The following is a 53,607-nucleotide window of genomic DNA, read 5'->3' as shown; positions in this document are numbered from 1 at the left end:
CTATCGATGGTGGTCGCCAAGCTGGCCGATGGCGCTGGAGCGCCGCGGCTGACCTTCCTGATGACGGCCATGGCCGGCGCTGGCTGCGTTCTGCTCGGCATCGCCGTGGCCCGCCATCGGCCGCTGACCTTCGATCGCCGCACGCTGGAGTACGCCATCGTGGCCGGAGTCCTGTTCGCCCTGCCCAACGCCATGGCCTTCCTCGCAGTACGCCACGTCGGGGCGGGGTTCATCTCGCTGAGCTTCGCCTTCCCGATCCTGATCACCTGGGGGCTGGCGGTTCTGCTGGGACTGGAGCGTCTGAGGCCGTCGCGCCTGCTCGGCGTGCTGCTGGGACTCTCCGGCGGCCTGGTGCTGGCTACCGCCAAGGCCGGCGGCATCGACGGTTCACCGGGCTGGGCCTTGCTGGTGCTGGCCATGCCGCTGGTGCTCGCACTGGGCAACATCTACCGCACGCTGCGCTGGCCCGAAGGCAGCTCACCGGTCTTCCTGGCGGCATCGATGATGTTCGGCGGCGCCGTGACGCTGCTGCCCTTCGCGCTGTCGCTCGAACCCGGCCAGCTCCCGGCGCTGCTCGCCACCGGAACCGTCGTGCGGCTGCTGCTGGTGGAGGTCGCCGTGTTCGCCGTGCTCTACCTCTTCTTCTTCGTACTGCAACGACTCGCCGGCCCCGTTTACCTGAGTCAGATCGGTTCGGTGGCGGCCGTGGTCGGCACCCTGATCGCGATCTTCGCCCTCGGCGAGGCTCCGCCGCCCAACCTGGGCCTGGCCGCGCTGCTGGTGGCCGGCGGTACCTTGCTATTCCAGCGCGGCGCCCGCGCCGCGTCCACCACGAGCGGTACGCAAACCGCCACATTCTCCCCCGACCTCAAGGAGTCATCATGACACTCATCGAAGCCCTCAACTGGCGCTACGCCACCAAACGCATGACCGGAGCCCAGGTTCCCGCAGAACGGGTGGAACGGATCCTGGAGGCGGTTCGCCTGGCGCCTTCCTCCTACGGGCTGCAGCCCTATTCCGTGCTGGTGATCGAAGATCCGGCACTGCGCGAGCGTATCGGCCCGGTGGCCTTCGACCAGCCGCAGATCGTCCAGTCATCGCACCTGCTGGTCTTCGCCGCCTGGGATCCCGTCGAGGCTCGCCACGTCGACGAACTGACCCAGTTGATTGCCGAGACACGAGGGATCGAAGCCTCGGAGCTGGAAGCCTATGGCGCCACCATCAAGGGCACTCTAGACGGCTTCGCCACGCCCCACGAACGCTTCCAGTGGGCGGCCCGTCAGGCCTACCTGGCTCTGGGCACGGCGCTGGCCTCGGCGGCAGTGGAACGCGTGGATGCCTCGCCCATGGAAGGCTTCGACCCGGCGGCGCTGGACCGCCTGCTCGACCTCGAAGCTCAGGGCCTGCGCAGCGTCGCGCTCCTCGCTTTGGGCTACCGCGACACCGAGGCCGACCGGCATGCGGGACTCGCCAAGGTGCGCTGGCCCCGGGAGCGGCTGTTCATCCATGTGCCCGAGGCCTGAGCGTCATCGCCGCGCCATGCCCTCATTTTTGCCATTCGCTGGGCGGTATGCGCTGCAAGTGCAGATGGCTCGCCAGCCGGATGCTGGGGCGGATCAGGAACTGGAAGCTTCCCAGGATGAACATCCACACCGCCAGCGTCTCCTGACTGGGATACAGGAAGAGCACGCTTCCTACCAGGAACCAGATAGCGATGCAGAAGTCGTTGGCGATGCTCAACGTCTCGTAGCGACGGCGAATCACCAGTTCCTCGTGCCCCAGGCGCAGGGTCAGGGGATCATCGAGGTGAGTGCGGGAGGAAGAGGAGGTCGTCATTGGTTCTCCTTGCGGCTGCGGCGTGGGAATCGCTTCAGCGTACCACCCGCCTGGGCGATGGCGTACGGCTCGCCGGGGCGCCTAGCACTCATCGCGGTGGCGACGCCGCGCCCGCCTCGTTCAGCGACAGCCACTCCTGCGCCAGCCAGCGCCCGGCCTGGAGAATCTCGCCGTCGCGGGCGCCGGCATAGCCCAACACCAGCCCCGGGCGTCCCGGCGGCGTCAGGCAATAGCCGGAGAGCGGCGACAAGGAGATGCCGATAGCCGCTCCGCGAGCCACCAGCGCGCGCTCGGTCTCCAGGCTGTCGAGCCAGGCCACCAGGTGCATGCCGGCCTGTCCCTCCGACAGAACGAGGCCCTGCGCCACGGCCGGCGTCAACGCCCGGCGCAACAGCGCCTGCCGCTGCCGGTAGCAGTCGCGCATGCGCCGCACGTGCCGCGAGAAGTGGCCGGCCGCGATGAACTCGGCCAACGCCGCTTGCACGGCGTACTGCCCCTCGCGATGCAAGCGCGCATTGGCTCGCCGGAACGGCTCGACCAGGGCGTCGGGCAACACCAGATAACCGAGCCTCAGCCCCGGATAGAGTACCTTGCTGAGGGTGCCCACATAGATCACCCGCGCCGACTCGGTCAGCCCCTGGAGGGCGGCGATGGGTCGCTGGCCATAGCGGAATTCGCTGTCGTAGTCGTCCTCGACGACCCAGGCACCGCGCGCCTCGGCCGCCTCGAGCAGTGCCAGGCGCCGCGAGAGCCCCATGGTCACGCCACTGGGATACTGATGAGACGGCGTCACATAGATCAGCCGGGGCGCGGCATGCCCGGCGGGGACGCGTTCGATATCCATGCCCTCGCCATCCACCGGAACCGGCACCATTTCCAGCCCGGAGGCATCGAAGCAGGCCTGGGCACCGCCATAGCCGGGCTCTTCCATCCACACCACGTCGCCCGCGTCGCCGAGCATTCGTGCGATCAGCTCGAAGCCCTGCTGGGCGCCCTGCACCACGAGCACCTGCTCCGGGCGACAACGCACCGAGCGCGACAGCCGCAGGTAGTCGCACAGCACTTCGCGCAGCGCCGTCACGCCGCCCTGGGTGCGGTAATCCAGCCACGCCTCGGGGGCATCCCGCTGATGACGCTTGAGCAATCGCTGCCAGAGTTCGCGGGGCAAACGGTCGAGAGCCGGCACGCCCGGCGCAAAGGCACCACGATGTCCGCCTGACGGGGCACAGAACCTCAGCAGCCGTTCGCCCCGGGACGACAGCGACGCCTCCGGAAACGGATCCGGCGCCTCACGCGACCCTTCCTCGAATACCGACTCGACACGACCGAACGGCAGGTCGGCGACGAAGGTACCGGCGCCGGGGCGGGTCTCCAGGAAACCCTCGGCGACCAGCTGATCGATGGCCTCCAGCACCGTATTGCGCCCCACTCCCAGGTCACTGGCCAGCCGCCGCGACGGCGGCAGCCGACTGCCGCTGGCCAGGCGTCCCGACTGGACCCAGGTCCGCAGCGCCCGATATAGACGGCGAACCAGGGTGTGTGACGACGGCTGACTCAGCTCGATGCCCAAGGCCTCGCTGACCCAATCGGCGTGCACGGCGACGACCGGTTCCATGACTTCCCTCATGATTGGCCCTTACCAGGGAACCACTATGTCGCCAAACTCGAGTGGTGTCACTCCCCATGAAAAGGAGCTCCCCCATGATCATCCGTCCTGCCCGGCTCGCCGATGTCGCGACCCTAGGTGCCCTGCTCGATGACTATCGGGTCTTCTACGGCCAGCCCAGCGATCCGGACGCCGCCCGCCGCTTCGTCGCCAAGCGCCTGGGGCTGGGCGATGCCCACCTGCTGGTGTCCTGCGATGACGAGGGCGTGCCACAGGCTTTCGTGCAGCTCTATCCACTGTTCAGCACGGTGCGCCTGGCCCCGCTCTGGCGGCTCAACGACCTCTTCGTGGCCCCCCGGGCCCGCCGCCAAGGCATCGGGCGTGCCCTGATGAACGCCGCCCGCGACCTGGCCCTGGCCCATGGTGTCCGCCAGATGGCCCTAGCCACCCAGGCCGACAACCACGCCGCCCAGGCGCTCTATGACGCCCTCGGCTGGCAACGTGACCGGGAGTTTTACCACTACGCCCTGCGTCTCGGCGGAGAAAGTCCCCATGTACCGACCCTCTGATACCCGCATGTCCCTGACGCAGGCCCAAGCGCTGATCGATGCCCATGGCTTCGCCATGCTCGTGGACGGCAGCCTGCGGGCCAGCCATCTCCCGCTGGTGCTGGAGCGCGGCGAAGGCGAACTGGGCACCCTCTACGGCCATTTCGCCCGCGCCAACCCCCACTGGCACGAGCTGGATGGACAGCGAGTGCTGGCCATCTTCCAGGGCCCACATGCCTATGTCTCCCCCCGCTGGTACGCCACCCGGCCGGCGGTACCGACCTGGAACTACGTGGCCGTGCATGCCAGCGGCGTCGTCGAGCGGCTCGACGACGCCGCCACCCTGGCGTCACTCGATGCACTGGTGGCCCAGTACGAACCCGACCTGCTCGATGACGAGGAAATCCTCGGCGAAGCGTATCGCCGGCGGCTGCTCGCGGGAACGGTCGGCTTCCGGATCCGCCTGGACGATCTCCAGGGCAAGGCCAAGCTGGGGCTGAACCGCTCGCGGGAAGACCAGGCCGGCATGCTGGCCGGGCTGCGCGCCAGCCCGGCCCCGCAGGCCCGGCAGCTCGGGAGCTATACCCAGCGCTATCTCAAGCACCGTCCGCAGGAGGCGAACGAGGATGACCGCTAGGCCCACCAACCCACCGCACGACACGACGAGCGCCTTTACCCGCTGGGGCCAACCCATCGGTGACCCCGTGCCGGGATGGGCAGGAGCGACGCCGCTCCCGGACGTGACCCTGGCCGGTCACCGGGTGCGCATCGACCCCCTGGATGCCGAGCGCCACGGCGACGGCCTGTATGCCGCCCTGGGCTTGCCGGGAAAAACGCCCCTCGACGGTCCCGAAGCCCGCTGGGCCTATCTGGGTGGCGTCCCCTATGCCGACCGGCCCGGGTTCGATGCCTGGCTGGCCTCTCGGGCGGCCAGCCACGACCCGCGCTTCCATGCCATCGTCGAACGGGCCAGTGGCCAGGCGCTGGGGCTCGCCGCCTACCTGAACATCGTGCCCGAGCACGGCAGTCTCGAGGTGGGCCACCTGCATTTCTCGCCGCACCTGCAGCGCACCCCGGCCGCCACCGAGGCCATGGTGCTGATGATGCGCCACGCCTTCGCCCTGGGTTACCGCCGTTACGAGTGGAAGTGCGATGCGCTCAATATGCCGTCGCGGCGAGCCGCCACGCGACTGGGCTTTCGCTTCGAGGGGATTTTCCGCCAGCACCGGGTGGTGGCCGGTCGCAATCGCGATACCGCCTGGTTCTCGATTCTCGACGGCGAATGGCCAACCCTGGAGGCGATCTTCGAGCGCTGGCTGTCGCCGGACAACTTCGATGCCCAAGGCAGTCAGCGTCTCTCGCTGTCGGCCCTGACCGCGCGACCGGCTGCGTCCGGCTAACCGGCGACCGGCTCCGGCAACACCGCTTCGGCCTCGATGGCAATCAACCATTCCGGTTCGGCGAGGCCATGCACGATCAGCCAGCTGGCCGCCGGCGGCGCCACAGGAAAGCGCTGCCGTAGCACCTCCACCACCACTGGCTGCTCGTAGCGAGCGAACTCGGCCAGGTAGAGGCGCAGCATCGCAACCCGGGAGAGATCGCCGCCAAGACTCGTCAGCAATCGTTCGAGGTTGTCGAGGGCGGCCTCGGTCTGCTCGGCCAGGTCGGGGCCGGCCAGCAGGGACTGGGCATCGACGCCCACCTGGCCGGAGATCAGCACCCGCTGGCCGCCCTGCACCATCACGGCCTGGCTGTAGCCATCGGCCAGGGTGTCGGGAAGATCGGCGGGATTGATCGGTTCGCGTCTGACTCTGCTCATCGCTGCATCCTTGTTGCGTCTATCGAATCGGCCGGAATCTCTCCGGTCAGGTCGGCAGGTTCTCCGCCACCCGTGCATCTCTTCGCGGGTCGCCACGGCTCACCAACTTGCGCAACGCCACGTAGAACACCGGCGTCAGGAACAGGCCGAACAGGGTCACGCCGAGCATGCCGGCGAACACTGCTGTGCCCAGCGCCTGGCGAACCTCGGCGCCGGCACCGCCGGCCAGCATCAGCGGCACCACCGCCGCGGTGAAGGTGATCGAGGTCATGACGATCGGGCGCAGGCGCAGGCGGCACGCCTCCAGCGCCGCCTCGACGATGCCGCGTCCCTGCATTTCCAGTTCGCGGGCGAACTCGACGATCAGGATGGCGTTCTTGCACGCCAGGCCGATCAGCACCACCAGGCCCACTTGGACGAAGATGTTGTTGTCGCCGCCAGTGAGCTTCACCCCGATCAGCGCCGAGAGCATGCACATCGGCACGATCAGGATCACCGCCAGCGGCAGCGTCCAGCTCTCGTAGAGCGCGGCGAGCGCCAGGAACACCAGCAGGATGGCGAGCGGGAACACCACCAGCGCCGCCCCGCCCTGGTTGACCTGCTGGTAGCTCAGGTCGGTCCACTCGAAGCTCATGCCGGCCGGCAGCACCGCCGGGGCGAGCCGCTCGACCACTTCGATGGCCTGGCTCGACGACAGCACCCGCGGATCGGCTTCGCCCATCAGGTCGGCCGCCGGGTAGCCGTTGTAGCGGATCACCGGATCGGGCCCGAAGGTGCGGTCGACGCGGATCATGCTGCCGATCGGCACCATCTCCCCATAGACGTTACGGGTGCGCAGGCGGTCGATGTTCTCCGCGTCCATGCGGTAGTCGCCGTCGGCCTGGGCCATCACCTGCCAGGTACGCCCGAAGCGGTTGAAGTCGTTGACGTAGACCGAGCCGAGATAGACCTGCAGGGTCTCGAACAGGTCGGTCAGCGCCACGCCCTGGGTCTTGGCCTTGACCCGGTCGACGTGGAGGTCGAGCTGGGGCACGTTGGACTGGTAGGAGGTGATCGGGTAGCCCATGCCCGGCGCCTGCATCAGCGCACCGCTGAAGCCGTCGACGGCCTGCTGCAGCTCGCCGTAGCCCAATCCAGCGCGGTCCTGGATGAACAGCGAGAAGCCCGATCCCGAGCCGATGCCGAGGATCGCCGGCGGGGTGAAGGCGAAGCTGAACGCCTCCTGCATGGCACCGAACTTGCCGTTGAGCTCGCCGACGACCTCGTCGGCGCTGCGCGCACGTACCTCGAACGGATCGAGGCCGAAGAACACCGTCCCGGTGTTGGGCGTATTGGTGAACTGCAGCGGGTTGAGCCCGGGGAAGGCCACCGCCGAACTCACGCCTTCGGTTTCCAACGCCAGGTCGGTCATGCGCCGGATCACCGCCTCGGTGCGGTCGAGCGAAGCGCCCTCGGGCAACTTGGCACCGCCGATCAGGTACATCTTGTCCTGGGTGGGAATGAAGCCGCCCGGCACCAGCTGGAACATCACCCCGGTACCGGCGAGCAGCAGCGCGTAGACGGCGAACACGGCGCCGCGCCGGCGCAAGCTGCGAGTCACGCCGCCCTGATACCCCCGCGAGCTGGCGGCGAAGAAGCGGTTGAAGGGCCGAAACAGCCAGCCGAACAGGAAGTCGATCAGGCGCGACAGGCGATCCTTCGGCGCATCGTGGGGTTTGAGCAGCATCGCCGCCAGCGCCGGCGACAGCGTCAGCGAGTTGATCGCCGAGATCACCGTGGAAATGGCGATGGTCACCGCGAACTGGCGGTAGAACTGGCCGGTGACGCCCTCGAGGAAGGCCATCGGCACGAACACCGCGCACAGCACCACCGAGATGGCGACGATCGGTCCGCTCACTTCGCGCATGGCCTGGTGGGCTGCCGCCAGCGGTGCGAGCCCTTCCTCGATGTTACGCTCGACGTTCTCCACCACCACGATGGCATCGTCGACCACGATGCCGATGGCCAGCACCAGCCCGAACAGGGTCAGGGTATTGATCGAGAAGCCCAACAGGTAGAGCACGGCGAAGGTACCGACGATCGACACCGGCACTGCCAGCAGCGGGATCACCGAGGCGCGCCAGGTCTGCAGGAACAGCGTGACCACCAGCACCACCAGCAGCACCGCCTCGAGTAGCGTCTTGATCACCGACTCGATCGAGTCGCGCACGAATACCGTGGGGTCGTAGACGATGGTGTGCTCCACGCCCTCGGGAAAGCGCTGGGAAAGCTCCTCCATTTTCTCGCGCACCGCATCGGAGAGCGCGATGGCGTTGGAGCCGGGCGCCTGGAAGATGCCGATGGCCACCGCCTGCTGGTTGTCGAGCAGCGAGCGCAGCGAGTACTCGGCGGCGCCGAGTTCGATGCGCGCCACGTCCGAGAGGTAGGTGATCTGCCCGTCGCTTCCCGCCTTGACCACGATGTCGCCGAACTCCTCCTCGGTGGTCAGACGCCCCTGGGCGTTGATCGAGATGAGGAAGTCCGACGTCGTGGGCGTCGGCGGCGCACCGAGCTGGCCGGCCGAGACCTGCACGTTCTGCTCGCGTATGGCGGCAATGATGTCACCCGCGGTGAGCCCGCGCGCGGCGGCCCGGTCGGGGTCGATCCACACCCGCATGGCGTAGTCGCCAGCGCCGAACAACATCGCCTGGCCCACCCCGGGCAGGCGCGCCAGTTCGTCGCGCACGTGCAGCGCCGCATAGTTGCGCAGGTAGGTGCTGTCGTAGCGACCGTCGGGCGAAATCAGCTGCGGCACCATGGTCAGATCCGGGGACTGCTTGTCGGTGGTCACTCCCTGGCGGCGCACCGCCTCGGGCAGCCGGGCCAGCGCTTGTGCGACACGATTCTGCACCTGGACCTGGGCCTCGTCCGGATCGGCGCCGGGGCGGAAGGTCAGCGTCATCGCCAGCACGCCGTCGGAGCCGGCCACCGACTTCATGTACATCAGGTCCTCGACCCCGGTGATCGCCTCCTCCAGTGGCGTGGCCACCGTCTCGGCGATCTCCTTGGGGTTGGCGCCGGGATAGACCGCCCGCACTTGCACGGTGGGCGGCACCACGTCGGGGTATTCGCTGACCGGCAGTAGCGGGATGGTGATCGCACCGGCAATGAAGATCAGGATCGACAGCACCGCGGCAAAGATCGGCCGGTCGACGAAGAACTTGGCAAAGTCCATGACAAGACTCCCTTTAGGCGCGGACGGTCCGGTCCGCGCCGACGATGTCGTTCAGGGGGTTATCGTTGGTTATGTCATCTCTAAGCGGTGGCGCCTCGGCACGCTCAGTGCATCACGGCCAGCTCGTTGTCGCCCTCGGCCTGACCGCGCATGTCGACGCTCTCCGCCGCCACCGGCATGCCCGTAAAGAAGATCCGTTGAGCGCCTTTCACGACCACCCGAGCACCGGGGTCGAGGCCGGCGGTGACGATACGCAGCCCGTCGGCCATACGCCCCAGTTGCACGTCGCGACGCATGGCGCGACCCTCATCGTCGACCACGTAGACGTACTTGCGGTCCTGATCGGTGAGCACCGCCTTGTCGTCGATCAGCAGGGAGCCCTCGGCATGCCCGGCCAGCAGCTGCACGCGGGCGTACATGCCGGGGGCGAAGCGCCCTTCGCTGTTGTCGAGCACGGCGCGAGTCAGGATGGTGCCGGCCTCGGCATCCAGATGGTTGTCGACGAAGTCGACCTCACCGCGGTAGGGGAAGCCGGAATCCGTCGCCAGCCCCACGCGCACCGGCATGCCGCCCTGGCGGAAACTGGAGCGTTCACCGCTGCGTGCCATGGCGTCGTAGTGCAGGTAGGCCTGCTCATCGCTGTGGAAGTGCACATGAACCCGATCCAGGGCAACGATTCGGGTCAGCGGGATGGCGTCGGACACCAGGTTGCCCGGCGTCACCAGGGCGCGCCCAGTACGCCCCGCAATCGGCGCGCGCACCTCGGTGAACGCCATGTCGAGTCGAGCCGTCTCGGCCCTGGCCTGGGCGGCGAGGATATCGGCTTCGGTCGTGGCTGCCGCCGCCCGACGCTGGCCCAGTTCCTCGCGGGAGATCGAGTGGCTCTGGGCCAGTGCCTCGGCCCTGGCGGCTTCGCTGCGCGCCAGCTCGGCGCCCGCACGGGTCCGCTGAAGCTCGGCCTCGGCGCGCTCGAGCTCGGCACGATAAGGGCGCGGATCGATGGTGAACAGCACATCGCCCTTCTCGACCTCCTGGCCTTCGGTGTAGTGGATGCTCTCGATGTAACCCGAGACGCGCGGGCGTAGGTCCACCGTTTCCACCGCCTCGATGCGGCCGGTGAAGGCATCCCACAGCTCGACGTTCTCGACCAGCACCTGGGCCACGCTGACCTCGGGCGGCGGACTTTGCTGAGCGCCCTCCTCCCGTTCATCATCCGCCAGGCTGTCACAACCCGTCACGACCAGGAGCCCGGCGACCATGGCGGTGACCATGAAGCCGCGTCGACTCCCTGTTTTCACGAACATCTTGTGGACGTTCATCGTTTCCCTCTCCCAAAAGACCCCATCGCCGTTTGCCGTATCGGTACGGCACCCGGCAGACATCGTTCTCGATTGACTTGGCTTTCGACCGGAATCGGCCCTTGCCCGACATCATTCATGTCGTTCGGTGGCGTCGTGATTCGACATCGGCAAACGTTTCCGAATGGCACCTTAGTCAGTGGGCGCGCATTTGATTAGTCCGCTCGACAGGGAAATACTGTCCCAATGGCGGGACAGTCTTCATGCAGCCGTTCTCGTCTGGACTCGACACTCCCCTGACGCTGCAGGACACAAACATGCTGCAGGATCTCAATGACGCTCTGATCTTCGCCAAAGTCGTGGAGCAGGGCAGTTTCATCGCCGCAGCCAAGCAGCTGCGTCTCTCCAAGACCACCGTCAGTCGCAAGGTGCAGGCACTCGAACGGCGACTGGGTTCTCGGCTGCTGCATCGTACGACGCGTCGCCTCAGCCTGACCGAGGCCGGTTCCGTCTACTTCGATTACTGCAACCGCATCGCTCACGACATTCGCGAGGCGGAGAGCGCCGTCCAGCGGCTCGAGGACACCCCGCGTGGCTGGCTGCGGATCACCGCCCCTTTCACCATGTGCACCGAATTCACCACGGCACTAGTGCGGGACTTTCGCGAACGCTACCCAGAGGTAAAAATCGATCTGGTGCTCTCCAACGAGCGCCTCGACCTGGTCGCACAGCAAATCGACGTGGCGCTGAGAGTCGGCCCCCTGCCCGACTCCACGCTGGTGGCACGCCCCCTGGCTCGCTACCGCTCCTTCGTCTATGCCAGCGAGGGCTACATCGCGCGTCATGGCGAGCCTCGCGAGCCGGCCGACCTGGCTCATCTCCCGACCCTGGCCAAACACACCGATCGACGCGGCCAGCATCACGTCTGGATGCTGCGCAACGGTGCCCAGCGCCAGGAGGTCGAGATCGACCCGATCGCCATCGCCAACGACCCCTTCGTGCTACGCGGACTGCTGATCGATGGCTCGGGGCTGATGCTGGCCAGCGAGATCGTCGCCTGCCTGGGGCCCGAGGAGCAGCGATTGCGCCGCGTCCTCGAGGGTTGGGAGGGGCCGGAAGTGGAACTGCACGCGGTTTTCCCCGTCGGCACCCTGGTGCCGCCCAAGGTGCGCACCTTCGTCGACTTCGTGGTGGAACGCGTGCGTCTCGAAAGCCTGTCGTCGCCCGACGCCTGGCCCCCGACCCAGCCACGGGTGGCCACCCACGAACCCCTGGACGCCCCCGCCTGACAGCCCTAGGTGGCCGCCTCGCTCGCGACCGTCTCGCCATCGACATCCACGCCGATGAAACCGCCGGACTGGCGGCGCCACAGGGCGGCATAGAGGCCGTCGCGAGCCAGCAGTTCATGGTGGGAGCCGCTTTCGACGATGCGCCCCTCGTCGATCACCACCAAGCGGTCGAGCATGGCGATGGTGGAGAGCCGGTGGGCGATGGCGATCACCGTCTTGCCCTCCATCAGCGCGTAGAGCTGTTCCTGTATCGCCGCCTCCACTTCGGAGTCGAGCGCCGAGGTAGCCTCGTCGAGCACCAGGATGGGGGCGTTCTTGAGCAGCACCCGGGCGATGGCGATGCGCTGGCGCTGGCCGCCGGAAAGTTTCACCCCGCGCTCGCCCACGTGGGCGTCCAGGCCGCGGCGGCCCTGGAGGTCCACCAGATCGTCGATGAATGCATCGGCATGAGCCCGGCGCACCGCTTCCCGGATCTGCTCCTCGCTGGCCTCGGGACTGCCATAACGGATGTTGTCGCGCACCGAGCGGTGTAGCAGCGAGGTGTCCTGGGTGACCATGCCGATATGGCGGCGCAGCGACTCCTGGGTCACGTCGGCGACGTCCTGACCGTCGATCAGGATGCGCCCGCCTTCCAGGTCGTAGAAACGCAGCAAGAGGTTGGCGAGCGTCGACTTGCCGGCCCCGGAGCGGCCGATCAGCCCCACCTTCTCGCCAGGTGCGATGGTCAGATCCAGGCCGTCGAAGACGCGGTTCGCCTCGCCGTCGGGGCGCTCGTAGCCGAAGCGCAGCGCCTCGAAGCGGATCTCGCCGTGCGGTACCGTCAGTGCCGTGGCATCGGGGGCATCCTTGACCGCCGGCTCCCGGGCGATGGTGTTGATGCCGTCCTGCACCGTGCCGATGTTCTCGAACAGCCCGGCCACTTCCCAGAGAATCCAGTTGGACATGAAGCGAATGCGCATCACCAGGGCGATGGCCACGGCGATGACGCCCAGCGATACCGCCTCCAGGTACCAGGCGCCGATGGCCATGGCCGCCACCCCCGCCAGCAGCAGCGAATTGAGCAGGGTCAGGCTCACGGTGAGGCCGGTGGCCAGGCGCATCTGGCGATGCACGGTGGTCATGAAGCCCTCCATGGCATCGCGGGCGTAGGCCTGTTCGCGACGGGTGTCGGCGAACAGCTTGATGGTCTGGATGTTGCTGTAGCTGTCGACGATGCGCCCGGTCATCACCGCCCGGGCATCGGCCTGAGCCATCGACACCGCTCGCAGGCGCGGTACGAAATACCACATGATCGCCACGTAGCCAGCCAGCCATACCACCAGCGGCAGCATCAGCCAGGGCTCGGCCTGGCCCATCAGCAGCATGGCCCCGGCGAAGTAGACGAACACGTAGACCAGCAGGTCCATCAGCTTCATCACCGTCTCGCGGATCGCCAGCGCCGTCTGCATCACCTTCTGGGAGACCCTTCCCGCGAACTCGTCCTGATAGAAGGCCAAGCTCTGGCCCAGCATGTGGCGGTGCGACAACCAGCGACCGATCATCGGATAGTTGCCGAAGATGCTCTGGTGAGTCACCAGCGACTGCAGCAGGGTCACCAGCGGCAGGCCGATCACCACCAGTGCGGCCATGCCGACTAGGCGCCAGCCGTACTCGGCGAAGAAGCCTTCGCGGTCCGCGGCGCCCAGCCAGTCCACCAGCTCGCCCATGTAGCCGAAGAAGACCACCTCGACGGCAGAAACCAGGCCGGTCAACACCGACATGACGATCAACAGCGGCAACACCGGCCGCGAGAAGTGCAGGATGAAGGCGAACAGCCCCTTGGGCGGCGTTCCGCGTTGGTCCGCCGGATAGGGGTCCACCAGATTTTCGAAGTAACGAAACATGGCTGCAGTCCGATTGCGTTCAGGGTTGCGGGCACCACTTGCCCGATATCCGTTGGCAGGTTAAAACCTCAAGTTAAGTCGAGGTCAAGGAGAGCGAGATGTCCGTTTCACTACAGCGTGAACTCAGTGTCGGCGAGGTCGCCCAGCGCAGCGGCCTGGCGGTTTCGGCCATCCACTTCTACGAAACCAAGGGGTTGATCGCGAGCCGTCGCAACGCCGGCAATCAGCGCCGCTTCTCCCGCGAGGTGTTACGCCGCCTGGCGATCATCAAGGTCGCCCAACGTACCGGCATCTCGCTAGGCGAAATCCATGAGGCCTTCGCCACCCTCCCCGAGCATCGCGCCCCCAATGCCGACGACTGGCGACGCCTGTCGGCAGGCTGGCGGGAGACCCTGGACGAGCGCATCCGTTGCCTCACCCAGCTGCGCGACCAGCTCGACCACTGCATCGGCTGCGGCTGCCTGTCGCTCGCGGAGTGTCCACTGCGCAACCCCGGCGACGAACTGGGCGACCAGGGCTGCGGCGCCCGCTTGCTCGAGCCGGCAACGAGCCAAGAAGCCCCTTGATCGGCGCGGCTCTCGAATGCCGGACCCAGGCATCATCGGACGGAACCGTCGCGCATGCCACGGGATGGTTCGCCCGCCCCGGCAGTCGGCGCTGCCGGAAGCGAGCGGGGATGCCTACGACTCGTAGGGTCGCGACCAGACGTCATCCGGCTCGTGGCGCCGCAGAATGGCCTCGGCTTCCGGCTTCGTGTTGTCCGGCACGATCACCTTGATCTGATGGGTCTCCTCGTCGTGATAGAGCTTCTCCCGAGGGAAGCCCTCGGAAACCAGCTCGTCGAAGGCGTTGATGGCCTTTTGGGCCTCGCCATACGCTGCCGTGACGGTCTGAGTCATCTCACCCTCCTAGCTGGCTTGGCGGCACGACCCGCCCTGCAAGCGAGCACCGCAGCACCGGGTCAGCCGACTTCTCATGTTGGTAAGTCGTCGAGCCATTACGGCTCGTACCCTCAGTATAGCCACGCTCACATGTCATCCAGTCGATCGCTATCGGCCAGCGCCTGGGCGATGCAGGCCATGAAGGCACGAATGCGCGCCACCCGGCGCAGGTCGGGGTGGGTCAACAGCCACAGCTCGGTCGCCAGCTCGGCTATCGGTTCACCGACACGCAAGTGAAGCGCGAGATCGAGCGGCTGGAGCGCGCCGATCTTTACCCGACATGGCCGCAGCGGCCATATCGTGGCGCTGCTGTGGCCGATCCACTATTCGCTCTACTACCTCGGCGTCAGCGTGCTGCCGCCCCAGGTCACCTACGGCGTGCAAGCCGCCGGGCTCAACGCTCCCGCTGTGACTCCTGCCACTCCTCGGCAGCCTCTTCTACGCCGGGCTCATCGCCGCGGTCACGGGCTCCCTGACGATAGGCCTCCTCCTCGCGTACGTCGTCGATCACGGTCATCAGCTCGCCCACGTCCACGGTGCTAGTGTCGTGCTCGAAGCAGCCGGTCAGCGAGCTTTCCGGATGCAGCTCTCCGGCCTCGTATAGCGCCCAGATCTCCTTGCCGTAATCGGTGGCCAACAGCTCGGGGGCAAAACGACCGAAGTAGCGGCGCATGTTGTCCACGTCGCGCTCGAACATCATCTCGGCACTGTTGTTGCCGGCAGCGTCCACCGCCTGGGGCAGATCGATGATCACCGGTCCGTCGGCGGCCAGCAACACGTTGAACTCGGAAAGGTCGCCATGGATCAGGCCCGCGCACAGCATCTTCACCACGTCGCGAACGATCTTTTCGTAGTACTCACGAGCCTCCTCGACGCTCAGGGTGACGTCGTCCAAGCGCGGGGCGGTCAGGCCCTCGGCATCGCTGATCATCTCCATCAGCAGCACACCGTCGATGAATCCGTAGGGCTGCGGCACCCGCACATCCGCCGCCGCCAGCCGGTAAAGGGCATCGACCTCGGCGTTGAGCCAGGCCTGCTCCTGCTCCTTCTGACCGTAGCGGGTCTTCTTGGCCATGGCCCGTGAGCGGCGGCTGTTGCGCTCGCGGCGCCCCTCCTGGTACTGCACCGCCTGCTTGAAGCTACGCTGCTTAGCCTCCTTGAAGACCTTGGCGCAGCGCAGCTCGTCGCCCGAACGCACCACATAGACCTGCGCTTCCTTGCCACTCATCAACTGGGCCTCGACCTGGTCGATCAGGCCGTCATCGAGTAGCGGCTGCAATCGCTTGGGTACCTTCACCTTTCCCCCTTTCCGTTTCCCTGCACAGCCAATCAGCGGCTGATGCGCCGGGCGCGAAACGAGCGCCCCTTGAGTTTGCCCGTTTCGAGCTGGGCGAGCGCCGTCTTGGCCACCTCACGATCGACAGCCACGTAGGCACTGCGCTCCAACACCTTGATCTTGCCGACCCGGGCACCGTCGATGCCGCCATCGCCGGTCAGGGCACCGAGAATGTCGCCGGGGCGAACCTTCTGCTTTTTGCCGCCGTCGAGCTGCAGCGTCGTCATGTCCGGTTCGAAGGGCGCTAGTGCCAGCACGTCGTGCGCCGGCAATGGCGCCTCCTCGAGCGGCTCGCCGAGAAATTCGGCCAACCGCTGGAGCCGATAGGCCTCCGGCTCGGCGACCAGGGTACACGCCATGCCCGAGCTGCCGGCACGTCCGGTACGCCCGACTCGATGCACGTGCACCTCGAGATCGCGGGCGATTCGGTAGTTGAACACGGCGTCCAGCGCCTCGATGTCCAGCCCACGCGCCGCCACGTCGGTCGCTACCAGGATGGAGGCACTGCGGTTGGCGAACAGTACCAGGGTCCGGTCGCGGTCGCGCTGCTCCAGGTCGCCGTGCAGTGCCAAGGCACTGAAGCCCGCTTCGCAGAGGGCGGCGGTGACCTCTCGGGTCTCGCGCCGGGTATTGCAGAACACCACGCTGGAACACGGCCGATGGTGCAGCAACAACAGGCGCAGCGCGATGAACCGCTGCGTTTCGTCCGCCACGCGGTAGACGCGCTGGCGAATGGTGGTCTCGTCATGGGTCTCGGCCACCGCCACTTCGGCCGGGTCCTGCATCATCCGCTCGGCAATGGGTCGGATGGCATCGGTATAGGTCGCGCTGAACAGCCAGGTCCGACGGCTGGCCGGGGTCTCGGCGACGATAGCCTCCATCGCGGCCTGAAAGCCCATGTCGAGCATGCGGTCGGCTTCATCGAGCACCAGGGTATCGAGCGACGACAGGTCGAGCCGGCCCTTGCGCAGATGCTCCTCCACCCGCCCCGGAGTCCCCACCACCACATGCGCACCATGGGCCAGCGAGGCACGCTGCGGGCTCAGGGGTGCCCCACCGCACAGGGTCAGCACCTTGACGTTGGGCAGACTGCGCGCCAGCCGACGGATCTCGCCGGCCACCTGATCGGCCAACTCTCGCGTGGGGCAGAGCACCAGACCCTGAACGCGAAAGCGCGTCACGGCGAGACGCGACAGCATTCCCAGCCCGAAGGCCGCGGTCTTGCCCGAGCCGGTCTTCGCTCGGGCCAGCACGTCTCGGCCCGCCAGCATCGGCGGCAGGCTCTGGGTCTGGATCGGCGTCATGGCGTGGAAGCCGAGCGAATCGAGATTGGCCAACAGCTCCGGGGCCAGCGGCAACGAGGCAAAGGCCTCATCGTGGGGAGAATCGGACACGGAACGAACCTGTAACGAATTGAGGCGATTGCCCGGGCGGGCCAGCGAGCTGAGGCGGGTTGCCAAGAGACGGGCGCCGAGGGAAAAGGTGGCGAGCAAAATAGCAGAAAGAGGCAGGCGATGTCGCACTATCCATGCGCCGGCAACGGCCCGCCAGCGCACCCGGAGTCAGGGAAGGTCCGCGGGATGACGCCGACGCTCCCCCGGAAAGCCCCGGCACCGCCGCCAGTGCGCCGCCGGGTGAAGCGGGCGGGATTACCAGCGCAAGCAGATCTTGCCGAAGTGACGCCCGGACTCCTGGTGACGAAAGGCCTCGGCAGTCTCCTCGAGCCCGAAGGTCGAGTCGATCACCGGCTTGATGCCGCCCGCCTCGATGGCGCGAATCATCTCCCGCTGGTGGCGACGGCTGCCGACGATCAGCCCCTGCAGACGCGCCTGCTTGGCCATCAGCTTGGCGGTGGGAATCTCGCCTTCGCGACCGGTGAGCACGCCGATCAGCGAAATGTGCCCGCCGATGCGTACCGCATCGATGGATTCCGGCAAAGTGCCAGGGCCGCCCACCTCGACCACGTGGTCGACGCCCTCGCCGCCGGTCAGCGACTTCACCGTCTTGCCCCACCGAGGGTTGTCGCGATAGTTGATGGTGTGCTCGGCACCCATCTTGCGCAGCCGGGCGAGCTTGTCGTCCGACGAGGAGGTGGCGATCACCCGCGCGCCCATCAGCCGCGCGAACTGCAGGGCGAAGATCGACACCCCGCCGGTGCCCAGTACCAGCACCGTATCGCCGGCCTTGAGGCCGCCGTCCACCACCAGCGCCCGCCAGGCGGTCAGCCCCGCCGTGGTCAACGTCGCCGACTCGGCATGCGAATAGCCGGCGGGCTGGTGGGTGAACCAGTGCGAGGGGCGCACGATCCGCTCGCGGGCGTAACCGTCGACGCCGTCGCCCGGGGTGGTGGCGAAGTTGCCGAGCCGTGCCGGCCCCTCCAGCCAGGGCGGAAAGAAGGTGGAGACCACGGCATCGCCCACGGCGAACTCCTCGACGCCCTCGCCCACGGCCTCGACCACGCCGGCCCCGTCGGACATGGGAATGCGCTCATCCTCCACGGGGATCATCCCCGCCACCACGCCATAGTCGTGAAAGTTGAGCGAACTGGCGTGCAGGCGCACCCGCAGCTCAGCGGGGCCGGGCTCGCCCGGCGCTTCCACCTCCTGCACCTGTAGCTTGTCGAGGCCGCCGGGGGCCTTCAGGGTCACGACCTTCATGCAATCTCCTCGTCGTCGATGGGTGCTGGGTGACAGGGTGCGGGCGATGCCCACGGCCTTCAACCGCCGATCTCGTGCAGTTGCCAGTCGTTGTCGGTCAGCGCTTCGCCGCCACCTGGCGTGACGCGTACGGTATCGCTAAGCCCGATACCCCATTCGCCCGGCCGGCGCAGACACAGCGGCAGATGGAAAACCATGTTCTCTTCGAACTCGCGCGCCTCCCCGCGGGCGATGAAACCGCTACCCTCCACCCAGCTGGGCGGGAACTGCGCCCCCACCGCATAGCCGAACACGCCGGAGAAGAACAGCTCGCCGGCCTGCGGCGCGAGCACCGCTTCGGCGGCGCGGGCGGCGGCATCGAAGGTGTTGCCGGGGCGCATCTGCTCGCACAACGCCTCGTAGAGCGAACGACACAGATCGCGCACGCCTTGCATCTCGGCACTCGCCCGACCGGCCACGGCAGTGCGCATCATGGGTGCCGTATAGCGTTGGTAGGCCGAGCCGAACTCCAGGAATACCGGCTCGTCCCCGCCGATCAACGTGCGCTTGTGGTTGACGTGGATGGTGCCGATGCGCGTCCCGGACGTGACGATGGGCTGCAGGCTCATGAACTCGCTGCCCGCCGCCAGCAGCGCCCGGGCGCCCTCCGCGGCCACCTCGTTGTCGGTGACGCCAGGGCGGATCGCCGCCACGGCGGCATCGAGCCCCACCGCGGTGAGTCGCGCGCTCTCGCGCAGGCAGTCGAGCTCGGCCGGCGTCTTGACGATGCGGATGGCATCGAGCAGCTCGCCGCCGTCGTCGCGAAAGCGCTCGGCACCGAGACGCGACTGCAGCTCGCGGATCACCCCGAAACGCAGCCCGGCGCCGAAGACGTCGACGCCGATGGTACGATAGGGCGCGAGCGCCTCGGCCAGCGGGTCGATCACCTCCTCGATGCCTTCCCAGCGGTAGCCGACGATCTCGTCCACCGTGGCGGTGACCACCGCCGGGCCCGTCTCGATGGAGGGCACCTGCAGCACCAGCCGGTCGGCGGTGACGACCAGGGCGGTGTACACCGAGACCTCGAAGGTGTGATAGCCGGTCAGGTAGAAGATGTCGGCCGGGTCGGTGAGCAGCAACGCCTCCAGCCCCGCCTCGCCCATGGCCTGGCGAACCCTCGCACGGCGCGCGGTGAACTCGGCATGGGCAAACGGCAGCTCGCTCTCGGCGAGCCGCCCGGCGAGCTGGTCGCGATAGGCATGGTGATCCATGGCGCCTCCGGGCAGGTGGGTGACTAACGGCAGTGTAGTCGTGACGTGTATCGGTCACGGCACGAAATAGTCCTGTTCGCTCCCCGTCCGGTTTCGTAGAATCCGCCTCGTGTATCGACGCCACAGGACAATACAATGGGCAGGGCCTTCCAGAACCGCAAGGAATCCATGGCCAAGACGGCCGCCGCCAAGACCAAGGTGTACAGCAAGTACGGCCGCGAGATCTACGTCTGCGCCAAGCAGGGCGGCACCGACCCCGCCGGCAACCTGGCGCTGCGCGGGCTGATCGAACGCGCCAAGAAGGATCAGGTGCCGAGCCACGTGATCGACAAGGCGCTGGACAAGGCCAGCGGCGTGGGCGGCGAAGACTTCTCGCCGGCACGCTACGAGGGCTTCGGGCCGGGCAGCTGCATGGTCATCGTCGACTGCCTGACCGACAACCCCAACCGTACCTTCGGCGACGTACGCGCCTGCTTCAACAAGGCCAAGAGCAAGCTCGGCACGCCGGGCAGCGTCAGTCACCTCTTCGACCACTGCGCCATCCTCGCCTACCCCGGCGAGGATGAAGACACCGCGCTGGAGGCGTTGATGGAAAACGACGTCGACGTCACCGACATCGAGAACGAGGATGGCCGCATCACCGTCTTCGCTCCGCACACCGAGTACGCCAAGGCCAAGCAGGCGCTGCTGGATGCCTTCGGCGAGCTCGAGTTCGAGGTCGACGAAATCCAGTTCGTGCCGCAGACCGTGACCCCGGTCGAGGGCGACGACGTGGCGCTGTTCGAGAAGCTGATCGACTCCCTCGAAGACCTCGACGACGTGCAGCGCGTCTTCCACAACGCCGAGCTGCCGGAGTCCGCCGAGTAAGGGCGGTTCAGCGGGCGCGCCCGATCCGCAGCACCAGCAAGCAGGGGGTGAGCAGCAGCGTCAGGCCGGTGGCGAAGGTCAGCCCGCCGGCAATGGCGCTGGAGAGCTGCGTCCACCACTGGGTGGACGGTGCTCCGAAGCCCAGGCTGGGTTCGAGCAGATTGACGTTGACCCCCAGCACCATGGGCGTGAGCCCCAGCACCGTGGTCACGGCGGTGAGCAGCACCGGGCGCAGGCGCAGCCCGCCGGCTTCCAGCGCCGCCTCGCGGGGCGGGAAGCCCTCGCCGCGCAGCTGGTTGTAGGTATCGATCAGCACGATGTTGTTGTTCACCACGATCCCCGCCAGGGCGATGATGCCCATGCCGACCATGACGATGCCGAAGGGCTCGCCGTTGACCAGCAGTCCCAGCAGCACGCCCGCCGTGGAGAAGACGATGGCCGAGAGCACCAGCGCCGCCTGGTAGAGGCTGTTGAACTGGGTCACCAGGATCAGCGCCATCAGCCCCACGGCAACGAGGAAGGCCGTCATCAGAAAGGTAGCGGCCTCCTGCTGCTCTTCCTGTTCGCCGGCCACCCCCACCGTGACGCCTTCGGGCGGCTCCCCCGCGGCCTCGAGCAGCGCCGCGAGCCGCTCGTCGGCCTGGTAGCCCGGCGCGACATCGGCCGCCAGGGTGATGGCACGACGCCCATCGATGCGCTGCAGGGTGCCCACCTTGGGCGCCGGCTCGAGTTCGGCGAAATGTCCGATCGGCACCTGGCCACGTGCGGTGTTGAGGGTCAGCCGGCCCAACTGGTCCAACGAGCGCCACCGTTCGGGCAGGCGCACGCGGATGTCCACCTCATCGCGGGCACGCTCCGGCCGATAGCTCGCCACCTGCAGCCCGGTGGTGACCAGCTGCACGGCATTGCCCACCGCCGCCACGTCGGCCCCCATGCGCGCCGCCGCCTCGCGGTCGACGTTGAGCCGCCACTCCACGCCAGGCAGGCTGCGGTTGTCCTCGATGTCGCGGAAACCGCCGAGTTGCGACATCTCGGCGCGCAGGGCATCGACGGCGGCCAGGATCCGGGCCTCGTCGTCGCCGCTCACCTCGAGCTGGATCGGCTTGCCCGGGCCGGGGCCCATTTCCTGTTCGCGGAACTCCAGCACCACCCCGGGTAGATCCGCCGTGCGCTCCGCCATCTCCTCCATGATGCGGTTTGCCGGACGGCGCCGCTGCCAGTCGATGAGCTGGAACTGCACGGTGCCGATGACATCGTTGCCGAGCTGTTCGTTGGGCGTGGCGTAGGAGCGCGCGTATAGCGCCTCGACTTCGCTCATCCCGGCCAGTCGCGACTCCACCCGCCGCACCACGGCATCCTTCTCGACCGCCGAGAAGTCGCCGCGAGCGCGTACCAGCACCTGGGCCGTTTCCGGCTCGACCTCGGGAAAGAACTCCACGCCGTGGTTGAAGCGCGCATAGCCGGTGTAGATCACCGCCATCAGCAGCAATGACAGCATCAGCGTCAGCCAAGGGTGGGCCAGCAGGCGCGCAAGCAGCGACCGGTACAGACGCCCGCCGCCGGTGATCAGCGCTTGGGAACCGACCGGCACCGCCACGCGACGGGTGAGCACACCGCCCAGTGTGGGCAGAAATATCAATGCCATGGCCAACGAGGCCAGCAGGCAGAGAATCACCGTGGCCGGCAGGTACTTCATGAACTCGCCCACCACCCCCGGCCAGAACAGTAGCGGCGCGAATACCGCCAGCGTGGTGGCGGTGGAGGCGATCACCGGCCAGCTCATGCGATGGGCGGCGTTGATCCAGGCCTCCCGCGGCGGCTGCCCCTCACGCAGGTGTCGGTCGGCCAGTTCGCTGACCACGATGGCACCGTCCACCAGCAGCCCGGCCACCAGGATCAGCGCGAAGAGCACCACGATGTTCAGGGTATAGCCGATGGCCCAGATCAGCAGGATGCCGGTCAGGAAGGCCCCCGGTATGGTCAGGCCCACCATCAGCGCGTTGCGCACCCCCATGACGGCGAGGATCACCACCAGCACCAGCACCACAGCGGTGACCACGTTGTTGAGCAGCTCGGAGAGCATCTCCTCCACCATGTCGGACTGATCCATGATGGTGGTCACGTCGAGCCGCTCGGGCAGCCGCTCGCCAGCCGCTTCGAGCACCTCGCGTACGCCCGCCACGGTGGCGATCAGGTTGGCGCCGGCGCGCTTGGAAATCTCCAGCACCAGAGCGGGGTCGCCATCGATGCGCGCGAAGCCATCGGGATCCTTGAAGGTGGGGCGAATCCAGCCCACATCGCCGAAGGTGACCACGCGGTCGCCGTCGACCTTGACCGGCATATCGAACACGTCAGTGAGCGACTCGATCACCCCCGGCACCTTGACCGGTGCGCGGCCGGCGCCGGTATCCAGGCTGCCCGCCGCCACCAGGCGGTTGTTGCGCGTCACCAGGTCGAAGAGCTCTGCGAAGTCGACGCCGTAGCTCTCCAGCACCAGCGGGTCGACTACCACTTCGAGCAGCTCCTCGCGCTCGCCGCCGACCTCCACCTCCAGCACCTCGGGGATGCTTTCGATGGCGTCCTGCAGACGGCGCGCCACGGCCAGACGCTCGGCTTCCTCCAACGGGCCGGAAAGGCCCAGCGAGAGCACCGGAAAGAGCCCCACATTGACCTCGACCACCCGTGGCTCCTCGGCCTCGTCGGGCAGCTCGGCATTGGCGATGTCGACCTTCTCGCGCACGTCGGCCAGCGCCTGGCGCGCATCGAAACCGGCGTCGAACTCCAGCATCACCGAAGCGTGGCCCTGGCTGGCCTGGGAGGTCATCTTGCTGAGCCCCTCGATGGTGCGCAGCTCCTGCTCCATGGGGCGCACCAGCAGCCGCTCGCCATCCTCGGGACTCACGCCCTCGAGCACCAGCGCGACATAGATCATGGGGATGGGGACGTCGGGGTTGGCTTCCTTGGGCACCACCTGCCAGGCGGCAATACCGGCGGCCAGCAGCGCCACGAGCAGCAGCAGGGTGGTGCGCGAACGGTCCAGCGCGGCCTCGATCAGGGTGCGCATGCTCAGTCCATCCTCTCTCCGCTCTCGGCGGCCACGGTCTCGACCCGCTCGCCCGCCGCGACGAAACCGCCGCCCAGGGTGATCAGGCGCACCCGCTCGGGCAGCCCGGCGACGCGCGCCGTATCGGTATCGGCATCCACCAGGGTGACCGGCGAAACCACCACGCGGTCGTCGTCGAGGTGCTTCACGGCGAGCTGTCCGGCATCGTCGAGCACCAGCAGTGCCGAGGACAGGCGATGCACCCGACGCGAGTCGCGCCTGATCGACAGGGTGACGCTGCCGCCGGCCAGTCGCCGCCGCTCGGCGTTGTCCAGGGTCGCCTCGAGGTAGAAGGAGCGCGTGGCCGGATCGGCCCGGCGCGATACATGGGTCAGCTCGCCGCTCAGTCGCGAGCCGTCGAGCAGTTGCGCTTCCACCGCCAGCCCAGGCTCGAGGCCCAGCGCCTCGCGCTGGGCCACCCAGGCACTCGCCGTCAACTGGCGGTCGTCCACCAGCCGTCCGAAGGTCTCACCCACCTGCAGCACCTCCCCACGCTCCACGTCGAGGCGGTCGAAAACGCCGGCAAAGGGTGCCTGCGGCCGGGTCTGGTCGAGCGCCTCGCGCAGCTCGGCCACCTCCGCCGCCGCGGTGCTGACCCCGGCCTGCAACCGGAGCAACTCGAGACGCGAGCTCAGTTCGCGACGCTGCAACTCTTGGGCACCGGCAAGTTCGGCGCGGGCCCGGGCGAGCTCGTCTTCGGCCCGCGCCAGCTGCGCTTCTAGGGCGTCCGGCGCCAGACGCAGCAGCACCTCTCCTGCGTCCACTCGCTCTCCCAGCGCCACCGGCAGCTCGGCCACGCGCCCTGCCCGACGGGTGCGCAGTTCGAGCTCGCGAATCGGTTCGAGCTGCCCTTGGGCCACCAGCCGCGGCGTATAGACCTCGGCCTGGCTGTCGCGATACTCCACTCGCGTGGGCGCCGAACGCTCGCTGTCGGCCGGCGGCGGAGCGTTCTGAAACCGCTGCAGGTCGCCGAAGGCGAGCCACAGCAGCAGCCCAACCAGCAGCACGGCAGCCAGCAAATAGGAGGTGGGGGGACGGCGTGGCATGGACGTTTCCTTGTCGGTGCCCAAAAGGGCGATGCGCTCGTCAGTGTATCGGGCGATGGCCGCGTCCGGCGACCCTGGCCGGACCTATCTCAGCGTAGACCGGGCAATGCGTTCGTTCTCGACGATACCGGATTCGGCCTCATGGCCGGGGCGATTCAGCACGACACGATTGCGACCTGCCCGCTTGCCGCGATACAGCGCCTGGTCGGCGCGCTCGAGCAGCGACGCGGTGCTCTCCCCAGGCACGTGGCTGGCCACGCCCAGCGTCGCGGTCAGGATCACGTCGTCGCCGTTCTCCAGGCGCAGCGGGCGGCTGGCCAGCTCGAGGCGCAGCCGTTCGGCGATATCCAGGGCCTGCGCGGCGTCGCGCCCCGGCAGAACCAGCACGAACTCCTCGCCCCCGTAGCGGCACACCGTATCCTCGTCGCGCACCGCATCGCGCATCACCTTTGCCAGGTGCTGCAGGGCGCGGTCGCCTTCCAGATGCCCCCAACGGTCGTTGAAGGCCTTGAACCGGTCGAGATCGAGCATCACCAGACTGAGCGGCTTGCCATCGGTCACCGCCGCCTTGGCCGCGACCGCCAGATACTCATCCAGGTAGCGACGATTGCTGAGGCCGGTGAGCCCATCGGTGTAGCTCATGCCGTGCAGCCGGGCCTGTTCGTCGAGCAGATTCTGGCGCTCGCGGTGAAGCAGACTGATGCGGTCGGCCAGGGCCAGCGACAGCAGGGTCACCTCGATGGCCGAGCCGAGCTGGAAACCGTAATAGGTCAGGAAGTGATGCGGCAACCAGCCGTAGGTGGCCAGGATGAAGACCGCCGCTCCCAGCACCAGCGCCCCCCACGCCAGCAGCAGCCAGCGCGCTGGCCGGAAGCGGCGGCACAGTGCGCGGATGGCGGACACCAGGAACAGCCCCATCACGGCGGTGCCGAACAGCGAGAAAAAGATCAGCGTCGGGTGCCCGGGGTGAGTCCAGGCCAGGGCAATGCCGATCGCCGCGAACCAGCCCACGGCGCGCAGGCAGCGACCCAAGAACGGATCCTCACGCGGCATCAGCAGGAAGCGACGGCAGAACTGCAAGGCACTGGTGGCGCCCACCGCCAGGGCCGTGAACATCAGTGCCTCGTTGGTGGCGATGGACAGCGACGGCCACACTTCGTGCAGCAGGCCCTTCTGGCCGATGAAGTAGCCGGCGATTCCCAGCACGAAGCCGAGGTACCAGAAATAGCTGGAATCGCGCAGGCTGAGCAGCAGCACGCTATTGTAGAGCGCCAGCCCCAGTACCAGCCCCAGATAGAGCCCCTGCCCCAGCGTGAAGGCGCGCCAATCCCGCGCCAAGGCTTCCGGGGTCTGCAGGTGCAACCCGAAGCGCAGCGACTGGGTGGAATCGATCTTGAGCAGGTAGGTGTCGGGCGTCTGCACCGAAAAGATCGGCCGCCAGGCCGGCTGCGACTCGCCGGTCAGGGGTTGCATGGCATACCGCGCCACCGGCTGCCAGGCGACCGTATCATCCGGCTGGTGGCGGTAGAGAGCGACGTCGTGCAACAGCGGGTTGTCGAGGTGCAGAAGCCGAGAGCCATTCGGCTCCGGCAGCGTCACCGCCAGCCAAACCGGCTGATCGACGATGCCCAGACTGTAGCGCTCACCCGCCGGCAACGCACGACCCGGCAAGGCCGAGGGGTCCGCCACGGGCGGTGAGGTATCGGCATGTTCCAGCAACCGCAGGCTCATCGGCGCCTCGTCGCGGGCCAGCGCCGCCGACCCGGACAGCATCAGCCCGCACACCAGCAGCGCCAGGACGCGAAGTCCCCACCGCCAGCGCGCTACTGGTCCGATGCCCCCCTGTACCATGCCCCAGCCTCATCGATTGGCGATTGGTCACCCCTACCAAAGCGCCTAGTTTGCCTGGCTTCTGCCGCGGGGCAAAGTCGGATGAGCCGGGGCAGCGCCCTATTCGACGGTGATGGTGATCGCCTCGGAGGCCACCGGGGGATCGAAGCTCACATGGCGTTCGTCCATGAACAGCAGCTGCAGGCGGTGCTCCCCGGGCTCCAGCTCTACCTCGGCCTGCGTCTGACCGCCGCCGAAATGGCGGTGATGGTCGTCCGTGGGCAGCGGCGCATCGAGGTCGACCTCGTCCAGGGTCGTGTCCACCAGCAGGTGGTGATGGCCCGTGCCCTCGGCCTGGGTGCCCGCGGGCGCCACCCCCATGCCCTCGAGCCCCATGCGTACCGTCACCGGACTCGACAGCGTCGCTCCGTCTTCCGGTGAAATGAAATAGACCTCGGCGTCGGCGTTGGCCTCCCGGCGCTCCATCTCTGCCATGGCAGGCATGGCGAGCAGAAGAACGCCCACCACCACGGCCAGACGGCTTGCATTCAGCGTGTTCATGGCGATACCTCCCTCGCGCGAGTGATACGTCGTCTCCCGGAGGCAGCCGTTTGTGCCCCGGCGAGCGTGGGCCGGCGCGAACCGGCCACCACTCCAGTGTAGAAGCCCCGGCAAGCATTGCCGCGGTGCACACGAGAAACGTCACCGTGACCTCACGAGGACGAGGCGGGAGACGTCGAGACATGGCCCTCGAGCACCTCGCGGATCTCCTCGATCTCGAGGGTCTCGCGCGATTCGAGGGCTTCGGCAAGCGCATCGAGCGCCTCGCGGTGCTTCTCGAGCAGCGCTCGTCCGTGGCTCTCGAGTCCGGAGAGCAGCTGGCGCACCTCCTCGTCGACCAGGCTCGCCAGGGCCTCGCTGCAGTCCCGCGGCTGGGCCATCCATGTCCAGGGCACGGTTGCCGGGTCAATGCGCCGCCGTGACACGCCCCGGCGGCCCCTCACGCCACGGGCGGTTGAACGGCCAGCTGCACGGCGATGGCAGCCAACATCACGCCGATGGCGCCATCGATGGCCCGCCAGGCCAGCGGCCGCGACAGCCAGGGCGACAGCGCCGCACCGCCCCAGGCCAGCAGGGAGAACCAGGTCACCGAGGCGCTGGCGGCCCCCGCCAGAAACAGCCCCGCACTCTCCTGCTGGGCTCCCACGGAAGGAATCAGCAGCAGGGTGTCGAGGTAGACCTGGGGGTTGAGTATCGTCACCGCCAGCGTGGCGAGCAGCACCTGGCGGCGAGTACGCCCATCGCTGGCGGCGGCATCGAGCCCGACGCGCCCCTGCACGGCACGGTACAGCGCCTGTCCCGCCAGCCAAGCGAGAAAGATCACCCCCAGCCAGCGCAGCACGTTCATGGCCTCGGGCGCCGTCAGCAGCAAGGCACCGACCCCGAACATGCCCGCCGACAGCAGCAGCACGTCGCTGCTCATGCACAGTCCGGCCGACCACCAGTGATGCTGCCGGCGCACTGCCTGGCCCAGTACGTAGGCGTTTTGCGCGCCAATGGCGACGATGATGCCGCCACTGACGAGAAATCCGGTGACGAAGCTTTCCAGCATGCGCCTGACTCCCGATTGCCGGGGTGAATCACCGCCGGGTGCGAACGAAGGAAGCCAGCCTAGCGCGAAGCCGATATACTGAAAAATCATTCTCCTAATGCTGCATCAGTTTTACTTATGCTCGACTACAAGCTCCTGGAAGCACTGGCCACGGTCATGGAGTGCGGCGGCTTCGAGCGTGCCGGAGAAGCCCTGAGCCTGTCGCAATCGGCCGTATCCCAGCGCATCAGGGCGCTGGAGATTCGCCTCGGCCAGCCTGTGTTGGTTCGTCACCCGACCCTGGCTCCGACGCCGGCGGGCCAGCGCCTGCTCAACCACCTGCAGCAGGTACGGCTGCTCGAGCGCGATCTGTCTACCGCCCTGCCCACGCTGGAAACCGCGTCGCCTCGGCTGCGCATCGCGCTCAACGCCGACAGCCTCGTCACCTGGTGGGCAGCCACCATCGGCGACTACTGCCGCCAGGCCGGGGCGCTCCTCGATCTGGTGATCGAGGATCAGGACGTGGGCCTCAAGCGACTGCGCGACGGCGACGTCGCAGCCTGCCTGTGCGCCAACCCCCAGCCGATTGCCGGGGCCCGCTGCATCCCCCTGGGGCGGATGACCTACCTGCCACTGGCCACGCCGGACTACATCGACCGTCACTTCCCTGATGGCCCGGGCGAAGCGGCGTTCCGCCACGCACCGGCGATCATCTACGGTCCCAATGACCAGTTGCAGCACCGTTTCCTGGCCCGCTGCGGCTACCACGGCCCCTTTCCCTACCACCTGTGCCCCTCCTCGGAAGGCTTCTTGCGCCTGGCCCGCGCCGGGCTGGGCTACGGCATGATTCCCCGCATGCAGGTGGAAGAGCGGCTCGCAACGGGAGAGCTGGCCAGCGTCGTCCCGGGAGAGGTTCTCGAGGTACCGCTCTACTGGCACTTCTGGCGTCACAGCGGCAGCCTGCTGGCCGGGCTCACGACACAATTGGAGGCGGTGGAACTGAGCTGATGCCGGTAGCGTCTACACTGCCCACAGTTCCCGTATCGGAGAGTTCCATGCTCCCGGAACCGCGCCGCTTGACGCGTCGCCGCCTGCTCGGCGGGCTCGCCGCACTGGCCGCCGCCTCGGCGCTGCCGCCGCTGGGCACCCGCGCAGCGCACGCCGAGATCGCCTCTCGCCAGCTGCCCGCCGGCAACCTACGCCTGCCGCTGGTGGGGCTGGGCAGCTGGATCACCTTCAACGTCGGCAACGACCCGCAGCTGCTCGAGGCGTGCACCGCCGTCATGCGAGCTTTCTTCGAGGGAGGCGGACGACTCATCGACTCCTCGCCGATGTACGGTTCGTCGCAGGCCACCATCGGCCACGCCCTCGCCGAGCTCGATGCCGTCGAGCCGGTCTACGCCGCCGACAAGGTGTGGACCTCGAACCCCGACGAAGGCCCCGGCCAGATCGAGGCGTCGCGGCGCCACTGGGGGGTGCCGCGCTTCGAGCTGCTGCAGGTGCACAACCTGGTGGCCTGGGAGGCGCACCTGGAGACCCTGCTGGCCATGCGCGAGGCCGGTGAGGTTCGCCACGTGGGCATCACCACCTCTCACGGTCGGCGCCACGAGGCCATCGAACGCATCATGCGCGAGGCGCCGATCGACTTCGTGCAGCTCACCTACAACATCGTCGACCGCGAGGCCGAACGCCGCCTGCTGCCGCTGGCCCGCGAGCGCGGCATCGGCGTGATCGCCAACCGCCCCTTCCAGCAGAAGCGGCTGATTCGCCGCCTGGAGGACAAGCCGCTACCCGACTGGGTGGCCGAGACCGGGGCAAGCAACTGGGCACAGTTCATCCTCAAGTTCATCGTCTCTCACCCGGACGTGACCTGCGCCATTCCCGCTACCACCCGGGTCGACCACGTGCGCGAAAACCTCGCTGCCGCCCGCGAGCCGTTGCCGGATGCCGCTCTGCGCCGGCGCATGGCCGACTACGTGGCCACGCTATGAGGGCGCCATGAGCGAGTGGTTGAGCTATCGGCCTCAGGACTTCCTGATGTTCTCGCCACGGGTCTACGAACGCCTCTTCGTGCTGCACAACGAAGCGCTGTGGCCCACTCCCCTGCTTGCCCTGGCCCTGGGCGCGGCGCTGCTGCTGGCGCTCGCCTTCCCGCGGCCGGTGAGGATTCGTGCGGGGCTCGTCCTGCTCGCCGCGGCCTGGGCGTTCGTCGCCTGGGCCTTCCTGTGGCAGCGCTACGCGCCCATCAGCTGGGGCATTCGCTACGTGGTGCCGCTGTTCGCGCTGGAAGCGCTGCTGCTGCTCGGTCTCGGCCTGAGGCGGGGCGGGCTGGCGCTGCCCACCGGCTGGCCCCTGCCCCGCGGGCTGGGGATGGCGCTGGTCGCCTATGCCGTCTTCCTGCACCCCCTGACCGCACCGGCGCTCGGCCGCGGGCTGGCCGGTGCCGAAGTGATCGGTCTGGCTCCGGACCCGCTGGCCATGGCCACGCTGGGCATGGCAGCCATGATTCGCCCGACATGGCAGGGCTGGGCCCTGCTGGTCATTCCCGCCCTGTGGTGCCTGGCCAGCGCCCTCACCCTGTACCTTCTCGACAGCCCCGGCGCCTGGCTGCCACTGCTGGCCGTGCTGCTCGCCGGCGTGGCGCGATTCTGGCCACGCCGGACGCCGGCCTGACCTCGCGACCCGCCCTGTCTGAGCCCGTCGGATCGAGGTCTCGGCAGGAAGGGGCATGCCCTGCCCGCTTTTCTCCCCGCCCGAGGGCGAGGGTGCCCGCGGTCATTTGCTGAAACCGGTATGAGAAACCGGTATGATAGGCCGGTCACATCGGCATTACGGAGTACTCAGCACGATCGATCAGTCCATCCAAGCCTGCACGGGAGGTTCGCATGAAGGTCTACAAACCGGAGTGGCGGTGCACGTTTAGCGTAAACGAAGGCGTGGAGGCAGCAGCCAGCTTGAAGGAGCGTATCGCCTGGCGGCTGCGTGAGTTCGCCGACCGACTGGACGGCGGCGGAAGAACGATCAAGATCGACTGTGACGTGACACCGCAGGTTAGCCGCCAAGAGGTGGACACCTGCCTCGGCAAGGGCTTCGAGGTGACCCAGAGCCTGCTCACTCAGCTCGCCCACCAGGCCGCCTGCGAAGACGTCATGCGCGATGCCAAGGCAGAACTGTTCGAAGAAGACAGAACGCACTGAGTTCTGCCCCCCTGCAAGAAGCACCGCACGCCGAAACGGCCGACCATCGTGTCGGCCGTTTCGTCGATGCCTCGACACGCTTGCCGCCACTGACGGCACCGGTTACCATCCACACGCCACCCAGGCACCTCATCATCGCTGGCCGCGATCCCCGCGCCACACGAGCCTCGTGAGGTAACACCATGGGAGCCATGACCCGTTCCGCCCTGGCCATATGCCTGGCCATTTCGTTGAGCACCGGCCTTGCCGGCACGGTCCAGGCCCACGACGCCAGCCCCAACGCCCAGCGTGGCGTGGCATCCTACTACAGCGACCGGTTCCAGGGCCGTACCACTGCCAGCGGCGAGCCCTTCGACCAGCAGGCGCTGACGGCCGCCCATCCCAGCCTGCCTTTCGGCACCCGGGTGCGCGTCACCCGGCCGGATACCGGCAATGCGGTCGAAGTGCTGATCAACGACCGCGGCCCATTCGTGAAGGGGCGAATCATCGACCTCTCCAAGCGTGCCGCCAGGCAGCTCGGCATGCTCCATCGCGGCACCGCTCCGGTACTGGTCACCCGCGTCGACTGACTCACTCCTCACGCCGGTGCAGGCATTTGCACTCGTCTCGCCGGCAAAAGAGAGCGCGCGTCTCAGAAAAGAGACAGCGGCACTACCCTGTGAATGCCCTCGATGACCCTCGTCACTGGGAAGTTTCCAGCTTGTCCTCGATCCGCGTCTCGAAGTCGCTGGCGGCGTGGCGCTCGTGGAGCTGCATCGCCGGCTCGCCGAAGGTGCGATTGACCATGCGCCCGCGCTTCACCGCCGGGCGGGCGTCGATCTCGCGAGCCCAGCGCTGCACGTTGGCGTACTCCTGCACCTGTAGGAACTCCCCGGCGTCGTAGAGCCGGCCCAGCGCCAGTTGGCCGTACCAGGGCCAATTGGCGATATCGGCAATGGTGTAGTCGTCACCGGCCAGGTAGCGCGTCTCGGCCAGGCGACGGTCGAGCACGTCGAGTTGGCGCTTCACCTCCATGGCGAAACGATCGATGGGGTATTCCAGCGCCTCCGGCGCGTAGGCGTAGAAGTGACCGAAGCCTCCGCCCACATAGGGCGCGCTGCCCATCTGCCAGAACAGCCAGTTCAGGGTCTCGGTCCGCGTGGCGTGATCCTTCGGCAGGAACTCGCCGAACCGCTCCGCCAGGTAGAGCAGGATGGCACCCGACTCGAACACCCGGGTCGGCGGCGTGGTGGAGTGATCCATCAGCGCCGGGATCTTGGAGTTGGGGTTGACCTCGACGAAGCCGCTGCCGAACTGGTCGCCCTCGCCGATGCGGATCAGCCAGGCATCGTATTCGGCATCCCGGTATCCCAGGGCCAGCAGTTCCTCTAACAGGGTGGTGACCTTCACGCCGTTGGGGGTGCCCATGGAGTAGAGCTGGAAGGGGTGCTCGCCCACCGGCAGCGCCTTGTCATGGGTGGGGCCGGCCACCGGCCGATTGATGCTGGCGAAGGTGCCGCCGCTGGCTTTCTCCCAGGTCCAGACCTTCGGCGGGGTGTACGCGGTATCTTGGCTCATGAACGCTCCTGATGGGATGTTGACGTGGCGTACCCACCATATGGGGATGGAACGGACGCATACCAATAGCACGACAACGGATAGCCTGCTATGTTTTGATCCGCGACTCCTGCCAGGCGCGTCGCGCCTCCCGACCGAGCCCCCTGGGAAGGACGAGGCGCGTGGCGCCGAGATAGTCGAGGAAATGCCGGGCGGCCTGGCGAAGCGCCTCCGGCAGGCCGTCGGGCAGCCTCGCTGGCTGGATGTCCGACTCCCAGTGCCAGGCAAGGAGCGTCAAGGTGCCCTGCCGGCACTTGGCGTCGAAGCGGGCGACGAAGCGCTCACCCCAGAGTACCGGCAGCACGTAGTACCCCCAGCGACGCTCGGCCTGGGGCTTGTAGACCTCCCAGACGTAATCGAAGCCGAACAGCTGGGCGATGCTGCCCCGATCCCACATCAACGGGTCCAGCGGTGCGAGAAAGCGCACCTCGGGCTCCTCGGAGCCACTCATGCCCGGAACCCCATCCAGCACCGCGAGGGCTGCCGGCGTGGCCCAGTGGCGGACGCCTTCCACGTCGAGTTCGATCAACTCACTGGCGGCGATGGCCCGGGCGGCGATGCGGTCGCGCTCGGCACGCGAGCACGGCAGCGACCACACGGCGCCATCGGCGGTGGGCCGCAGCAGCCCGGCGGCCTGCACACGACGCACCACCAGCCGCTGCAGGGCGTCGTCCTGCGCGGCGTCCGGCATACCGGCACCCTGTGGCAGCACGCGCTCGGGCAGATCGTAGGCATGGCGACCGCCGATTCGATGGTGGGTCATCAAACGCCCGCTATCCCACAACGCCTTGAGCAGGTGCCGCGAGCGCTTGGGCCCGTACCAGCTGCCGCGCAGTGCCGGGTCGGCCCGCTGATCGCCGAGTTCGAGACTGGTGGCGGGGCCGCCGCGCTCAACCTGGTCGACCAGGTTGCGGGCTTCCGGCGAATCGACGTCCACGCCTCGCTGGTTCCAGCGCCGGGCGAACCAGCGATGAAACGGCGCCTGGGCCCACCACTCCTGGGGCTGGATCAGGCTGGCCTGCTTGTCCCAGCCATCGACCAGCAGCCGCCGACGATAGGCGGCATCCTGCCATGCGCCCTGGCGGTAGCCGGGCACCCGGGCCTGCAGGACCAGATCCGGATTGGTACCGACCGGCGCCAGCGGGTCGTACTGAATGGTTCCCAGGCGATGCACGATGGTCGCCAGCGACGCTGCCCGGAAGTGATAACGCACCAGCAGGCGGCGGGCGTCGGCGCGAGTCAAGGTGAAGCGTTGCTGAGCGGTCACCGGCGGTCCTCGTTTCAAGACACCCACGTAAAGTCGAAACACCCCAGCCGAACGCCACGGCCCGCTACCCGACAGGGGCTCCTCATGCGGAAAGCTCCCTCTCAGGGTGGCGCATCAAGGAGTCCATCCTTTCCTGAGTCTGCGTATCCTGCGTGGGCACATAGGTGATCAAGTGCAGCGGGACGCCGTTGTTCCCCGCTACCTGCAGAATGGCGTAGTCGAAGGACAACCGGCCCACGACGGGATGCTCGTAGAGCTTGACGCCATCATGAGGCAACCGGACATCGTGCTCCTCCCACCACTCGGTGAACGCTGGGCTACGCGATAGCAACAGCTCGATGAGCTCATCGAACCAGGGATCGTCGAGATAATTGGCGTGAGTGAGTCGCAGCTTGGCGACACAGTCCCGGGCATGGTCCTCCCAGTCCACGAGCATGCGACGCATCCGCGGGTTCAGGAACAGTTGGTGGACACCATTGCGCTCGATGCCCCGCATCGCGGCAAGATCCCCGTGAATGACTGTCGCCGCCCGATTCCAGGCCAGGATGTCCGAACGCGCCCCCACGATCCAGGCCGGGCAGCACACCAACTGATCCATCAGCCGTTGCAACTGCGAACCCACCACCGCTTCACGCGCCAGCCCACCACTAACGCTTTCCGGCCCATAGCCGCTCAGCGTCAGCAGATGTTGCTGCTCGTCGGGCTCGAGCCTCAAGGCGCAGGCGATGCGTTGCAGGGTGTCCATCGAGGGATGCACGTCGCGCATCTGTTCCAACCAGGCATACCACTCGGTGCTGATGCCGGCCAGCTCGGCGACCTCCTCGCGACGCAGGCCGGGGGTGCGCCGTCGAGTCCCGCGCGGCAGGCCGACCTGCTCAGGCTGCAGACGAGCCCGCCGGATTCTCAGAAAAGTAGCGATTTCTCTGCGACGGTTCTTGCTGAGCACGAAGAATTTCCTTGGGGGGAAGTGCGAATACCAGAATAGCGCGTTCCTGATTGACCGCTGAGGATCTACGTACCGTCGTCATGGCACACCGCGGTCGCCATGGGAGCGTCCGGCGGTATCGACCACTCTACCACCCGGCATGACACGGAGTATCACATGCAATATCGCACACTCGGCAATACCGGCCTGTTCGTCTCCCAGTTCTGCCTGGGCACCATGACCTTCGGTGGCGAAGGCGAGCTATGGAGCAAGATCGGCAACCTGCAGCAGAGCGATGCCGAAAGGCTGATCGCCCGCGCACGGGAGGCCGGCATCAACTTCATCGACACCGCCGACGTCTACTCAGAGGGGCTGTCGGAGCGTATCACCGGTCAGGCCCTGAAGAATCTCGGCGTACCACGCGATGAGGTGGTCGTCGCCAGCAAAGTATTCGGTGAAACCGGCCGGGGCGTGAATGCCAGGGGGCTGTCTCGCTATCACATCATGGAGGGCGTGAAGGCGAGTCTGCGCCGTCTGCAGCTCGACCATATCGATCTCTACCAGGTGCACGGCTTCGACCCCGCTACACCCATCGAGGAGACGCTGAGCGCCCTCGACACCCTGGTCCAGCAGGGTCACGTGCGCTATATCGGCGTTTCCAACTGGGCAGCGTGGCAGATCATGAAAGCGCTCGGCATCGCCGAACGCAAGGGGCTGAACCGCTTCCAGTCACTGCAGGCCTACTACACTCTTGCCGGTCGCGACCTCGAGCGCGAAATCGTTCCCATGCTGGAGAGCGAAGGCTTGGGCCTAATGGTGTGGAGCCCGCTCGCCGGTGGCCTGCTGAGCGGCAAATACGGCCGCGATACCGAGGCCGAGGAAGGCAATCGTCGAGCCACTTTCGACTTCCCGCCGGTGGACAGGGAACGCGCCTTCGATTGCATCGACACGATGCGCAGCATCGCCGAGACCAAGGGAGTCAGCGTTGCCCGGATTGCCCTCGCCTGGCTTCTGCACCAACCGGCCGTCACCAGTGTGATCGTCGGGGCCAAACGCATCGGCCAGCTCGACGACAACATCGCCGCCGCACAGGTCACGCTCAGCGCTGACGAACTTGCTGAGCTCGACCGCGTCAGTGAACTCCCGTCCGAGTACCCCGGCTGGATGTTCGACCGGCAGGGAGCGTTCCGCCGCCAGCAGTTGGCCGAATCCCGGCAGCGCTAGGCGACCGCTCGGGCCCCGTCGGCCTTGTGGCCGGCAGATAAGCAACCACGGGGCTCAAGGCTCAGGCATGGCCACGGCTTCGCGCAGCGTCTCGGCGAAGCATGACAGTGCCGGCGTCCAGGTGTCGCGGGGCGGAGCGGCGAAGTAGGTATCGACCTCGGCGATGGACGCCGGTAGTTCGAGAGCATGGATGTCGAAGCGATGCCGGTGGGCCTCGACCGTGGCGCTCGGAAGGATGGCGAAGCCCATGCCGGCAGCCACGCCCCCGAGAATGGCATCGAGGGAACCGAACTCGAAAAGCCGCGTGGCCGACACCCCCTGGGAAGCCAGCAGCAGCTCGATGCGCTGCCGATAGCTGCAGCCCTGGCGAAAGGCCAGAAAGGGGGAAGCCAATAGCGTTTCCGGGGCGGGCATGACCGCCAACGGTTCGGAAGCCACCAGCACCAGCCGCTCGCTGAATGCCTTGAGCTGGTGAAAGCGCCGATGCTCGATGCGGCCGGCGACGAAGGCACAGTCCAGATCGCCCTCGACGAGCCCCGTCACCAGATCGGCCGTCGGCCCCGCCTGGAGTGAGATGTCGACCTCGGGATGCTGGGCGTGAAAATCAGCCAGCAGCGGCGGCAGACGCAAGGCCATGGTGGTTTCCATGGCGCCGATCCTCAGCCGGCCGCGGGGCGTTTCGTCGCCCCGGAAGAGCGTCACCGCCTCGTCGTGGGCAGTCAGGATGCGTTCGGCATGCCTGGCCAGAGCCCGACCGGCAGAGGTCGACCTAGCCCGTCCCTGACGGTCGATGAGCTGGACGCCAAGTTCTGCCTCCAGCTTCTTGATGTGGGCCGTGACGTTGGACTGCACGGTATGCAGGCGCTCGGCAGCGGCCACGAAACTGCCCGTCTCGACGACTGCCATGAACAGACGTAACGACTTGAGCTGCATGGTGACCCCCGCTTGGCCTCTGATATCTGCTTACATGATAACAGCCATCTCGATTAATCACTTCTAAAGAACCTGCCGGCTTGTGTACGCTGCGTGCATGACACGCCGCCACGATCTTCCCGCGCTCCTGACAGGCATCATGGCCACGCTTGCCGGCATCGGCGTGGCCCGTTTCGCCTATACGCCGCTGCTACCGGCGTTGATCGAGCAACACTGGTTCACGGCTTCCCAGGCTGCTTACCTGGGAGCCGCCAACCTGCTCGGCTACTTCATCGGCGCCCTCGCGGCACATCGTCTCTCTGAGCGCTTCTCTCCCCGCTGGGTCATGGCCGCCGCCTTCGCCGGCATCGGCCTGAGTTTCCTGGCTTGCGCCACCCCCGGCACCATTGGCTGGTTCTTCGTGTGGCGGCTGGTCTCGGGCGTGGCCGGAGCGATCCTGATGGTGGTCGGCCCCTCCACGGCACTGGCCGCCACGCCGCCCCATCGCCGGGCCACGGTGGGCGCCCTCGTCTTCACCGGAATCGGCCTGGGCGCCCTGTTGTCGGCGACGCTGGTGCCGCTTCTGCTCGAGATCGGCCTGACGGCGGCCTGGCTGGCGCTGGGCGTGCTGGCACTGATCGCTGGCGCGGTTGGTGACTGGGGCGCCGTTCGGCTGGATTCACCTTCCGTCGCCTCCCACCCGGTACCGGAATCGCCGGCCAAGGCTCGCTCACTGGGCACGGCGGCCGTGCTGCTGGTGATCGCAGCCTATGGTCTGGATGCGGTGGGCTTCGTGCCGCACACCGTGTTCTGGGTCGACTTCCTGGCCCGCGAAGCCGAGCTGGGACACCGGGCGGCCTCACTGCAATGGGCTCTGTTCGGCGTGGGCGCGGTAGCCGGCCCGCTGCTGGCCGGTTTCGTGGCCAGGCATCTGGGCTGGCACACCGGGCTGGCGATGGGATTCATGGCCAAGACCGTGGCGGTGGCGATCCCGTTGATCTCGCTGTCTCTGATCAGCCGCTCGCTGTCGTCATTGCTCGTGGGGGCGATGATCCCGGCCATCGTCGCTCTCACCTCCGGCCGGCTGGCGGAGCTGGTCGGGGCCAAGGAGCACAAGCGCCTATGGGGCCATGCCACCGCCGTCTTTGCCGCCGCCCAGGCCATGGCCGGCTACGCGATGTCGGCACTGTACAGCGCGTCGGGCATCTACTATCCGTTGTTCGCACTGGGCGGCATCGCGCTGGCCGTCGGCATCGTCCTCATTCTGCTCAGCCGCGGCGTTGCGGCCTCGAGCACGCCGACCGTATCCCCTCGACCCCCTACTCTCAAAAACCGGGAGCGCTGACCATGGAACTCTATCTGAACGCCACTTCTCCCTATGCGCGCGTTGCACGCATCGTTGCCCTGGAGCGCGGACTGACCGATGACGTCTCCCTGCGCTGGTGCGATCCCTGGGTCGACGATGAGGCATTGCTGGCCATCAACCCGGCGAGTCGAGTGCCGGCCCTGGTCACGGACGAGGGCGCAACGCTCAGTGAGTCCCTGCTCATTGCGCAATACCTCAACGCACGGGGTAACGGCATCGACCTGCTGCCGGACGCCGCGCTGGCCGAGGTGCTGAGCCATACCGGGTTCGGCCAGGGTCTCATCGATGCCGCCTTCACGACCGTGATCGCCCGCAAAAATCAGGGCGCCGCGGCCGACGAGAGCGTGCTGGGCCAACGCCGCGAGCGCGCCATCGCGCGTCTGCTGGCCACGCTCGAGGGGCACGAGCGAACCCGAAAGGGCGAACCGGAGCCGCTGATGCTCGGCGACATCGTGGTCGGCGTGGCGCTCGATTACCTGTCGTTCCGCCTGCCCGAGGTCGACTGGCCGAGCCGGCACCGGCGGTTGGCAGCCTGGCATCGCGCCCTGCTCGGCAGAGAGAGCTTCCGGGAAACCGCGTTTGCCTGACCGAGAAGCCACTCCCGCTCGAGGTCCGTCACCCCGGTACAAGACCCATAGCGTCAAGCCGAGGACGGCACCCGGCACCACGGAAAACCGCAACCGACCGCGAGGGGTTCAGCGCTTCACGTCTCCCAGACGCTCGAGCTCGTCGTCATGCAGGGCGACCAGCAGGGATTCGCCGCGCTCGTCGACGCGAAACCGGCCGTAAGGCGGGCCTTACCCCTTGGCGATCAGGAAGGCGCCGGCGGCAGCCATCAGCGAGCCCGCGGAGCGGTTGGCGCCTTTCATGGCCCGCTTAGTCTGCAGGAATCGCCGGGCGCTCGAGGCGCCGGAGGCCACCAGCATAAGCCCCGTCATCAGCCCGACGAAGGTGAGCCCGACCACCAGCACCATGCCGCTAAAGGTCAGGACGGTGAGGTCGATGAAGGTAGGCAGGAAAGCAATGTAGAAGAGGATCACCTTGGGGTTGGAGGCGGAGATCAGAAAGCCTTGCAGGAAACTCTTCACGGCATCCCCCCGCTGCTGCTCGGACGCCAGCGGCTCGTCCGTGACTGGGGCGGTCCACATCTTCCAGCCCAGGTAGAGCAGGTAAGCGGCGCCAAGATAGCGGATCACCGTGAAGGCTTCACTCCAGTTCTCGGCGATGGCCGCCAGGCCGTAGAAGGCCAGCAGCAGATAGAGCAGGTCGCTGAGGGTCATTCCCAGCGCCAGCGGTAAGCAGACCCGCGCGCCGGAGGCCATGCCCCGCGCCAGCAGGGCGAACACCCCGGGCCCCGGGGTCACGGCAAAGACGAAGATGGCCACAATGTAGAGCAGCGCGCTTTCGAGGGACATGGGCTTCCTGCCTGAGTCGAGAGGGACGACTGCCATCATGCAACAGCGGCGACCGACACGCCATTGTCACCCGTTTGACGCCTATCTCCGCTAGCGTCGGCCGAAAGCCCCTTCGGCTACCCCTTCAACCTCACTCAGCAACTGGGAGCATTCCGGAGGTTCCCGAGGGCGCCAGCGAACGCGACTCGGCGACCTCGATCAGCCGATGCACCGCCGGCAGGCTGGCGTCGCGCCGCCACACCAGCATCAAAGGCAACGCCAGGTCCAGATCGTCCAGACTGTGGCAGACCACGCCCTCCGGCGCCCCGGCCATGGTCATCTCCGGCAGTATGGTGCAGCCCATGCCGGCCGCTACCAGGCACAGCATGGTGGCGTTGTCGGCGCCCTCCTGCACCACATGGGGGGTGAAACCACGGCGCTGGAAGGCATGGATCAGCTTGTCGTGGTAGGTCGGGGTGGCGCTGCGTTCGAACCAGATGAAGTCCTCGCCGTTGAGGTCGGCCAGACGCCGAGGCGGACTCTCGGCGAGGGGGGAGCCAGTGCTGGTCACCAGAACCAGGCGATCCTCATAGAGGCAGTGGCTGCACAGCTCGTCGTCGTCCTCCGGGGGAAAGAACAGCATGCCGGCGTCGAGCCGATTCCGGCGAATGCTCTCGATCTGCGGCGCCGACAGCAGCGAGACCACCTTGAGCGTCACCTCGGGATGACGCTGGCGGAAGTCGTTGAGCAGGCGCACGATCTGCGGCACCCAGAGGTGCATCACGGTCACCCCCAGGCGCAGCTGGCCGAGCCAACCGTCCGCGATGCGCCGGGCGTTGCGTTTCGCCTGTTCGAACTCGCTTAGCAACCGCCGCACCTCCCCATGGAAGGCCTCGCCCGCCGCGGTCAGGCGGATGCCGTGCCGTGAACGCATCAGCAACGCCGCCCCTACCGACTCCTCCAGCAGCTGAAGCTGGCGCGACAGCGCCGGCTGCGCCAGGGGGATCCGCTTGGCGGCCGCCGAGATGGAACCTTCTTCCACGACGGTTGTGAAATAGCGTAACTGCTTGAAGTCCATGGTCCCTCGGCAGATGACGTGGCAGCTCGGGCCTTTATATATAATTTAAGCATACAAAGCACAGAATAATACTATTTTATCTATGGGACACGGCCGACCAAGATGAAGGCGTCATCCACAACAAGCGACAACCCATGACCGACTTCATCGACCCCGCCTTCTTCGAGCGTCACCAGGAGGCGCTGACGCGACTGCGACACGAGCTGCACCGCCAACCCGAACTGGGCTTCCAAGAACATGCCACCGCCGAGCGCATCGCCACTGAGTTGGCGCGGCTGGACCTCCCCTTCGTGGCCGGCATCGGCGGCACCGGCATCGTCGCCACCGTGAAGGGACGCCGACCCGACAACGGCCGGCGCATCGGGCTGCGTGCCGACATGGACGCCCTGCCGATCCAAGAACTCGGCGAGCACGACCACGCCTCGGCAAGCCCTGGTGTCATGCATGCCTGCGGCCATGACGGTCACACCACCATGCTGCTAGGTGTGGCCGCCTACTTGGCCGAGCACCGCGACTTCGCCGGCACCCTCCACCTGATCTTCCAGCCCGCCGAGGAAGGCCTGGGCGGCGGTCGCATCATGGTCGAGGAGGGCCTGTTCGAGCGTTTCCCGATGGACGCGGTCTATGCCCTACACAACTGGCCGGCCCTGCCTGCCGGTCGAGTCGCGGTGCGCAGCGGCGCCATCATGGCCGCCACCGACCGGCTCGACATCACCGTGCGCGGCAAGGGCGGCCATGGCGGCGTCAATCCCCATCTCTCCACCGACCCGGTGCGCATCACCGGTGCCCTGATCCAGGCCCTGCACAGCGTGGTCTCGCGCGACGCCGACCCGCTCGCCCCGGCCACACTCAGCCTGTGCGGCCTGCAGGGTGGCGACCTCGACGGCTTCGCCATCATCCCCGACGAGGTACGCATCAGCGGCACCGTGCGCACCCTGGACACCGCCACCCAGGCACGCATCGAGCAGGCCGTTCACCGGATCTGTGACGGTGTGGCAGCGGCGCATGGCGGCAGCATCGAGGTGGCCTACCAGCGTATCTTCCCCGCCACGCACAACGACGCCGAGGCGGTTCGCCACGTCGAGACGACCGTCACCGAACTGCTCGGCGAGCAGGCCCTGGAACGCGACGTCAAGCCTAGCCTCGGCGGCGAGGACTTTTCCTTCATGCTGCAGCAATGCCCCGGCGCCTACTTCTTCCTGGGCTCCGCCGAAGGTGACGACACTGCGCCGCTGCACAACGCCCGCTTCGACTTCAACGACAACGTGATCCCCATCGGCTGCCGACTGCTGGCCGCCATCGGACTCGGCGCCCTGCGCAAGGAATGACCGCGATCCCGACCGAGACGCCCGACCAACACCACAACAAAGAGGCACCACATGACCACACGACCCACCCTCCCCTCCCGGGGGATGCTCTTCTATTTCCTGCTCTGCACCCTGAGCATGATCTGGCCTGGGGCGCTGATCGCCAATCGCATCGAGCCCATGGTGATGGGCCTGCCCTTCTTCGTGTTCTGGTACATCGCCTGGGTCTTCGCCATGTTCGTCGGCCTGGTGATCTGCTATCGCCGTGAAAGCGCCAAGGAGGTCGACGATGAATGATTCACTGCTGATCACCACCATGACCTTCGGCTACCTGCTGATCGTGTTGCTGGTGGGCCTGCGAGCCCGGCACGGCCAGGGTTCCTCTCTGGAAGGCTATGTCGCCGGCGGCCGTCATATGGGCCTGCTGGTGCTGTTCTTCATCCTTGGCGCCGAGATATTCTCCGCCTTCGCCTTCCTGGGCGCACCGGGCTGGGCCTACAGCAAGGGCGCCCCGGCGCTTTACATCATCGCCTACTTGACCCTGGCGGTGCTCGTCTGGTGGCTTATCGCCCCCCTCATCTCGCGCCTCGGGCGCCGTCACGGCTTCCTCACACAGGCGGAGTTCCTGTCGGCCTGCTATCCGACCCGGGGTAACGTCCTGGGGCTATTGATCGGTATCATCAGCGTGCTGGCCATGATCCCTTACCTGACGATCCAGATCGCCGGCGCCGGCATGCTGTTCGAGGCCGCCACCTCGGGCACCATTCCCTTCTGGCTGGGCAGCCTGGCGGCCTGCGGCGTGGTCGCGGCCTATGTCTATGCCAGCGGCCTGCAGGGCATCGGCTGGACCAACCTGCTGCAAGGCGTGATGATGGTCGTCATCGCCTGGGTCCTGGGACTGACCACCGCCGAGCAGTTCTTCGGCGGCGTGGGCGAGATGTTCCGGGAGATCCAGCGCCAGGCGCCGGAGTACCTGACCATGCCTGGCGCTCAGGGCATGGGCTGGGGGGCCTTCTCCACCGCCATCCTGGTCAGCGCTCTGGGTTGCGTGATGTGGCCGCACATCTTCATGAAGTTCTACAGCGCTCGCAGCGAGCGGACCCTCAAGCGCGTGTTCGTGCTCTACCCGCTGTACAGCTACCTGCTGGTGCCGCTGCTGATCATCGGCTTCGCCGGCATCGTCGTGCTGCAGGATACCCCGCTCGACTCCCCCGACCAGGTGCTGCTGACCCTGGTGGTGGAGATGGCCCACTTCCCGGCCTGGCTGATAGGGCTTGCCCTCTCCGGCGCGCTGGCGGCCGCCATGTCCACGGCCGCCAACCTGGCCCACACCTCGGCCACCATCCTGGTACGTGACATCGGCCAGCACCTGCCGGCCTGCCGCAACCTGCCGGACCACAAGGCCCTGAAGCTGACACGCCTCGGCGTGATCATCGTCTCACTGGCCGCCTACCTGCTCGCCCTGGCCAACCCCGGTTCGCTGGTCGCCCTGTTGCTGGGCGCCTACGGCATCGTCGTTCAACTACTGCCGATGCTGCTCGGCGCACTGTTCTGGCGCCGTGCCTCGCGTAGCGCCGCCTTCACGGGTCTGGCCATCGGTGCCGCCGTCACTCTCTTCTACCAGTTCGGTGGCGATGCCCCCTTCGGCTGGCACGCCGGCTTCTGCGGTCTGATGATCAATACGGTGATTTTCATCGCCATGAGCCTGGCCACCCAGACGTCGAGCTCTCACTCCCCAGTGGAAGCTCTCGCGGCTCGCTCCTGAGGTCCGCTCACCAGCATTCCCATCAGCGATTCGCCCGGCGCAAGGCCGGGCGAATCGTATCCAAAGGATAGGCGGCTTACGATCCGCCCTGCTCCTTCGCGGTCATGAGATACAGTTAGTGCCGTGTGACCGAGCAGCGGGAGTAATAAGTGTGGCGGGATTTCGATGGACTCACTGATCACGGCCGCAAGCCGTGCACTCACGGCGGGCGATCCTCTCGGCGCATTGAACCGAGTGGCACTGCGCGACGATGCGCCGGCGCTCGCGCTACGCGGGATCGCGATGGCACAGCTTGGCGATTTCGAGCGAGCGAAAGCGCTGCTGCGACGCGCCGTGCGCACCTTCGGTCCGAAAGAAGCCGTGGCTCGCGCAAGGTGCGTGGTCGCCGAGGCCGAGATCGCCCTGGTCTCGCGCGACCTCACCTGGGCCGCGAAAGCGCTCGACACGGCGCGGGCGACGCTCGAAGCGCACGGCGACCGAGTCAACGCTGCGCATGCGAGGTACCTCGAAGCCCGACACCTGCTGCTGATCGGACGCCTGGAAGAGGCAGAGCGGATACTCGCCGGTCTCGATCCCACCCCTTTGCCGCCGGCAATGAGGACCGCCCACGAGCTCGTGGCAGCGGGCATCGCGATGCGCCGGTTGCAGACGCAAGCGGCGCACGCGGCACTCGCTAGAGCCGAGAGCGTCGCGCACCGCGCCGGGATTCCTGCACTCGAGGCGGAGGTCGACAGCGCATCTCACGTGCTGAATACGCCTGCCGCACGCCTGATCGGGCAGGGCGAAGAGCGGCTCCTGCGGCTCGAAGAGGTCGAAGCGTTACTGGCGTCGGAGGCGCTCGTCGTCGACGCCTGCCGCCACGTGGTGCGTGACGCCCACACGGTGGTCTCGCTTTCGAGACGCCCGGTACTGTTCACACTCGCACGCCTGCTGGGCGAAACCTGGCCGGAATGCGTGCCGAGGGACAGGCTCATTGCGCAAGCCTTTCGAACGACATTCGCCGATGACTCGCATCGCGTGCGGCTGCGCGTCGAAGTCGGGCGACTGCGCACGGCACTATCGCCCCTAGCCGACGTACGCGCGACGAAGCACGGGTTCGAGCTGGTGCCGCACAGCGCCGGCGAAGTGGTGGTACTGGCACGGCCCATCGAAGAAAAGCATGCCGCGGTTCTCGCCCTGCTTGCCGACGGTGAGCCGTGGTCGAGCTCGGCTCTGGCACTGGCCCTTGGCACCAGTCAGCGCACCGTGCAGCGAGCCCTCGACGCCCTGGCGGCGGAAGGCAAGGCCCAATCGTTCGGCCATGGGCGGGCGCGTCGCTGGATGACCCCGCCCATGCCGGGATTCACGACAACCTTGTTACTCCCCGGTCCCTATCCAGGTAGCTAGGCTGGGGTCACCTACCCAGCAACCAGGACAGAAACATGAACCGCTCAACTGCCGACATTCTCCGCGAGTATGGCCCCTTCCCGGGTATCGATTGCGTGCATGGCGTCACGTACGACGGTCAGCACGTCTGGCTTGCCACCGGCGACACGCTGACCGCCCTAGACCCGGCAAGCGGGGAGACGTTGCGCTCGGTCGAGGTCGCCGCGAATGCGGGAACGGCCTTCGACGGGGAGCACCTGTTCCAGATCGCCGAAGATCGCATCCAGAAGGTCGATCCGCAGACCGGCCGCGTCGTCGACACCATCCCCGCCCCTGAAGGCGGCGTTTCGGGGCTTGCGTGGGCCGAAGGAACGCTCTGGGTGGGACGGTATCGGGACCGCACGATCCAGCAACTCGATCCCCGCTCGGGGGCGATCCTTCGCACCATCGAATCCAACCGTTTCGTCACCGGGGTCACCTGGCTCGACGGCGAACTCTGGCACGGCACCTGGGAGGGGGACGAGAGCGACTTGCGGCGAATCGATCCGCAAACGGGAGAGCTCCTCGAGAGGCTCGAGCTGCCACCCGGCATGGGCGTGTCGGGGCTCGAGGCCGATTGCAACGATCGGTTCTTCTGCGGCGGTGGAGGCAGCGGAAAGCTGAGAGCCGTGCGCCGGCCCGTTTGAAATCACTCGGCCATGCGTCAATCGAGGTCGAACGGATGGGATCCCATGTACGGAGAATCCAGAATAAAACGCGAAAGTCTTTGACCCACGCCTCTGGGCGTGACACTGTGGTCGCCAGTTGGTTGGCAAGCAGCATGGTTTCAGAAGCACTCGAATTCTTTCGACCGCCTGTAATTATAATTCTTGTTTTACCCGCTACTCATCTGGGTAACACCAGAATTTTTGACAAGGCGCTAAGCGCGAGAGGATTCATCATGACGACTGGTACCGTAAAGTGGTTCAACGACTCCAAGGGTTTCGGCTTCATTTCTCCTGCCGATGGCAGCGATGACGTGTTTGCCCACTTCTCCGAAATTCAGGCTGAAGGCTTCAAATCCCTGCAGGAAGGTCAAAGTGTCTCTTTCGACGTAACCCAGGGTAAGAAAGGCCTCCAGGCTTCGAATATCAAGTCGCTCGCCTGATCACGAGCGCTAACGAACCTCTCCGGTTCGTCGAACGGGGCCCGCTGATGCGGGCTCCGTTTCGTTCATGCCTGTTTAACCGAGCTACCTTTTCGATCCGAATGCCGGACAATGACAGCCTCAATCCACCTCGGCGCATCGCACCAGGGCCTCGTCATCTCCCGGGACGATGACGCTCCGTCTCTTCACAATGCCCGCAAGATACGATCCGCTTCGGCGATGTCATGTTGGCCGTAAACGCGCACTCCCTCCTGCCGGAGGAGCGCCGTGGTGACGCCGACACCGGGTCGCCTATTACCCGAAAAGCTGCCGTCGTAAATGTCCGTACTGCCGCAGGAAGGGCTATGTTCGGTCAGGACCGCCACCTTGATGCCATGCTGCCGACATCGCTGCAGTGCCAGGTAGGCTCCACGCACGAAAGCCTCGGAAAGGTGCGCTCCCTGTGAATCGATTACCCGAGCCGAGTCGCTCAATACGCCGGCACCATCGCCACCGATGATTTCCGCAGCCGCTCGGGGAGTGGGCAGGCCTGCTTCCACTTCAGGACACACCGAGACCACCCGGCCCTCGGCCTGCCAACGCGTCAGAATGTCCGACGCCAACGACTTGGCGCCGCCGTCATAACGAACCCGCCTACCCAGTAGGCAGGCACTCACCAAGACCTTCTCCATACCGCTTTCTCCACGACGCCTCGGGTAAAGATGGACCGGCATATATAACAACAATTCTCATGCGCATGGACGGCTTGCAAGCATTCGTACATGCTCAGCCTATCGTCGTGCCCGGCAAGATTCGAGGTATCCCACGAGCCTTCGGCCTCGCCGATGACGGCCCCCGCGCACAGAATGCCTGCTGACGCCACAGAAACGCCATTGGCCGGCAGCTCCCGAAGGGATGCGGTGACTTTTCATGGCAGATCCCGCCCAGCCCCAAAGGCAGACAGACAGCTCCACGTGTTGCCCTATCAAACACCTACGCGGCTGGCCGCCCTGCAAATGGCCCAGTTGCCCCTGGCGGCGATGACCAAGTTCTACCTGGCGCTTTTCGCGGTGGGCATCGTGGCGCTGGTGCCGCTGGAGCTGGCCTGGTGGTTCGTGCTCGGGTTGCTGTGACATTCCAACCCCGCCGGGATGGCTCGACTACCCGACAGAGCGGTGCTCGGCAGCCTCGGGCAGTTTGGCAATGACCTTGATTTCGAACTGAAAACCATAGAGCCACGTCACTCCGATACCCGTCAGGGTAGGGTATGGAGCCTCCCCCCAATATCCCGGCAGCACCTGCCAGACCGTATCGAACGTGGATTCCGGGTCGACGAGGAAGACGGTGACGTCGATGACATCGTCGAAGGAACAGCCCGCCGCTGCGAGAATGGCGTTCAGGTTCTCGAAGGCGAGCCGGACCTGAGCCTTCAGCTCGGGTTCCGGTGAGCCGTCTTCACGGCTGCCGACCTGCCCCGAGACGAACAGGAAACCATTGGCGCGGATCGCCGGAGAGTAGCGATTCCGTGCGTAGAGCGCCTGACGGGCAGGTGGGAAAACAACGTCACGTCTTGTCATGGAAAACCTCCATCGATGGGCCGGAACCGACCCGTTATCAACGACAAGGTGACTCTAGGCGCTCACGGCCCAGTGGATAAACACGCCACTTTGGTCATCACTGTTCGTAGAACCCAAACAATCCTCGACGAATCGGGAGTCTCGATGGACCGCTTCGACGCAATGCTGGCATTCGCCCGGGTAGTAGAGACCGGCAGTTTCACCAAGGCAGCCGAGACGCTGCACATGAGCAAGACCAGCGTAACGCAGCTCGTGCAACGCCTGGAGGCACGGCTACGCGTCCGCTTGCTCAACCGTACCACTCGCAAGGTCAACGTCACGGCCGATGGTGCCGCCTATTACGAGCGCGTCATCAAGCTACTGGCCGACGTGGAAGATGCCGAAACCAGCCTGTCCGCCGCTTCCACCTCCCCTAGGGGACGGCTGCGGGTGGACGTGCCCAGCCCGCTGGCGCGCACGATTCTGATACCGGCACTTCCCGACTTCCACGCCCGATACCCCGATATCCAGCTCGACCTGGGAGTGAGCGATCGACTGGTGGATCTGATCGACGAAAGCGTGGATTGCGTCATCCGCGGCGGCGAGCTCACCAACCTCTCGCTGATGGCCCGGCGCCTGGGCGATCTGCCGTTGGGGGTCTATGCCACGCCGGGCTATCTGGAGCGCTTCGGCGTTCCCTCGCATCCGCAGGAGTTGGCCGGCCCTCATCACCGCATCGTGGGCTTCTCGTGGAGTCGCACCGGCAAGGCCTTTCCCTACGCCATGCACCACGACGGCGAGAGCGTCACCGTGCAGGGGCGCTACCAGGTTGCCGTCGACGACGGCAATGCCTACCTTGCAGCCGGCCTGGCTGGCCTGGGCGTGCTGTGGCTGCCGAACTACATGGCCAGGGAACATGTGGCGAGCGGTGAACTGGTCACCCTGTTCGACGAGTGGGAAATCGAGCCCATGCCACTGTACCTGGCCTATCCTCCCAACCGGCATGTCAGCACCAAGCTGCGCGTGTTCATCGATTGGATCAGCGACCTCTCGACCTCATTCCTCGACGCCAGCAGCGGCGGTTTCCACCGCTACCACGCCACCCAGCCACGCCGAGAAAACCGTCCGTGACGCCGTCGTCAGCCGCTCATCCAGTTGCTTTGCCTCATCGCGCAGCGTGCGCGGGTCGATGCCGGCCCCCTCCAGTTCGCAAGCGTGCCCCACCAGCCAGCGTTCGATCCCGCTCACGTCGGCTTCCAGGTGGAATTGCAGCCCCAGAACGTTGCGCCCGATCGAGAAGGCTTGATGAGTACAGACCGCGGAGCTGGCCAGCCGGGCCGCGCCCTCCGGCATTTCGAACTGGTCACCGTGCCAATGCAGCACCGGCGTTTCGCCGAGCGGGGCCAGCACGGAGTCCTCGCCCTCGGGCGTCAGGGTGAGAGGGGCAAAACCGATCTCCTTGACGCCCAGGGGCGACACCGTCGCCCCGCGTGCCCGCGCGATCAGTTGGGCTCCCAGGCAGATGCCGAGCAGGGGCCTACCGGAAGCCAAGCGCTGGCGCACGACGTTCAGCTCCCGCGCGAGGAAGGGGTAGCGCGCGTCATCGCAGGCTCCGATGGGGCCGCCCAGCACGATGAGCAGATCGGCCTCTTGTACCTCGCTGCCACCGAGGTCATCGCAGGTAGGGTCGAGGTATTTCACCGCATAACCCCGCTCGAGCAGCACGGGCTCCAGGGTACCGAGATCCTCGAAATGGATGTGACGGAGTGCGATCGCCGTTTTCATGATGGACATCCTTGCCAGGGGAAGAGTGAAGGGACAAGACCTAGGCCATCGCCGCGAAAGGTTATGGCAGCACCGCCTCGGCCTCGATGGCGATCAGCCACTCCGGATCGGAAAGGCCGAACACGATCAGCCAGGTGGCGGCCGGTGGAGCGACGGGGAAGCGTTGGCGCAGCGCCTCCACCACCGCCTGCTGCTCATAGCGCGCGAATTCGGCCACATAGATTCTCAGCATCACCACCCGCAAGAGATCGCCACCCAGGCTCGACAGCAACCGTTCGATGTTGTCCAGCGCCGCCTCGGTCTGCTCGGCTAGGTCCGGGCCAGCCAGACGGCCTTCGGCATCGAGTCCGACCTGGCCGGAAATCAGTACCCGGCAGTCCCCTTGCACCAGCACGGCCTGGCTATGACCATCGACCAGGGTGTCGGGCAGGTAGGGCGGATTCCGGGACTCACGTCTTACTTCATGCATGTCTGCCTCCTTGCAAGCGTAGCGGGAGACTTCCTCTCCTCGTTCGACAGTCGGAACCGTAACCCCGGCTCCGCTCGCTCGGCCGCCAGGAGCAGCAACTGCTGCACCTGACGGGTCATGTATTCGACATCGTTCAACAGCGCAGCACGATCTTTCTTGCCACCCTCTATCAGCTCGACATTGACCCCGGATTCCCCAGCATAGGCGGGACGGCCGATGCGAACCTCATCGTCACGCACACCGAAATAGTAATCGATGGTTTTCTCGTCCTGCCAGCTCGCCCCCAGGTGCGGGGTAATCAGAACATGATTGCCGACCTGCCACGTTCTCTCCAGGCCGAGATCGACTCGCTGGCCGTCGCTGTTGCCAGAGGCATCCGCCAGCCATTCGGCGCTGACATCGAACAGATCGCTGCTCCACGCCATCTTGGCCCCCACCCAGATGCCGCCCTCGCACTCGCTCATGCCGTCGAGGATCGGAGCGTCGTCGTCCTCGTATCCGCTACCGTCGTACTTGGCGACGACAGCGAAGTCGAGCGCCTGGGAATCGTCGATGTCGAGCCCCGGCAGCTTGAACTCGACTCGGGGGCCGAAGAGATGCACGTATCGGTTCTCGACTTGAAGCAAGGGGATCGGCGTGTTGTCCCGATCGATATCGGTGTAGGGCTTCTGGGCACTCGCTACGCCGAGACCCAGCGCCCAGGACGTGGACGACGTCCCGTCGTCAGCCGACTCATCGGCCACGGCCGTGAAAGACGCGCAGAGTCCAGCGCCCATCATGAAAATGGCGACCATACGCAGGGCAGAACCCAGAGTTGTCGAGGTCGACGGATGCGGTAGCGGCATGGTCAACTCCTCACGGTGGGTGGAAGGAGCGATCACTCTCGCAGCCGTTCACTTACCGAGAACTTACCGAAACCCTAGAGCGCTTCGCACCGCGCTTGGCCCTTCTCGACCCGAAACGGGCCGTTTGCCAGTCAAACCAGGCCGCAGCAAGCCTTGCACTTGCGCCCGCTGCCGCAAGAAGACACCGACGGCACGCCCGTCGCCGTCGGCCCCCAAAATCCCGGCCCTGATGCGTTCCGTTTCGGCTTGATGGGCCTGCCTGAGCATCCCATACCCGGGTTCTCTCGACAGCGCTGCGGCCCCGTGATATGCCTCCAGTGTGCTTACCGCAGCGCCGAGGTGACAGTCATGGCCTTCCATAACCCGGATCCGAAAATGCGTGAAATCGAGCAGCGCAATGCCCGGTTGCGTGCCGGATTCTTTGCCAAGCTATTGGGCGGTGCCTGGCGGTGGATTTCGCAACGCCTTGTCGCGCCGTTGAGCCGGAACCGTCGGCGTCAGCCTCGAGGCTGATCCGCTGCGCTTCCCATGCTCCGACCCACACTGCCTGCTTCACCCGCGATCCTATCGAAGGGTTACCGCTCGGTAACTTCGTTCGTTAATCCTGCCTTAGCTACCAAGCTAGTTACCGCTCGGTAATTATGTCGTTGCGAGACACCGGAATCCTGCCTAGAATTACCGAACGGTAATTACATGCAGGTTTCCATGCCGACCACCGACTCCCTCACCCCCCAGGCCGCCACCATCCGCAACAGCGAAGAGCTCGGCAGGCTGGTGCGCCAGCTGCGCACCGAGCAGGGGCTGTTGCAGATCGACCTGGCCGGGCTGGCCGGCACCGGCAATCGCTTCATCGTCGACCTGGAGCGGGGCAAGCCGACCCTGCAACTGCAGAAGGTGTTGGACGTGCTGGACTTGATGGGACTCGAGGTGGTCGTACGGCGCAAGGGCGGCAGCCACCATGGCGAGTGACGATACCCTGGAGGTTTACCACGGCGACAAGCATGTCGGTCGGCTGCATGACGCTCAACCGCTGCGCTTCGAGTATGCCCCGGAGTGGCTGAAACACCCTGAAGCGGTGAGTCTCTCACCCTCCCTACCCCTCTCGCAGCAGGTGCACGTAGGCGATGCGGTGCTGGCCTATTTCGAGAACCTGCTGCCGGAAGGCGACTTGCGTCATCACCTAGAGCTTCGCCACCACACCACTACCGTTTTCGGGCTGCTGAAAGCCATCGGCGGAGACACGGCCAGCGGCTTCACTCTGTTGCCACCAGGGGTGACACCCGTTCCACCGCACTATCGGCCCATCAGTTGGGAAGCGCTGCCGTGAACTCCTGCAGCAGGTGGGAACACCGGCCAAGGATCTGCAACGCCTGATCGTCTGGTTCTTCTTCAATCTGCTGATCGGCAACAACGATAGTCACGCCAAGAACCTTGCCATCCTCTACACCGAAGAGGGTCCTCGGCTGGCACCGTTCTACGACTTGATGAGCACGACGCTCTACAGCGGCCTCTCTCGCCGTTTCGCGTTTCGCATCGCCGGTGAGGATCGCCCCGGCAGCATCGAACGCTCGCACCTCGAAACACTAGCGCGCTCGATGCAGTTCCAGCCACGCTACTTCCTGCGCCAAGGGCTTGAACTCGCCGAACGCATCCCGGCGGCCATCGACAGCACCCTCGCCACTCTGGGCCCCCAGGCCCATCAGGGCACGGAGCGGACGCTGTTGGAGAGGTTGCCAAAAAGGCTGTTGAGCAACTGCTGGAAGCTGCCGGAACGGTGGTCGAAAAGCCGATGACGCCCTACTCCCCTCGCTGCCCTCTCAGACACTCATGGGATAGGTGAGCAGCAGCAGGTGGCCGCACCGATCAAGCCAGCCCGCAGCAAGCCTTGAATTTGCGACCGCTGCCGCACGGGCAGGGCGCGTTGCGGCCGGGCTTGAGCCGATGGACGGCGGAGTTGCCATCGAGGTAGAACCAGCGCCCCGCCTCGCGTACGAAGCGCGACGACTCCTCCAGCACCGACCAGCGCCGCCCCTCCAGGAAAGTCGCACGGAAATGCACCCATCCCCGCTCGTCCTTCTCGCCGCTTTCGAGCACCTCGAGACGCTTCCAGACGGTCGCAGAGTCGTCCAGCTCCAGGCTCGAAGGCCGGGTACTCGAGTGCCAGGTCGCCAGCAGGTAATCGGCAAGCTTATGCGACGTCAACTACTTTGACCGGTCGGCGACAATTAAAATGACCGGTTGGGGGTAGTTGTCGTCAGCCTGACGACACGGCTTTTCCTCCTTGTAGTTGACGCTGGTAGGCGCGTTTCCGATAGC

General features: G+C 66.5%; 58 protein-coding genes (1 of these 58 only partly in view). 28 read left to right on the top strand and 30 right to left on the bottom strand.

Features of this window, described 5'->3' with window-relative positions:
• Together GFD32_RS05480 and GFD32_RS05475 are read left to right on the top strand one after the other, a co-directional pair.
• A protein-coding gene (locus GFD32_RS05480; protein WP_240455553.1) for a DMT family transporter crosses the window boundary here: on the top strand, positions 1 to 885 show its 3' portion. It extends 93 nt beyond the left edge of the window; 885 of the gene's 978 nt are visible here — the last part of the coding sequence; its start codon lies beyond the left edge, outside the window; it ends in the stop codon at positions 883 to 885.
• Entirely contained in the window at positions 882 to 1,523 is a 642-nt protein-coding gene (locus GFD32_RS05475) for an NAD(P)H-dependent oxidoreductase (protein ID WP_163575558.1), read from the top strand. Before GFD32_RS05480 ends, GFD32_RS05475 begins: the two co-directional genes overlap by 4 nt.
• Before the next feature lie 22 nt (positions 1,524 to 1,545).
• On the opposite strand, the gene GFD32_RS05470 is transcribed toward GFD32_RS05475, so the two are convergent.
• A complete protein-coding gene (locus tag GFD32_RS05470) occupies positions 1,546 to 1,836 on the bottom strand; it encodes a YrhK family protein (RefSeq protein WP_163575557.1) in 291 nt (96 codons plus the stop codon).
• An 88-nt stretch (positions 1,837 to 1,924) separates the two neighbouring features.
• On the bottom strand, positions 1,925 to 3,451 hold the full coding sequence (pdxR, locus tag GFD32_RS05465; RefSeq protein WP_163575556.1) for a MocR-like pyridoxine biosynthesis transcription factor PdxR: 1,527 nt from the start codon (positions 3,449 to 3,451) through the stop codon (positions 1,925 to 1,927).
• Positions 3,452 to 3,537: 86 nt separating this feature from the next.
• On the opposite strand from pdxR, the gene GFD32_RS05460 reads away from it, so the two are divergent.
• From GFD32_RS05460 to GFD32_RS05450, 3 genes are read left to right on the top strand one after another with little or no spacing between them, the layout of a single operon-like run.
• The gene (locus tag GFD32_RS05460) at positions 3,538 to 4,011 is read left to right on the top strand and encodes a GNAT family N-acetyltransferase (protein ID WP_163575555.1); all 474 of its coding nucleotides are present in this window, start codon (positions 3,538 to 3,540) and stop codon (positions 4,009 to 4,011) included.
• Positions 3,995 to 4,627, top strand: coding sequence for an FMN-binding negative transcriptional regulator (locus GFD32_RS05455; protein ID WP_163575554.1), 633 nt, complete (start codon positions 3,995 to 3,997; stop codon positions 4,625 to 4,627). Before GFD32_RS05460 ends, GFD32_RS05455 begins: the two co-directional genes overlap by 17 nt.
• Positions 4,617 to 5,390, top strand: a complete 774-nt coding sequence (locus tag GFD32_RS05450; protein ID WP_163575553.1) for a GNAT family N-acetyltransferase — start codon at positions 4,617 to 4,619, stop codon at positions 5,388 to 5,390. Before GFD32_RS05455 ends, GFD32_RS05450 begins: the two co-directional genes overlap by 11 nt.
• Here GFD32_RS05450 and GFD32_RS05445 read toward each other — a convergent pair.
• From GFD32_RS05445 to GFD32_RS05435, 3 genes are all read right to left on the bottom strand, one after another.
• Entirely contained in the window at positions 5,387 to 5,809 is a 423-nt protein-coding gene (locus GFD32_RS05445) for a Rid family hydrolase (protein ID WP_163575552.1), read from the bottom strand. The two genes, GFD32_RS05450 and GFD32_RS05445, sit on opposite strands and share 4 nt — an antisense overlap.
• A 46-nt stretch (positions 5,810 to 5,855) precedes the next feature.
• The gene (locus GFD32_RS05440; protein WP_163575551.1) at positions 5,856 to 9,023 is read right to left on the bottom strand and encodes an efflux RND transporter permease subunit; all 3,168 of its coding nucleotides are present in this window, start codon (positions 9,021 to 9,023) and stop codon (positions 5,856 to 5,858) included.
• Between the two features lie 104 nt (positions 9,024 to 9,127).
• Positions 9,128 to 10,327, bottom strand: a complete 1,200-nt coding sequence (locus tag GFD32_RS05435) for an efflux RND transporter periplasmic adaptor subunit (protein WP_407081069.1) — start codon at positions 10,325 to 10,327, stop codon at positions 9,128 to 9,130.
• Positions 10,328 to 10,638: 311 nt separating this feature from the next.
• Between GFD32_RS05435 and GFD32_RS05430 the strand changes: the two genes are divergently transcribed.
• The gene (locus tag GFD32_RS05430) at positions 10,639 to 11,610 is read left to right on the top strand and encodes a LysR family transcriptional regulator (RefSeq protein WP_163575549.1); all 972 of its coding nucleotides are present in this window, start codon (positions 10,639 to 10,641) and stop codon (positions 11,608 to 11,610) included.
• A 5-nt stretch (positions 11,611 to 11,615) separates the two neighbouring features.
• Here GFD32_RS05430 and GFD32_RS05425 read toward each other — a convergent pair whose 3' ends face one another.
• Complete coding sequence (locus tag GFD32_RS05425; RefSeq protein WP_163575548.1) at positions 11,616 to 13,493, bottom strand: ABC transporter ATP-binding protein; 1,878 nt, start codon at positions 13,491 to 13,493, stop codon at positions 11,616 to 11,618.
• A gap of 98 nt (positions 13,494 to 13,591) precedes the next feature.
• Here GFD32_RS05425 and soxR point away from each other — a divergent pair, with 98 nt between their 5' ends.
• Positions 13,592 to 14,059 (top strand): redox-sensitive transcriptional activator SoxR, encoded by a 468-nt coding sequence (gene soxR / locus GFD32_RS05420; RefSeq protein ID WP_163575547.1) that lies wholly within the window; start codon positions 13,592 to 13,594, stop codon positions 14,057 to 14,059.
• Between the two features lie 114 nt (positions 14,060 to 14,173).
• Here the strand turns inward: soxR and GFD32_RS05415 are convergent, their stop codons facing one another.
• The 6 genes from GFD32_RS05415 to GFD32_RS05390 form a co-directional block, all read right to left on the bottom strand.
• Positions 14,174 to 14,392, bottom strand: a complete 219-nt coding sequence (locus GFD32_RS05415; protein WP_163575546.1) for a hypothetical protein — start codon at positions 14,390 to 14,392, stop codon at positions 14,174 to 14,176.
• Positions 14,393 to 14,520: 128 nt separating this feature from the next.
• Positions 14,521 to 14,667 carry a hypothetical protein gene (locus GFD32_RS05410; RefSeq protein WP_163575545.1) on the bottom strand — a complete coding sequence of 49 codons (147 nt, stop codon included), beginning with the start codon at positions 14,665 to 14,667 and terminating at the stop codon, positions 14,521 to 14,523.
• A gap of 161 nt (positions 14,668 to 14,828) precedes the next feature.
• Positions 14,829 to 15,731 (bottom strand): PA4780 family RIO1-like protein kinase, encoded by a 903-nt coding sequence (locus GFD32_RS05405; RefSeq protein WP_163575544.1) that lies wholly within the window; start codon positions 15,729 to 15,731, stop codon positions 14,829 to 14,831.
• A 32-nt stretch (positions 15,732 to 15,763) separates the two neighbouring features.
• Positions 15,764 to 17,164 (bottom strand): ATP-dependent RNA helicase DbpA, encoded by a 1,401-nt coding sequence (dbpA, locus tag GFD32_RS05400; protein ID WP_163575543.1) that lies wholly within the window; start codon positions 17,162 to 17,164, stop codon positions 15,764 to 15,766.
• A 255-nt stretch (positions 17,165 to 17,419) separates the two neighbouring features.
• Entirely contained in the window at positions 17,420 to 18,427 is a 1,008-nt protein-coding gene (locus tag GFD32_RS05395; RefSeq protein WP_163575542.1) for a zinc-dependent alcohol dehydrogenase family protein, read from the bottom strand.
• Between the two features lie 59 nt (positions 18,428 to 18,486).
• Positions 18,487 to 19,677: a M24 family metallopeptidase gene (locus tag GFD32_RS05390; RefSeq protein WP_163575541.1), complete on the bottom strand. Its 1,191-nt coding sequence runs from the start codon at positions 19,675 to 19,677 to the stop codon at positions 18,487 to 18,489.
• A gap of 135 nt (positions 19,678 to 19,812) precedes the next feature.
• Here GFD32_RS05390 and GFD32_RS05385 point away from each other — a divergent pair, with 135 nt between their 5' ends.
• Positions 19,813 to 20,544 carry a YebC/PmpR family DNA-binding transcriptional regulator gene (locus GFD32_RS05385; protein WP_163575540.1) on the top strand — a complete coding sequence of 244 codons (732 nt, stop codon included), beginning with the start codon at positions 19,813 to 19,815 and terminating at the stop codon, positions 20,542 to 20,544.
• Positions 20,545 to 20,551: 7 nt separating this feature from the next.
• On the opposite strand, the gene GFD32_RS05380 is transcribed toward GFD32_RS05385, so the two are convergent.
• From GFD32_RS05380 to GFD32_RS05355, 6 genes are all read right to left on the bottom strand, one after another.
• A complete protein-coding gene (locus GFD32_RS05380) occupies positions 20,552 to 23,608 on the bottom strand; it encodes an efflux RND transporter permease subunit (protein ID WP_163575539.1) in 3,057 nt (1,018 codons plus the stop codon).
• 2 nt (positions 23,609 to 23,610) lie between these two features.
• Complete coding sequence (locus GFD32_RS05375; RefSeq protein ID WP_163575538.1) at positions 23,611 to 24,693, bottom strand: efflux RND transporter periplasmic adaptor subunit; 1,083 nt, start codon at positions 24,691 to 24,693, stop codon at positions 23,611 to 23,613.
• 84 nt (positions 24,694 to 24,777) lie between these two features.
• Positions 24,778 to 26,544, bottom strand: a complete 1,767-nt coding sequence (locus tag GFD32_RS05370) for a sensor domain-containing diguanylate cyclase (RefSeq protein ID WP_163575537.1) — start codon at positions 26,542 to 26,544, stop codon at positions 24,778 to 24,780.
• A gap of 99 nt (positions 26,545 to 26,643) precedes the next feature.
• Positions 26,644 to 27,084: a DUF4399 domain-containing protein gene (locus tag GFD32_RS05365; protein ID WP_163575536.1), complete on the bottom strand. Its 441-nt coding sequence runs from the start codon at positions 27,082 to 27,084 to the stop codon at positions 26,644 to 26,646.
• Positions 27,085 to 27,236: 152 nt separating this feature from the next.
• Positions 27,237 to 27,464 carry a hypothetical protein gene (locus tag GFD32_RS05360; RefSeq protein WP_163575535.1) on the bottom strand — a complete coding sequence of 76 codons (228 nt, stop codon included), beginning with the start codon at positions 27,462 to 27,464 and terminating at the stop codon, positions 27,237 to 27,239.
• A 59-nt stretch (positions 27,465 to 27,523) separates the two neighbouring features.
• Complete coding sequence (locus GFD32_RS05355; RefSeq protein WP_163575534.1) at positions 27,524 to 28,135, bottom strand: LysE/ArgO family amino acid transporter; 612 nt, start codon at positions 28,133 to 28,135, stop codon at positions 27,524 to 27,526.
• 117 nt (positions 28,136 to 28,252) lie between these two features.
• Here GFD32_RS05355 and GFD32_RS05350 point away from each other — a divergent pair, with 117 nt between their 5' ends.
• From GFD32_RS05350 to GFD32_RS05330, 5 genes are all read left to right on the top strand, one after another.
• Positions 28,253 to 29,122, top strand: coding sequence for a LysR family transcriptional regulator ArgP (locus GFD32_RS05350; RefSeq protein ID WP_163575533.1), 870 nt, complete (start codon positions 28,253 to 28,255; stop codon positions 29,120 to 29,122).
• Between the two features lie 47 nt (positions 29,123 to 29,169).
• A complete protein-coding gene (locus GFD32_RS05345; protein ID WP_163575532.1) occupies positions 29,170 to 30,105 on the top strand; it encodes an aldo/keto reductase in 936 nt (311 codons plus the stop codon).
• Positions 30,106 to 30,112: 7 nt separating this feature from the next.
• Positions 30,113 to 30,787 (top strand): MFS transporter permease, encoded by a 675-nt coding sequence (locus GFD32_RS05340; RefSeq protein ID WP_163575531.1) that lies wholly within the window; start codon positions 30,113 to 30,115, stop codon positions 30,785 to 30,787.
• A 212-nt stretch (positions 30,788 to 30,999) separates the two neighbouring features.
• Positions 31,000 to 31,311: a hypothetical protein gene (locus GFD32_RS05335; protein ID WP_089683633.1), complete on the top strand. Its 312-nt coding sequence runs from the start codon at positions 31,000 to 31,002 to the stop codon at positions 31,309 to 31,311.
• A 182-nt stretch (positions 31,312 to 31,493) separates the two neighbouring features.
• On the top strand, positions 31,494 to 31,880 hold the full coding sequence (locus GFD32_RS05330) for a septal ring lytic transglycosylase RlpA family protein (RefSeq protein ID WP_163575530.1): 387 nt from the start codon (positions 31,494 to 31,496) through the stop codon (positions 31,878 to 31,880).
• A gap of 112 nt (positions 31,881 to 31,992) precedes the next feature.
• On the opposite strand, the gene yghU is transcribed toward GFD32_RS05330, so the two are convergent.
• From yghU to GFD32_RS05315, 3 genes are all read right to left on the bottom strand, one after another.
• On the bottom strand, positions 31,993 to 32,868 hold the full coding sequence (gene yghU / locus GFD32_RS05325; RefSeq protein ID WP_163575529.1) for a glutathione-dependent disulfide-bond oxidoreductase: 876 nt from the start codon (positions 32,866 to 32,868) through the stop codon (positions 31,993 to 31,995).
• Positions 32,869 to 32,956: 88 nt separating this feature from the next.
• Positions 32,957 to 34,174: a DNA glycosylase AlkZ-like family protein gene (locus GFD32_RS05320; RefSeq protein ID WP_163575528.1), complete on the bottom strand. Its 1,218-nt coding sequence runs from the start codon at positions 34,172 to 34,174 to the stop codon at positions 32,957 to 32,959.
• Between the two features lie 82 nt (positions 34,175 to 34,256).
• Positions 34,257 to 35,120 carry a helix-turn-helix domain-containing protein gene (locus tag GFD32_RS05315; protein WP_163575527.1) on the bottom strand — a complete coding sequence of 288 codons (864 nt, stop codon included), beginning with the start codon at positions 35,118 to 35,120 and terminating at the stop codon, positions 34,257 to 34,259.
• Between the two features lie 156 nt (positions 35,121 to 35,276).
• Between GFD32_RS05315 and GFD32_RS05310 the strand changes: the two genes are divergently transcribed.
• Positions 35,277 to 36,323: an aldo/keto reductase gene (locus GFD32_RS05310; RefSeq protein WP_163575526.1), complete on the top strand. Its 1,047-nt coding sequence runs from the start codon at positions 35,277 to 35,279 to the stop codon at positions 36,321 to 36,323.
• A 54-nt stretch (positions 36,324 to 36,377) separates the two neighbouring features.
• On the opposite strand, the gene GFD32_RS05305 is transcribed toward GFD32_RS05310, so the two are convergent.
• Positions 36,378 to 37,256 (bottom strand): LysR family transcriptional regulator, encoded by an 879-nt coding sequence (locus tag GFD32_RS05305; RefSeq protein ID WP_163575525.1) that lies wholly within the window; start codon positions 37,254 to 37,256, stop codon positions 36,378 to 36,380.
• Positions 37,257 to 37,353: 97 nt separating this feature from the next.
• Between GFD32_RS05305 and GFD32_RS05300 the strand changes: the two genes are divergently transcribed.
• Both GFD32_RS05300 and GFD32_RS05295 read left to right on the top strand, forming a co-directional pair.
• Positions 37,354 to 38,580, top strand: coding sequence for a YbfB/YjiJ family MFS transporter (locus GFD32_RS05300; RefSeq protein WP_163575524.1), 1,227 nt, complete (start codon positions 37,354 to 37,356; stop codon positions 38,578 to 38,580).
• A 2-nt stretch (positions 38,581 to 38,582) separates the two neighbouring features.
• On the top strand, positions 38,583 to 39,188 hold the full coding sequence (locus GFD32_RS05295; RefSeq protein ID WP_163575523.1) for a glutathione S-transferase family protein: 606 nt from the start codon (positions 38,583 to 38,585) through the stop codon (positions 39,186 to 39,188).
• Positions 39,189 to 39,398: 210 nt separating this feature from the next.
• On the opposite strand, the gene GFD32_RS05290 is transcribed toward GFD32_RS05295, so the two are convergent.
• Together GFD32_RS05290 and GFD32_RS05285 are read right to left on the bottom strand one after the other, a co-directional pair.
• On the bottom strand, positions 39,399 to 40,016 hold the full coding sequence (locus tag GFD32_RS05290) for a LysE family translocator (RefSeq protein WP_163575522.1): 618 nt from the start codon (positions 40,014 to 40,016) through the stop codon (positions 39,399 to 39,401).
• 130 nt (positions 40,017 to 40,146) lie between these two features.
• Positions 40,147 to 41,073 (bottom strand): LysR family transcriptional regulator, encoded by a 927-nt coding sequence (locus tag GFD32_RS05285; RefSeq protein ID WP_163575521.1) that lies wholly within the window; start codon positions 41,071 to 41,073, stop codon positions 40,147 to 40,149.
• A gap of 134 nt (positions 41,074 to 41,207) precedes the next feature.
• On the opposite strand from GFD32_RS05285, the gene GFD32_RS05280 reads away from it, so the two are divergent.
• From GFD32_RS05280 to GFD32_RS05255, 6 genes are all read left to right on the top strand, one after another.
• Entirely contained in the window at positions 41,208 to 42,401 is a 1,194-nt protein-coding gene (locus GFD32_RS05280; RefSeq protein WP_163575520.1) for a M20 aminoacylase family protein, read from the top strand.
• Positions 42,402 to 42,452: 51 nt separating this feature from the next.
• A complete protein-coding gene (locus GFD32_RS05275) occupies positions 42,453 to 42,677 on the top strand; it encodes a hypothetical protein (protein WP_163575519.1) in 225 nt (74 codons plus the stop codon).
• Positions 42,670 to 44,145, top strand: coding sequence for a sodium:solute symporter family protein (locus GFD32_RS05270; RefSeq protein WP_163575518.1), 1,476 nt, complete (start codon positions 42,670 to 42,672; stop codon positions 44,143 to 44,145). Before GFD32_RS05275 ends, GFD32_RS05270 begins: the two co-directional genes overlap by 8 nt.
• A 165-nt stretch (positions 44,146 to 44,310) precedes the next feature.
• A complete protein-coding gene (locus GFD32_RS05265) occupies positions 44,311 to 45,531 on the top strand; it encodes a helix-turn-helix domain-containing protein (RefSeq protein WP_163575517.1) in 1,221 nt (406 codons plus the stop codon).
• Between the two features lie 35 nt (positions 45,532 to 45,566).
• Positions 45,567 to 46,196 (top strand): Vgb family protein, encoded by a 630-nt coding sequence (locus GFD32_RS05260; RefSeq protein WP_163575516.1) that lies wholly within the window; start codon positions 45,567 to 45,569, stop codon positions 46,194 to 46,196.
• Between the two features lie 254 nt (positions 46,197 to 46,450).
• Positions 46,451 to 46,657: a cold-shock protein gene (locus GFD32_RS05255; RefSeq protein WP_089683666.1), complete on the top strand. Its 207-nt coding sequence runs from the start codon at positions 46,451 to 46,453 to the stop codon at positions 46,655 to 46,657.
• Positions 46,658 to 46,842: 185 nt separating this feature from the next.
• On the opposite strand, the gene GFD32_RS05250 is transcribed toward GFD32_RS05255, so the two are convergent.
• Positions 46,843 to 47,328, bottom strand: coding sequence for a DUF523 domain-containing protein (locus GFD32_RS05250; protein ID WP_163575515.1), 486 nt, complete (start codon positions 47,326 to 47,328; stop codon positions 46,843 to 46,845).
• 282 nt (positions 47,329 to 47,610) lie between these two features.
• Here GFD32_RS05250 and GFD32_RS05245 point away from each other — a divergent pair, with 282 nt between their 5' ends.
• Entirely contained in the window at positions 47,611 to 47,769 is a 159-nt protein-coding gene (locus GFD32_RS05245) for a hypothetical protein (RefSeq protein WP_163575514.1), read from the top strand.
• A gap of 27 nt (positions 47,770 to 47,796) precedes the next feature.
• Here the strand turns inward: GFD32_RS05245 and GFD32_RS05240 are convergent, their stop codons facing one another.
• Positions 47,797 to 48,213: a RidA family protein gene (locus tag GFD32_RS05240; RefSeq protein ID WP_163575513.1), complete on the bottom strand. Its 417-nt coding sequence runs from the start codon at positions 48,211 to 48,213 to the stop codon at positions 47,797 to 47,799.
• A gap of 144 nt (positions 48,214 to 48,357) precedes the next feature.
• Here GFD32_RS05240 and GFD32_RS05235 point away from each other — a divergent pair, with 144 nt between their 5' ends.
• On the top strand, positions 48,358 to 49,323 hold the full coding sequence (locus GFD32_RS05235) for a LysR family transcriptional regulator (protein WP_163575512.1): 966 nt from the start codon (positions 48,358 to 48,360) through the stop codon (positions 49,321 to 49,323).
• On the opposite strand, the gene GFD32_RS05230 is transcribed toward GFD32_RS05235, so the two are convergent.
• The 3 genes from GFD32_RS05230 to GFD32_RS05220 all read right to left on the bottom strand — a co-directional run bounded on the left by GFD32_RS05230 (position 49,249) and on the right by GFD32_RS05220 (position 51,291).
• A complete protein-coding gene (locus tag GFD32_RS05230) occupies positions 49,249 to 49,977 on the bottom strand; it encodes a glutamine amidotransferase (protein WP_163575511.1) in 729 nt (242 codons plus the stop codon). The two genes, GFD32_RS05235 and GFD32_RS05230, sit on opposite strands and share 75 nt — an antisense overlap.
• 61 nt (positions 49,978 to 50,038) lie before the next feature.
• On the bottom strand, positions 50,039 to 50,446 hold the full coding sequence (locus tag GFD32_RS05225) for a Rid family hydrolase (RefSeq protein ID WP_163575510.1): 408 nt from the start codon (positions 50,444 to 50,446) through the stop codon (positions 50,039 to 50,041).
• Positions 50,434 to 51,291, bottom strand: a complete 858-nt coding sequence (locus GFD32_RS05220; RefSeq protein WP_163575509.1) for a MipA/OmpV family protein — start codon at positions 51,289 to 51,291, stop codon at positions 50,434 to 50,436. Before GFD32_RS05220 ends, GFD32_RS05225 begins: the two co-directional genes overlap by 13 nt.
• Before the next feature lie 348 nt (positions 51,292 to 51,639).
• Between GFD32_RS05220 and GFD32_RS05215 the strand changes: the two genes are divergently transcribed.
• The 4 genes from GFD32_RS05215 (at position 51,640) to GFD32_RS19925 (ending at position 53,084) form a co-directional block, all read left to right on the top strand.
• Complete coding sequence (locus GFD32_RS05215; RefSeq protein ID WP_163575508.1) at positions 51,640 to 51,804, top strand: hypothetical protein; 165 nt, start codon at positions 51,640 to 51,642, stop codon at positions 51,802 to 51,804.
• A 192-nt stretch (positions 51,805 to 51,996) separates the two neighbouring features.
• Positions 51,997 to 52,260 (top strand): helix-turn-helix transcriptional regulator, encoded by a 264-nt coding sequence (locus GFD32_RS05210; RefSeq protein ID WP_163575507.1) that lies wholly within the window; start codon positions 51,997 to 51,999, stop codon positions 52,258 to 52,260.
• Positions 52,250 to 52,618 carry a HipA N-terminal domain-containing protein gene (locus GFD32_RS19930; protein WP_240455552.1) on the top strand — a complete coding sequence of 123 codons (369 nt, stop codon included), beginning with the start codon at positions 52,250 to 52,252 and terminating at the stop codon, positions 52,616 to 52,618. Before GFD32_RS05210 ends, GFD32_RS19930 begins: the two co-directional genes overlap by 11 nt.
• A gap of 13 nt (positions 52,619 to 52,631) precedes the next feature.
• The gene (locus tag GFD32_RS19925; protein ID WP_240455551.1) at positions 52,632 to 53,084 is read left to right on the top strand and encodes a HipA domain-containing protein; all 453 of its coding nucleotides are present in this window, start codon (positions 52,632 to 52,634) and stop codon (positions 53,082 to 53,084) included.
• Between the two features lie 70 nt (positions 53,085 to 53,154).
• On the opposite strand, the gene GFD32_RS05200 is transcribed toward GFD32_RS19925, so the two are convergent.
• Positions 53,155 to 53,493, bottom strand: a complete 339-nt coding sequence (locus GFD32_RS05200; RefSeq protein WP_163575506.1) for a YchJ family protein — start codon at positions 53,491 to 53,493, stop codon at positions 53,155 to 53,157.
• Positions 53,494 to 53,607 lie beyond the last annotated feature (114 nt).

Source organism: Halomonas faecis (assembly GCF_010993975.1).
Taxonomy (GTDB): Bacteria; Pseudomonadota; Gammaproteobacteria; order Pseudomonadales; family Halomonadaceae; genus Halomonas; species Halomonas faecis.
This window is presented reverse-complemented; position numbering and strand designations above follow the sequence as displayed.

What these genes read in the sequence shown, in the direction of transcription:
- GFD32_RS05475 (WP_163575558.1), top strand. Translation starts at nt 882, where the DNA reads ATGACACTCATCGAAGCCCTCAACTGGCGCTACGCCACCAAACGCATG.
- GFD32_RS05470 (WP_163575557.1), bottom strand. Translation starts at nt 1,836, where the DNA reads ATGACGACCTCCTCTTCCTCCCGCACTCACCTCGATGATCCCCTGACC.
- pdxR (WP_163575556.1), bottom strand. Translation starts at nt 3,451, where the DNA reads ATGGAACCGGTCGTCGCCGTGCACGCCGATTGGGTCAGCGAGGCCTTG.
- GFD32_RS05460 (WP_163575555.1), top strand. Translation starts at nt 3,538, where the DNA reads ATGATCATCCGTCCTGCCCGGCTCGCCGATGTCGCGACCCTAGGTGCC.
- GFD32_RS05455 (WP_163575554.1), top strand. Translation starts at nt 3,995, where the DNA reads ATGTACCGACCCTCTGATACCCGCATGTCCCTGACGCAGGCCCAAGCG.
- GFD32_RS05450 (WP_163575553.1), top strand. Translation starts at nt 4,617, where the DNA reads ATGACCGCTAGGCCCACCAACCCACCGCACGACACGACGAGCGCCTTT.
- GFD32_RS05445 (WP_163575552.1), bottom strand. Translation starts at nt 5,809, where the DNA reads ATGAGCAGAGTCAGACGCGAACCGATCAATCCCGCCGATCTTCCCGAC.
- GFD32_RS05440 (WP_163575551.1), bottom strand. Translation starts at nt 9,023, where the DNA reads ATGGACTTTGCCAAGTTCTTCGTCGACCGGCCGATCTTTGCCGCGGTG.
- GFD32_RS05435 (WP_407081069.1), bottom strand. Translation starts at nt 10,327, where the DNA reads ATGTTCGTGAAAACAGGGAGTCGACGCGGCTTCATGGTCACCGCCATG.
- GFD32_RS05430 (WP_163575549.1), top strand. Translation starts at nt 10,639, where the DNA reads ATGCTGCAGGATCTCAATGACGCTCTGATCTTCGCCAAAGTCGTGGAG.
- GFD32_RS05425 (WP_163575548.1), bottom strand. Translation starts at nt 13,493, where the DNA reads ATGTTTCGTTACTTCGAAAATCTGGTGGACCCCTATCCGGCGGACCAA.
- soxR (WP_163575547.1), top strand. Translation starts at nt 13,592, where the DNA reads ATGTCCGTTTCACTACAGCGTGAACTCAGTGTCGGCGAGGTCGCCCAG.
- GFD32_RS05415 (WP_163575546.1), bottom strand. Translation starts at nt 14,392, where the DNA reads ATGACTCAGACCGTCACGGCAGCGTATGGCGAGGCCCAAAAGGCCATC.
- GFD32_RS05395 (WP_163575542.1), bottom strand. Translation starts at nt 18,427, where the DNA reads ATGAAGGTCGTGACCCTGAAGGCCCCCGGCGGCCTCGACAAGCTACAG.
- GFD32_RS05390 (WP_163575541.1), bottom strand. Translation starts at nt 19,677, where the DNA reads ATGGATCACCATGCCTATCGCGACCAGCTCGCCGGGCGGCTCGCCGAG.
- GFD32_RS05385 (WP_163575540.1), top strand. Translation starts at nt 19,813, where the DNA reads ATGGGCAGGGCCTTCCAGAACCGCAAGGAATCCATGGCCAAGACGGCC.
- GFD32_RS05380 (WP_163575539.1), bottom strand. Translation starts at nt 23,608, where the DNA reads ATGCGCACCCTGATCGAGGCCGCGCTGGACCGTTCGCGCACCACCCTG.
- GFD32_RS05375 (WP_163575538.1), bottom strand. Translation starts at nt 24,693, where the DNA reads ATGCCACGCCGTCCCCCCACCTCCTATTTGCTGGCTGCCGTGCTGCTG.
- GFD32_RS05370 (WP_163575537.1), bottom strand. Translation starts at nt 26,544, where the DNA reads ATGGTACAGGGGGGCATCGGACCAGTAGCGCGCTGGCGGTGGGGACTT.
- GFD32_RS05365 (WP_163575536.1), bottom strand. Translation starts at nt 27,084, where the DNA reads ATGAACACGCTGAATGCAAGCCGTCTGGCCGTGGTGGTGGGCGTTCTT.
- GFD32_RS05360 (WP_163575535.1), bottom strand. Translation starts at nt 27,464, where the DNA reads ATGGCCCAGCCGCGGGACTGCAGCGAGGCCCTGGCGAGCCTGGTCGAC.
- GFD32_RS05355 (WP_163575534.1), bottom strand. Translation starts at nt 28,135, where the DNA reads ATGCTGGAAAGCTTCGTCACCGGATTTCTCGTCAGTGGCGGCATCATC.
- GFD32_RS05350 (WP_163575533.1), top strand. Translation starts at nt 28,253, where the DNA reads ATGCTCGACTACAAGCTCCTGGAAGCACTGGCCACGGTCATGGAGTGC.
- GFD32_RS05345 (WP_163575532.1), top strand. Translation starts at nt 29,170, where the DNA reads ATGCTCCCGGAACCGCGCCGCTTGACGCGTCGCCGCCTGCTCGGCGGG.
- GFD32_RS05340 (WP_163575531.1), top strand. Translation starts at nt 30,113, where the DNA reads ATGAGCGAGTGGTTGAGCTATCGGCCTCAGGACTTCCTGATGTTCTCG.
- GFD32_RS05335 (WP_089683633.1), top strand. Translation starts at nt 31,000, where the DNA reads ATGAAGGTCTACAAACCGGAGTGGCGGTGCACGTTTAGCGTAAACGAA.
- GFD32_RS05330 (WP_163575530.1), top strand. Translation starts at nt 31,494, where the DNA reads ATGGGAGCCATGACCCGTTCCGCCCTGGCCATATGCCTGGCCATTTCG.
- yghU (WP_163575529.1), bottom strand. Translation starts at nt 32,868, where the DNA reads ATGAGCCAAGATACCGCGTACACCCCGCCGAAGGTCTGGACCTGGGAG.
- GFD32_RS05310 (WP_163575526.1), top strand. Translation starts at nt 35,277, where the DNA reads ATGCAATATCGCACACTCGGCAATACCGGCCTGTTCGTCTCCCAGTTC.
- GFD32_RS05305 (WP_163575525.1), bottom strand. Translation starts at nt 37,256, where the DNA reads ATGCAGCTCAAGTCGTTACGTCTGTTCATGGCAGTCGTCGAGACGGGC.
- GFD32_RS05300 (WP_163575524.1), top strand. Translation starts at nt 37,354, where the DNA reads ATGACACGCCGCCACGATCTTCCCGCGCTCCTGACAGGCATCATGGCC.
- GFD32_RS05295 (WP_163575523.1), top strand. Translation starts at nt 38,583, where the DNA reads ATGGAACTCTATCTGAACGCCACTTCTCCCTATGCGCGCGTTGCACGC.
- GFD32_RS05290 (WP_163575522.1), bottom strand. Translation starts at nt 40,016, where the DNA reads ATGTCCCTCGAAAGCGCGCTGCTCTACATTGTGGCCATCTTCGTCTTT.
- GFD32_RS05285 (WP_163575521.1), bottom strand. Translation starts at nt 41,073, where the DNA reads ATGGACTTCAAGCAGTTACGCTATTTCACAACCGTCGTGGAAGAAGGT.
- GFD32_RS05280 (WP_163575520.1), top strand. Translation starts at nt 41,208, where the DNA reads ATGACCGACTTCATCGACCCCGCCTTCTTCGAGCGTCACCAGGAGGCG.
- GFD32_RS05275 (WP_163575519.1), top strand. Translation starts at nt 42,453, where the DNA reads ATGACCACACGACCCACCCTCCCCTCCCGGGGGATGCTCTTCTATTTC.
- GFD32_RS05270 (WP_163575518.1), top strand. Translation starts at nt 42,670, where the DNA reads ATGAATGATTCACTGCTGATCACCACCATGACCTTCGGCTACCTGCTG.
- GFD32_RS05265 (WP_163575517.1), top strand. Translation starts at nt 44,311, where the DNA reads ATGGACTCACTGATCACGGCCGCAAGCCGTGCACTCACGGCGGGCGAT.
- GFD32_RS05260 (WP_163575516.1), top strand. Translation starts at nt 45,567, where the DNA reads ATGAACCGCTCAACTGCCGACATTCTCCGCGAGTATGGCCCCTTCCCG.
- GFD32_RS05255 (WP_089683666.1), top strand. Translation starts at nt 46,451, where the DNA reads ATGACGACTGGTACCGTAAAGTGGTTCAACGACTCCAAGGGTTTCGGC.
- GFD32_RS05250 (WP_163575515.1), bottom strand. Translation starts at nt 47,328, where the DNA reads ATGGAGAAGGTCTTGGTGAGTGCCTGCCTACTGGGTAGGCGGGTTCGT.
- GFD32_RS05240 (WP_163575513.1), bottom strand. Translation starts at nt 48,213, where the DNA reads ATGACAAGACGTGACGTTGTTTTCCCACCTGCCCGTCAGGCGCTCTAC.
- GFD32_RS05235 (WP_163575512.1), top strand. Translation starts at nt 48,358, where the DNA reads ATGGACCGCTTCGACGCAATGCTGGCATTCGCCCGGGTAGTAGAGACC.
- GFD32_RS05230 (WP_163575511.1), bottom strand. Translation starts at nt 49,977, where the DNA reads ATGAAAACGGCGATCGCACTCCGTCACATCCATTTCGAGGATCTCGGT.
- GFD32_RS05225 (WP_163575510.1), bottom strand. Translation starts at nt 50,446, where the DNA reads ATGCATGAAGTAAGACGTGAGTCCCGGAATCCGCCCTACCTGCCCGAC.
- GFD32_RS05220 (WP_163575509.1), bottom strand. Translation starts at nt 51,291, where the DNA reads ATGCCGCTACCGCATCCGTCGACCTCGACAACTCTGGGTTCTGCCCTG.
- GFD32_RS05215 (WP_163575508.1), top strand. Translation starts at nt 51,640, where the DNA reads ATGGCCTTCCATAACCCGGATCCGAAAATGCGTGAAATCGAGCAGCGC.
- GFD32_RS05210 (WP_163575507.1), top strand. Translation starts at nt 51,997, where the DNA reads ATGCCGACCACCGACTCCCTCACCCCCCAGGCCGCCACCATCCGCAAC.
- GFD32_RS19930 (WP_240455552.1), top strand. Translation starts at nt 52,250, where the DNA reads ATGGCGAGTGACGATACCCTGGAGGTTTACCACGGCGACAAGCATGTC.